Consider the following 57,671-nt stretch of genomic DNA (forward strand, 5'->3'; position numbering starts at 1 on the left):
CTTCATCCACCAGACGCTGGGATGCTGCAGGTTCATCTATAACCGGGGACTTGCCATGCGTAAGGAAGGCTATGAAAAAGGGAAAAAAATCGGCTATGGCCAGACTTCTGCCATGCTGACGGAACTGAAAAAGCAGGAAGAGTTTGCTTTTCTGAAAGAAGTCGATTCCATCGCATTACAGCAGTCATTGCGGGATCTTGACCGGGGATTTGTAAACTTTTTTCAAAAAAGGGCGTCCCATCCAACTTTCAAAAGCAAACATAACCATTTTCAGTCGTACAGAACGGTAAATCAAAAAGACAACATTCGTATCGTGGGAAGATATATCAAACTTCCGAAGCTCGGATATGTGAAAGTGCGTCAGTCAATGGAAGTGGGAAACATTCATCACGTAACCATTGAGCATACGCCATCCGGAAAATATTTTGCGGTTTTGAACGTTGAATTTGAACCGGAACCGCGACCTAATCAGGGTGGAACGATTGGGATTGATGTTGGAATCAAAACGTTCTATTCTGACAGCAACGGAAATACAGTAGCGAATCCCAAATATCTGGAACGCTCGATGCGAAAACTTGTAAGGGAACAGCGCAGACTTTCCCGAAGAGAGAAAGGATCCCATAACCGGGATAAGCAGCGAATTCGAGTTGCCAAAGTACATGAAAAAGTAACGAATCAAAGAAATGATTTCCTGCAGAAACAGTCAACGATGCTGGTGTGTGAAAACCAAACCATCTGCATCGAAGACCTGCATGTAAAGGGAATGATCCGGAACCATAAACTGGCAAAGTCGATAGCCAGTGTTTCGTGGGCAAAGTTTTTCGAAATGCTGGAATATAAAGCTGTGTGGTATGGAAATGAAATCCGCAAAGTACCAACGATGTATCCGAGCAGCCAGACCTGCAGTGCCTGTGGCTATCGGAATCCGCTGGTGAAAAATCTGCGCATTCGTATCTGGGAGTGCCCCGGCTGTCATGCAGTTCATGACCGGGATACGAATGCAGGCATCAATATCTTGAAAAAAGGACTGCAGCTGCAGTCGGCATAAAGATAAGAAAACTGTACCGCAGGGCATGCGGGAACAGTATAAATATAGCCTGTGGACACCGTGTAAGACATTGCAGTACCGTAAGGTATTTGCCAATGCAATGGTGGAAGAAACAGGAATCCCCCTGCTTTAGCTGTGGGGAGTGTCAAAAAGTTACTTTCAGAAGATCATCAATTATCAGCAGTTAAGTTAGCTGAAAAAATTGGGGTTGCCAGTCGAAATATTGAGAACAATATTAAGAAGTTAAAAGAGTATGGTATTCTTATAAGACATGGATCTCCAAAGAATGGTTACTGGGAGATTGTAGATAAAGATCTACAGGAGTGAGAAGTAAATTAGTCCAAGATAGCTCAAGATTAGTCCAAGAGAATATATATATAACAAAAATAGATTGACATTTTGTAGTAATCAGTAGTAAACTGTACTTGTGGAAAGGAAGTGATATGTTTGGCTAGAAAAACACCAAAAGATGGCAAAGAAGAAAACATACGAGTACGGGTGACTCCAGAACAAAAACAGAGACTTGTTGAGTATGCAGAAAGACACTATCAGAGCATGAGTGGTGTTGTATGTCAGGCATTGGATCTCCTGTACGCAAGAGAAGAACAACAAAATAATAAAGAGTAAAATGGAGTTATTTTGGAGTTTATTTCTTCATAAGCGGTGCGAAAAACACAAAATCAGAACGCATGTTCGAAACACAAACTTCTAATAACAGCCTTTGCGTGTCATGAAACGCAGTCCGCAAAGGAGTTCGAGTAACGGACTAAAATGCCGAAAGCCTGTATTTATGCGGGTTTTCGGCATTTGTTTTATCGAATGGCTCTAGTTTGGCTCTATTTGTGGGGAGAGTAATAGCAAGATTAAGGAGTAAAAGAATGTAATTACTCTGTTAGTAAATTGACACAAGTTGGCTGTAGAGTATAATTATAGTAAAAGTACAGCAGAAGCTGTCGCAAAGATATTTATAAAAATGTTGTGGAGGTATTGAACATTAATGAATGTAAAATTAGAATCTGCAAGCAAGCAAGCGACTGTAGCCTGGAGGGTGGGAGAAAGATGAAGAAGTGCAAATTAGTACAGAATATAAGAAATTTCAAATTTTGTTATTTTATATTTTGCATAATGATATGTTTGGTTGTTTTTCCTGTTTCCACATCTGCCCAAGAAAATTCTGATCATGTTATCCGGGTAGGATCTTTTGAGGAAACTTATAATGTAGTCAATGAAAAGGGAGAAAGAAGCGGCTATGGTTATGAGTATCTTCAAGATATTGCAGGTTATGCAGGATGGACATATAAATACATAACAAGTGATTGGAAAAACTGCTTTACACAGTTGGAAAATGGAGAAATTGATATTCTTGGTGGCATTTCCTATACAGACGAACGTGCTGAAAATATGCTTTTTTCCGATATGCCTATGGGGGAAGAGAAATATTACATCTATACGGATGCATCCAATATGGATCTTACAGCAGGAAATTTGGATTCTTTTGAGGGAAAAAATATTGGTGTGCTTAAAGATAATATAACGGAGGATGTGCTTAACGAATGGGAGTTAAAGTATGGTCTGCATACGCAGCATGTCAATGTTTCTAATACCGCAGAAGTTATGGACAAACTGTCGAAACACGAAATTGACTGCTTTGTTTCGGTAGAAGAATCCCGTTGGGAAGAATCGGATATTTCACCGATTACAAGTATTGGAGAGACAGAAATCTATTTCGCTATAAATCCAGAACGTCCGGATATCAAAGAAGCACTGGATAGTGCTATGCGCAGAATCAAGGATGACAATCCATTTTACACTGATGATCTCTACAGGCGTTATCTTTCTGCACAGAGCAGCTCGTTTCTTTCAAAAGAAGAAAGGGAGTGGATCGGGCAGCATGGAGCAATCAGGATAGGGTATCTGAATCAGGATGGAGGTATCAGTAGTGTAGATCCATCAACAGGCAAATTGACAGGTGTTATCACAGATTATGTGGATCTTGCAGAAAATTGTCTGCAAGGTCAGACTCTGGAATTTGAATTAAAGGGGTATGATACAAGAAGTGAACTGCTTCAGGCATTGCAGGATGGAAAAATAGACCTGATTTTTCATACAAACCAGAATCCATACTTTGCAGAAACAAAAGGAGTTGCTTTGTCGGATACGCTATTGACTCTCAATATGGCAGCAATTACGGCAAAGGATTCTTTTGATGAAAATAAAGAGAATACAGTTGCCGTTGAAAAAGATAATTTTTCATTGAAGGCATATCTTTCATACAATTATCCAAAATGGGAGATTATAGAATATGGGACATCAGATGCAGCAGTAAAAGCGATGCAGAAAGGGGAGGCAGATTGCATTGTAAGCAGTTCAGGTACTGTTTCTGACTATTTGAAAAATAATAAGCTTCATAGTGTTTTCCTGACAAAAGAAGCCGATGTTCCATTTGCTGTTCGGCAGGGAGAACCGGTTCTTTTGTCCATTCTGAATAAAACACTGACATCTATGCCTACAGCTCAATTTTCGGGTGCAGTAGTTTCGTATAATGCTTCCTCACGAAAAGTTACAGTGAGGGATTTTATTCAGGATAATTTACTGACAGTTTCACTTATCGTTGGAATTTCTTTTTTCGTTGTTCTGTGTATCATTCTTCGTTCTTGGAAGAAGTCAAAACGTGCGGAGGAAAGATTCAAGAAATCTGCTGAACAGGCATTAAAACTGAATCAGGAACTGGAAGAAAAACGGCAGGAATTACAAAATGCACTTGTAGAAGCACAGAGTGCCAATAAGGCTAAGACTTCCTTTTTAAATAACATGTCTCATGACATCAGGACACCGATCAATGGCATTATGGGCATGCTTACAATTCTTGAAAAAAGCGGAAATGATGGTGAGCGGGCAAAAGATTGCCTGAATAAAATAAATGAGTCTTCGAAACTGCTATTATCATTGGTAAATGATGTTTTGGATATGGCAAAGTTAGAATCGGATACCGTGGTTTTTGGTGATGAATCCATCAATCTGGATCAGGTATGTAAAGAAATCACGGAGTCGCTATACTTTCAGGCAGAAGAAAAAGGACTTCATGTTATAGGAGAACATGATGATTACAGTGGTATATATGTTTGGAGCAATGCAGTTCATCTGAAAAAAGTATTGATGAATCTGTTTACAAACAGTATGAAGTACAATAAGGTGAATGGTTCTATTTACATGAGTATGAGAACGATTGAAAGATCAGAAGATCACATGACATGTGAATTTAAAATAAGAGATAATGGAATTGGAATGTCAGAAGAATTTATAAAAAATGAATTGTTTACTCCATTTGTACAGGCAGATAATTCCCCACGTTCTGATTATAATGGGACAGGTCTGGGAATGCCTATTGTGAAACAACTTGTAGAAAAGATGGGCGGAACCATAACCGTTGAAAGCAAGCTTGGTGAAGGAAGCTGTTTTACCGTAATACTTCCATTTAAAATTGATACGAATGCACGGTCAGAAGAAAAAGAAGATTTTGATGCAGATATATCAGATATCAGGATATTGCTGGTTGAAGATAATGAGCTGAATGCGGAAATAGCAGAATTCATGCTGACGGAAAATGGTGCTAAAGTAGAAACAGTGAACAATGGGTTAGAAGCTGTTCAGCACTTTGAAGCTTCCGCACCGGGAACGTATGATGTTATTTTGATGGATGTTATGATGCCGGTGATGGATGGTCTTACAGCTACAAGAACAATAAGAGCTCTGGAGCGGCAAGATGCAAAAACTATCCCTATCATTGCTATGACTGCAAACGCATTCAGGGAAGATGCCGAAAGGTGTATGGAAGCAGGAATGAACGCACATCTTGCAAAGCCGTTGGATGATAAAAAAATTAAGCAGACCATAAGCGAAGAGTTGAGAAAGCAAAATGCCTGTCATGAATGATTATGAGGCAACCGCAGCAATCAGGAGCCTTCTAGGTGCATGGGATAAGCAGACAGGAAACATAGAGAGAGGATTTGGTTATGACAGAACAGAAACTGTATCAGTTTTGTGATACAATGGCTGCATCTGAATACCGCTCGCTGATCCGTCCATTTCTGGATATCTCTACACTTTCATCAAGATTGAAGGCGGAAGAATGCATTTCCACAGAATACCGTATGTGTGATGGCAGTTGGCACAGAATGCTTTTTACTGTAAAAAAAAGGGATGAGTCTGGAAATGTAACCCATGTTTGTAAAATACGTGAAGAGTTGAGACGTTTTTGTATTAAATTAAAATTAGATAAAAGGCATGTGAAATACGATGATGAAAAATAACTATATAAAACAAAAAAGAAAAGATCAAAATCCGGTAAATCATTGGAAAATTTTTGAGGGACGGTTGGTATTCCTTCTGGCAATGGTGATTTTGGCTGTTGTCGCATATACTTTTATTTTACAACAAGCATATACCAAAACTGCTCTGAAAACAGAAATTGAACGAGATATTTCCAGTGCAGATGCGGTTCATAAGCTGGTAAATGACAGACTGGGACGAAAAGATTTTAATGAAATAAAAAGTAAAGCTGATGAGAATACAGAACTATTCAAGAATATGTCGACATATATGAATGAAATCAGAACGCTGAATTCTACGAGATATATTTACACAGCAACCAGAAATGAAGACGGTAGATTGATTTACGTTGTAGACGGACTGGATCCATCGGCTGGTGACGTCAGACATCCAGGAGATCCGATTGAAAAGGAGATGGTTCCTTATATAGAAAAAGCACTTTCTGGAAAAACAGTATATTCTCAGGATATTGTTGATACAACATGGGGACCTATTTTTACAGCCTGTTATCCTGTGACAGCGGAAGATGAATCTAATGAAGTGATAGGTGCTTTCTGCATAGAAATGGATATGCAGAAAGCGTATGGAATGGTTGAGAAGACGAATAAGTTAAGTATTGTACTGGGATGCATTACAGCGTGTATTTTGGTAATATTATGTACCTGTGGATATTCTGTATATAAGAAGCAAAAAGAAAATGAGCAGAAACAGCAAAAACTGTTGCAGGAAGCTGCAAGACTGGCCGATTCAGCTAATAAAGCAAAATCAACATTTCTATTTAATATGTCTCATGATATTCGTACCCCTATGAATGCAATCATTGGATATGCAGAATTGGGAGAGAAACATTTAAAGGAGCCAACTATATTAGAGGATTACTTTGAAAAAATATTATTGTGCGGAAAGAAAATGCTGCATTTGATTGATAACATTCTTGAATTAGCACGAATCGAAAACAACCAAGCAACGCTGGATGAAACAATAACAGATGTTTCTAAAAACTTTGATTTATGTATTGATATGTTTAGAAAACCGATAGAAGAAAAACATCAAACACTGAAAGTCAATAAGAACATTCGATATCCATACCTGCATATGGATGATGCAAGATCATCTGAAATTACGATTAACATTTTGAGTAATGCTGTGAAATACACGGGTGAAGGCGGTAACATAAGCTGTACATTGAACCAATATCCCGGCGAAAAAGAAGGTTGGAGTGTATTAGAGCTTATCATAGCAGACAACGGAATCGGAATGTCAGAAGAATTCCAAAAACATATTTTTGAATCATTTTCACAGGAACGATCTTCGTCAGACAGCGGAATAGAAGGTAGCGGACTTGGCATGGGAATCGTGAAGAAACTGGTGGATTTAATGAATGGCAAGATCACAGTTCAGAGCAAACCGGGAGCAGGTTCTACTTTTACAATCACGCTTCCATTAAAAATAGCAAATGCGGAAGAAAGGAATCCGAAACATGCAGACGGTCAGTTGAATATCAAAAAACTGGAAGGAAAAAGGGTTCTTCTGGTAGAAGATAATGACTTGAACGCAGAAATTGCAACGGAACTTTTGACGGAAGAGGGAATCATGATAGAAAGAGCGGAGAACGGCGTTGCATGTATTGATATGTTTAACAAAGCAAAGCAAAATTACTACAGTCTGATTCTGATGGATATTCAGATGCCGATTATGAACGGATATGAAGCATCCAGGAGAATTCGAGAACTGAAAGACGGTAACAAATCGCAGATTCCAATTGTTGCAATGACAGCAAATGCGTTTGAAGAAGATAAGAAGATGGCTTTGGCAAGTGGCATGAATGATCATGTTGCAAAACCAATAGATATGAATGTATTATTGCCGACTATTATGAAATATATGTAAAGGAAGAAAGAAGGACACTGATTTTGTAGTCAGTGTTCTTCTTACATATCAGTCGACTAAAGAAAAACATTTTATCCAGTCCATTCTTTTTTGTCAGTTTTCTGCCGGCAAGTCAGAGAGCAGGACATTTCCGTTGACGGTACTTGCCTGAATGGTGAAGGCAGAAATACCGGAGCGGGTGAATGTTTTTGTGTAGGATTCCGTTCTTCCATTGGAGACGAGGCGGATTTTTCCGGTTGTCGTGGATGCATGAATGGACGCATCGGCAAGGTCGTGCGGGAGATGGAGTTTCACGGAACCGTTGACGGATTTTGCTGTCAGGGACTCGGAACAGGTTCCCTCGAAGAGGACTTTGCCGTTGACACCGTTTAAAGCTGCGCGGGAGCAGTCGCCGGTGATTTCAAGTCTGCCGTTTGTGGCGGAAACATCGAGGCTGTCTGTGCGCAGACGGGTCAGGACGATCTTTCCGTTCGCAGCCTGTATGCGGCAGCTGGATGCGGAAAGGGAATCGCCGGTGATTTTGCCGTTTGTGGCGGAAATTTCGAGCGTAGTAAGGGAGAGGGTATCAAGCCCGGTCGCGCCGTTCAAAGAGCGGAGCGTCAGCTTCTGTACGGTGGACGGCACCTGGAAGGAGAACACCTCTTTCTGGTGATTATTGCAGAAAAGATGTTTCCAGAATACGGAAGGGATGAGCTTTTTCTCTCGCAGACAGAACGTATTGCCCTCAATGCCTGCTTCGAAGCGGTCCGGATCGAAGTCGCCGGAAAAGTCAAACTCAACCGAAGCGGAAGTGCCCGGAGCAAAGTCGGCAGAAGCGTTCCGCAGGGAGATTTCCATAGCGGTGATGGCGGTGGAAGGGGCGTACGGGTAGTTCGGATGTGTTTCTTCAGAATTGGAGTGGGTTTTCTCCTGTGGCAGCACGTTTGCAACAGGCTGCTCCGTTGTGGCATATTCCTGACGGAAAAATTCGAGGACATCGTCGACATTGCCGAGTTCCGCACAGATTTCCTCATCGGAGAGACCCTGGCTGCGGGCGTCGGCGAAATGGGATTCGAAATCGTTTAAAATTTCCTCTGCGGCGGCAGAATCAAAGGATGCAAGGCCCTGTTTCAATGCATTCATATAAGTTTCATACGTTGTATTCATCATGATTTTCCTTTCTATCGTCAGATCGTTTCATCTGAAATCAGTCGGTTGATCTGCTGGGTGAAATCCAGCCATTCCTGTTTTTTCTCCTGCTGATAAGCTGTTCCTGCTTCAGTCAGATGGTAATATTTCCGGGCAGGGCCGGATGCGGATTCCTGCAGATACGTTTCCACGTAACCGGCTTCCTTGAGTCGTTTTAAAATCATATAGAGCGTTCCTGCGGCGATGGACATTTCGCGGGAAATGGCGTCTGTCAGCTCATAGCCGTATTTGTCCTCTTTTGTCAGCTGGGAGAGGACACAGAGCTCGAGGACGCCCTTTTTGAGTTGTGGATTCATATGAACACCTCCTTGTTGAGTAGATCATAACACAGACTATATCATAATGCAATATAGCGAACCAAATTTTTATCCTGCCATGTGTTCGATTTTGTACATGGAAATGACTTGAAAAGAACCGCGGATTTCCGTATAATCAAGCAGAACCCTGAAATTTGACCGGAAAATACAGAAAAATAGAAAGATAGTAAGTTGGAAAGAAGAGGAAAAAATATGAGTGAAATGAATCAGAATAACAATGGCCCGGTAAAGGGCGCGGTCCATTCGATCGAGAGCTTCGGATCCGTCGACGGACCTGGCGTACGCTACGTGATTTTCGTGAAGGGCTGCAACATGCGCTGCCAGTTCTGCCACAACCCGGATACCTGGACGATGAAAGATGCCGACTGGCAGACCGCAGATGAGGTGCTGAAAAAGGCGCTCCGCTACAAAAATTACTGGGGCGAAAAGGGCGGCATTACTGTAAGCGGCGGAGAACCGCTGCTGCAGATCGACTTCCTGATCGAGCTGTTCCGCAAGGCAAAAAAGAACGGCGTTCACACAACGCTGGATACCAGTGGAAATCCGTTCACAAGAGAGGAGCCGTATTTCAGCAAATTTAATGAGCTGATGAAATACACCGACCTGTTGATGCTCGATATCAAGCTGATTGACGACAAGGCGCACAGAGAGCTGACCGGCTGCACCAACGAGAACATCCTCGACCTGGCGCGCTACCTTGACGAGATCGGCAAACCAGTCTGGATCCGCCACGTCCTCGTCCCGGAACGCAGCGACTACGATGAATACCTGATTCGCCTCGATGAGTTTTTACACAGCCTGCACAACGTACAGCGCGTAGAGGTTCTCCCATACCACACCCTCGGCGTATTCAAATGGGAAACCTTAGGAATCCCATACAAACTCGAAGGCATCAATCCGCCGACCAAAGAGCGCGTGGAAAACGCCAATAAACTGCTGCATACGGCGGAATATACGGGATATCTGAAATAAAAAGCAGAACAACAAGAAAAAAATGTGAAAAAGTAACAATTTTTATAAAAACTTTATAGTATTTCTGTTCAAAAACCAGAAGAAAAGGAGTATAATTTCTGTTATGGACGAGAGCATGGTTGCAATGTGGCGGACATGACAGGGACGACAGCAAAAACACTACGAACCTTTTTGATTCGCCGCGGCAGTTGCTGCATCCACCAAAAATAAGAGCAAAAAGAAAGAAGGATTTACAATGTTTGGTTCAAAAGAGGCATCGGAAGACAAGCTGAAAAAAATGGTGGAAAAAGGAAAATGGGACAAATTAAGAAAACAGTATCTGGATTCGGACAAGACAACGCAGGTAGCGCTTGCAAAAGCCTGTGCAGCTTCGAGAAATGATGGTTCTGTTAATATTCTGACTTCTCTTCTGGAAGTAGACGATGTAGACGTAAAAATCGCGGCCGTTACGAGCCTTGGTGAGGTTGGAGACGATCACGTAACAGCACTGATCCGTCAGCTGGCCGTCAAGACACCGGCAGATCAGACGGAGCTGAAAGCAGCGATCACAAAAGCGCTGGAGAAGATTGTCGAAAGAGCATAAGAGCAGGATCAGTGAAAAAAAGGAAAGGCGAAGAAGTTTCTGTAAAAAGAAGCTCCTTCGTTTTTTTGTTGCAAGGCATATCAGAATCTGCTCCAGCGGATTGTTTTTGCCCGAACAGAAATCTTACAAAATCGTAATAATAATGCAGTTGTATCTATCCCGCAAAAAATGCTATAGTGAAAATAACACAGACACAAAAGCAGAACGCGGAGCGAAAAGCATCCGCAGAAAAAAGGGAGGAAACAAGATGGAATTTGTATTCGAACATGCAACCATGATTGCCGTGATCGCCGTTGTGGTGATCATTCTTGCCATTCTGGCGAGCGGTTATGTGAAGGCGCCGCCGGATACCGCATTTATTATTTCCGGTTTCCAAAAAGGCCAGCGGATCCTGATCGGTAAAGCCGGCATCAAGCTCCCATTCTTTGAGCGGCTGGACAAGCTGAGTCTGAAGCTGGTAGCGATTGATGTGAAGACGAGCGACGCCGTGCCGACCGCTGACTACATCAATATTCAGGTGGATGCAGCCGTCAACATCAAAGTCGGGGACGAACCGCAGAAGCTTCAGAAAGCATCCCAGAACTTCCTGAACCGCGACAGCGAATATATTGCCAAGGTTGCAAGAGAAGTCCTTGAAGGAAACATGCGTGAGATCGTTGGAAAGATGCGTCTGGAAGAGATGGTTTCCGACCGTCAGAAGTTTGCGGAGCTGGTCAAAGAAAATGCAGAACCGGACCTGGCTGCGATGGGACTTGACATCATCAGCTTCAACGTACAGAATTTCGTCGATTCCAATCAGGTCATTGAAAACCTCGGTATCGACAATATCGTAAAAATCAAGAAATCCGCGGCGATCGCCCGTGCCAATTCCGAGAAAGAAATCAAAATTGCCCAGGCGCGTGCAAATAAAGAGGCGAACGATGAGCGCGTTCTTGCCGAGACTGAGATCGCAAAGAAAAACAATGATCTGGCAATCAAGTCGGCAGAGCTGAAAAAAGAGTCCGATATCAAAAAGGCAGAGGCAGATGCAGCGTACAAGATTCAGGAAGAGCAGCAGAGAAAAGAGCTGGAAATCACTTCCGCGAATGCGAACATCGCCCGTCAGGAGCGCGAGGTTGAGCTCCGTGCCAGAGAAGTAGAAGTAACCGAGAAATCCCTCGAGGCAGAAGTCAAGAAGAAAGCCGAGGCCGAGCGTTACGCAAAACAGCAGCAGGCAGAGGCAGATTTGTACCGCCGTCAGAAAGACGCAGAGGCAGACCAGTTCGAAAAAATCCGCGAGGCGGAGGCAAAGAAAGCCCAGGCAGAAGCCCAGCGCTATGCGATGGAGCAGGAAGCACTCGGTATCAAGGCAAAAGGTGAGGCGGAAGCCGCATCCATCCGTGCCCAGGCACTTGCAGAGGCCGAAGGTATGGAGAAGAAAGCTGAGGCTTACCAGCGCTACAACAAAGCCGCAATGGCAGAGATGATGATCAAGGTTCTGCCGGAGATCGCCGGAAAGATCGCAGAGCCGCTCAGCCAGATCGACAAGATTACGATCATCGGCGGCGGAAGCGAAGACAACGGCATCGGCTCCGTAGCGGGCAATGTGCCGGTGGTGATGGCAAAGCTGTTTGAGTCGATGAAAGAGGCGACCGGTGTCGATCTCTCCGAAATCATGAGAGCCGATACATACGATGCAAAAGTAAACCGCAACATTCAGATCTCCAGCCCGGAAGAGCTCAAAGAGTATCTGAAAGCAGAAGCCGGAAAGGCAGCAGCGGATGCAGAAAGCCCGGAAAAAGCGGAAGCATCCGAACCGGTGCAGAAAGACGGCAGCGAGCAGTAAATCCAGAACGGATCATAAAAACAGAAAAAGAGGCAGGGATCCAGAAAAATTTCTTGAGGATCCTGCCTCTTTTGACGTATAGATCGGAAAAAGTTATTCGGCGCCTTTTTCCAGCATGCTCATGAACTCTTTTGCCGCCTGCGGGATCGGCAGATGGGAGCTGTGGGCAACGACAAGCTGGCGCGGCGGAAGCTCCTCCACGAGGTCGAGCTGGAAGGCCGCCGTCTCTTTTACAAGGCAGTAGTCCGGCACAAACGCGATGCCAAGGCCGATACTCGCCAGGTCGATCAGAAGATCGTTGCTGCCAAGCTCAATTTCCGGCACGAGGTCGAGCTGGAACCGCTGAAACTGGCTGTGCAGGAACTCACTCGTCGTACTCTTGCGGTCGAGCATCAGAATCGGGTACTGCAGCAGCTCTTTTAAGTGAACCGGCCTGTTTTCCAGTTCCGGGTAATATTCGCCGTTTGCGATGAAGATATCGTGGAACGAATGAATCGGAATCGTTTGAAGACGGCTGGAAAGATGCGAGTTTGGATAATTGGTCACGATGAAATCCACCTGGCCGGATTCCAGCAGATCGACGCACTGGGTCGAAGTCTGGTTTGTCACCTTGATGTGGACATTCGGAAAGGAGCGGTGGAAACGGTTCAGGTACGGAACAAGGAAATAGCGGCAGATTGTGTCGCTCGCGCCGATGCGGAGCTGGCCGCCGCCAAGCGTTCCCGCTTCCATAATCTGTGCTTCACCGCGCGCAATCAGGTTGATCGCAGGCTCTACGTGGCGCAGCAGCGTTTCTCCCTCCGGCGTTAACTGCACGCGCTTTGTACTGCGGATAAAGAGCGTGATTCCAAGCTTTTTCTCCAGTACCTTGATCGACTGGCTGACCGCCGACTGCGAGATAAAAAGCAGCTTGGAGGCCTCGGAAAAACTGAGTGTGGTGGCAACGTAATAGAAAACCTTATATAACTCGTAATTAATATCCAAAATAAGCACCTCTTATAAAATATGATACCTTCACTCTAGCACACTTCCCCGAAAGAATGCAAGAAAAAATCTGCCGGAGCCGTGAACTTTTTCTCCTCTTTTTCGAGTAAGAGAAAATTCACGGTTCCGGCAGATAAGAAAGGGGAATCAGCCAAGCACTTTGGCAATGGCGCTGTCCAGCGTGCGGATCTGGCGCGTTGCAGAGTATCCGTCGAGTTTCGGCATCTGAATATCCATCAGCACCAGATCGAACTGATCCGGCGCTGCGGTGCGGAGCGTCTCAACGGCAACATCGCCGTCGTCTGCAAGGCTGACGGAAAATCCGGCGTTCGAAAGGAGCTCCATCGCGATTTCCTGTACCATATGGCTGACGTTGATCGCCATGCCAAGTCCCGTACCCTGAATGCCGCTGACCGTAGAAGTCTCCTCGCGTGTAAGCGATTCAAAGAGGTGCTCCTGGAATTCCCGGCTCATGCCGATGCCGTTGTCGCGGACGTGGAATTCGTAGAGCGCATACCCTTTTTTATAGTACGGTTTCTGAATAATACGGACAATGATGGTGCTGCCGTTCTGTGTGAATTTCGTGGCATTGCTCAGCAGATTCAGCAGAATCTGGTTCAGGCGGAAAAAGGTGCTGGCCGGAGGTGGAAATCTTGTTCAGGTATTCCTGCACCTGGTCCGGCTGATTGACGTGGGCGGCAGCCAGAGCGGTAAAGCCGATGATCGCATTCATCCGAAAAAACAGATTTTGTTCCGGAATGAAAATGGGAAACAAAAGTTACTTTACATATAAAAGAGCAGAACAGGAAGAAATTTTGAAAAAAATTGAAGAAAATTACAAATTATTGTGGAATATGTGGAAAAAATATGGTAGGATGGGGGAGAAGAGAAAAGTGGTTTCAAAATGTTACTTAACGTTCAGTGAAAGTTCTATGGTTACAAAGAAAACAAAAAACAAGAGGAGAAGGAAAATGAAATTTTTACCAAAACCAAAAGAGGTAAAACTCCTGACGGGGGAACATGCACTCTGCTATGACGGCAGAATTGTACTGGATGGCAGACTGCTGGGAAATGGGGATACGTATGCGAAAGTGCTGCAGAAGGGAATCAAAAAGGAAACCGGAATGCAGTACGATATCGGATACGGCGTTCCGGGAAGAAAAGAGACCGGCGCGATTGTACTGGAACTGGATGAGACAAGGAAAAGCCAGCAGTATGTGCTGCAGGTGACAGAGGAGGAAATCCGCATCCAGGGCGGAGACGGAGCCGGCGTGCTCTACGGTGTGCAGACGCTGTGCCAGATGATGCACGAATACGGTGCACTGCTTCCTGCCGTGCGGATCGAGGATGAGCCGGATCTGCCGGTGCGCGGCTATTATCTCGATGAGACGAGAGGCCGTGTGCTGACACTTTCCTATTTAAAACAGGTGGCAGACCGCATGGCGTACTACAAGCTGAACCAGCTGCAGCTCTATGTGGAGCACACGTATCTGTTCTCCGGACTTTCCGAGATGTGGCGCGATGAGACGCCGCTTACGGCAGAGGAAATCCGCGAGCTGGATGCGTACTGCGCAAAGCTTCATATCGAATTGGTGCCGTCGATCGCAACGTTCGGCCATCTGTACATGCTGCTCTCCACAAAGAGCTATGGCGACCTCTGTGAATTCCCAGACAGCTGGAAAGAGCCGTTTTCCTTCTGGGACCGGATGCAGCATCACACGGTGGATGTCTCCGGCGGCAGAGCGATCGAGCTGATCAAGGCCATGATCGAGGAGTACATGGCGCTTTTTGCCACGGATAAATTCAACATCTGCGCGGACGAAACGTTCGACCTTGGAAAAGGAAAATCGAAACCGCTGGCAGACGAGAAAGGCGTTCACCGCCTGTATATCGACTATGTAAAAGAGCTCTGCGAGTTTCTCGTGGCAAAAGGCAAAAAGCCGATGTTCTGGGGCGATATCATCTGCGCACAGCCGGAGCTGATCAAAGAGCTGCCAGAGGAAACCGTCTGCCTGACCTGGGGCTATGCAGCCGAGCAGAGAGAGCATGAGGCAAAAGTGATGGCGGAAGCTGGTGCAAGACAGTATCTCTGTCCTGGGGTCGGCGGCTGGAACCAGTGGATGAACCTGGTGGAGAACAGCTACAAAAATATCGCACGGATGTGCGGCTATGCGAGAAAATACCATGCGGAAGGTGTTCTGAACACAGACTGGGGTGACTGCGGCCACATCAATCAGCCGGACTTTTCCCTTCCTGGCATGATCTATGGAGCCGTCTTCTCCTGGGGAGACGATACCGACAGCTTTGAGGAGCTGAATGAACAGATTTCCCGTCTGGCCTACGGCGACCGGAGCGGAAAATTCGTTTCCTATATGGCAAAAACGGCAGAATGCTCCATCTTTGACTGGTGGGATGCCAACGTCGTTTACGAGGAAAAAGTGCTCGGTCATCCGAACAACCGGAATGCGCTGTTTGACGCGAGAATCCAGGATGAGGCGAAGCGTGCAGCTGCAAAGGAAACAATTGCGGCTCTGAAAAAAGAACTGAAAAAGACAGCCGGTGCTCTGGAAGAATCCTGCCGTCCAATGGTTCCGGTGCTGGAACTCACGATGGAAGCGATTGACATCTGGAATGAGACGGGCGCGAGAATGTGTGACATTGAGCTTGGAAAAGAAAAGGATGAGACAGCCTGCGCGGCACTTGCGGGACGGCTGGAAACCTGGTTTATGAAGTATAAAGCGTCCTGGAGAAGCATCAGCAAAGAAGGCGATCTGCACCACATTTCAGAGATTGTATTCTGGTATGCCGACATTCTGCGGGGAAGAAAACCGTACGAAAAATAGAAAAAATCCATTTGTGAACAAAGATGAACACAAATAGAAAATAAATGAACGATAAAAAGTAACAAAGAAAACGAAAATTTACATAAAAGTGAACAAAAACACTTGACTTTTGCGCAGAAATGGACGAAGATAGAAGTATCGGATCGAAAGATCAAAAATGTCCGTATGGCGTGACAAGAGAGAAAGAAAAAAATAATTTTCACAGAGGGAAACAATCATGAGTAAAATCATCGGAAACAATCTGCCGGATATGCCTTGGCAGGAAAAACCAGCAGGAGAGCACATGCCGGTATGGCGCTATGATCAGAACCCGATCATCGGCCGTTACGAGCAGAAACGTTCCAACAGTATCTTCAACAGCGCAGTCGTACCGTTCGAGGACGGATACGTAGGTGTATTCCGCTGCGACAGCCGTTCCATCAGCATGGACATCTTCGTTGGAAGAAGTAAAGACGGTATCCACTGGGAGATCGAGGATGAACCGATCAAATTTGAGGGCGCTGACGAGGAGATTCTGACAAGAGAGTACCGTTATGACCCGCGTGTCTGCAAAATCGACGACAAATACTATGTAACCTGGTGCAACGGCTATCACGGCCCGACCATCGGTGTTGCTTACACCTATGACTTCAAGAAATTCGTTCAGCTTGAGAACGCATTCCTTCCATTCAACCGTAACGGCGTGCTGTTCCCGAGAAAGATCAACGGCTACTACATGATGATGAGCCGTCCAAGCGACAACGGCCATACACCGTTCGGCGATATCTTTGTCAGCCAGAGTAAAGATATGGAATTCTGGGGAAGACACCGTCACATGATGAGCCCGGTCCGCGGCGATGAGTCTGCATGGCAGTGCACCAAGATCGGTGCCGGCCCGGTTCCGATCGAAACAGATGAGGGATGGCTGCTGATCTACCACGGCGTTATCACAACCTGCAACGGATACGTATATCGTATGGGATGCGCACTGCTTGATATCGACGAGCCGTGGAAAGTAAAATACAGAACGAAAGACTATATTATGGCTCCGATCACCCAGTACGAGTGCATGGGTGATGTTCCGAACGTAGTATTCCCGTGCGCAACCTTAAGCGATGCAGCAACCGGAAGAATCACTATCTACTACGGATGCGCAGATACTGTAACCGGTATGGCATTCACAACCGTAGATGAGCTGCTGAACTATGTGAAAGAGAATAGCCTTTGATTTATAAGATAACTTAAAAAGCGACAAGTCCGCCGGGCTTACGGGTGAAAGAAGCCTGCAGGTCCGGCGGACTTTCTTTTTAAAAATGACCCCATGGACAGCATAAGGAGGCACTATGAAATTTGTAAAAGAGCGTGTGAACGTAATCTGCCAGGAACTGGCAAGACTTTCGATTTCACAGAAAATTAAAATCACCGATATGCAGGTGAAAAATGGATGCTATATCACACCGGCAGAGGCCGATGCATCAAAAGAGCCGTGGACATCGTTTGATACGGTCAATGACCGCTGGTACGGACCGGACAAACATTACTGGTTCCGCACCACCATCACCATTCCGGAGAGCTTCGATGGAAAAAATCTCTGGATGAGAGTCCATGCAGGACTGGACGAATGGGATGACGGAAGAAACCCGCAGTTCCTGCTGTTTGCAAACGGCGAAGTGATCCAGGGTATGGATATCAACCACCGCGAAGTACTTGTAAGAGAAAATGCAAAGGCCGGTGAAAAAATCCAGCTTGACCTGCAGTCCTACACCGGAACGCTGCACAGCGAGTTCCGTCTGCTGGCAGACCTTGAGGAGCATGATGCGAAAATCGAGGAGATCTATTACGACCTCATCGTTCCGATGCAGGGCCTGAACCGTATGGACGAGGATAATAAAACGCGTCTGGATCTCGAAACCGCACTGACCAACACGATCAATCTGCTGGACCTGCGCAAGCCGTACAGTAAAGAGTTCTACGCTTCCATCGAAGAGGCAGAAAAATGCATCCAGGAAGAGATCTATGAAAAAATGGGCGGCTGGGACGAAGTTGTGGCAACGTGCATCGGCCACACCCACATTGATGTGGCATGGCTGTGGACGATTGACCAGGTTCGCCAGAAATCCTGCCGAAGCTTTGCAACGGTATTAAAACTGATGGATGAGTATCCGAACTATCATTTCATGTCAAGCCAGCCGAAGCTCTACAGCTTTGTAAAGGAAAGACACCCGGAAGTATACGAGAAAATCCGCCAGAGAGTCAAAGAAGGACGCTGGGAGCCGGAAGGCGGCATGTGGGTTGAGGCAGACTGCAACCTGACATCAGGAGAGTCCCTTGTGCGTCAGTTCCTGTTCGGAAAACGCTTCTTCAAAGAGGAGTTCGGTGTAGACAACAAAATTCTGTGGCTGCCGGACGTGTTCGGATACAGCGCTGCCATGCCGCAGATTCTGAAAAAATGCGGAATTGATTACTTCATGACGACAAAGCTGGCATGGAACGAGTTTAACAAAGTGCCGTACGATACCATGAACTGGGAAGGAATCGACGGAAGCAAAGTTTTCACGCATATGATCACAACGCTCGGCGTCGGCCAGCCGGAGACCAGCTTCTTTACGACATACAACGGCATGCTGCATCCGGATGCAATCATGGGCGGCTGGGACCGCTATCAGAATAAGGATATCAACAACGATATTCTGATCAGTTATGGCTACGGGGACGGCGGCGGCGGCCCGACCAGAACGATGCTTGAGACATCCAAACGAATGGAAAAAGGCATCAAGGGCGTGCCGAAAGTACGCCAGGCATTTGCGAGAACGTATTTCGACGAACTGCATGAGAAAGTAAAAGACAGCAAACGCCTCCCAACCTGGATCGGCGAGCTGTATTTCGAGTTCCACCGGGGAACGTATACTTCGATGGCACGCAACAAACGCGGAAACCGTAAGAGCGAGTATGCGATGATGGAATTAGAGCTTCTGTCCGTTCTGGCAGAAAAGGCCGGAAAAGCATATCCGACCGAAGAACTGAACCGCATGTGGGAGATGATCCTGACAAATCAGTTCCACGATATTCTGCCGGGTTCCTCCATCCATGAGGTATATGAGCAGACGAAGAAAGAGTATGCGGAAATTGCAGAAACATCTGCAAAACTGATCGGTGAGCGTCTGGATGCACTCTGTGCGAAGAAGGACGAGAGTGTGACCGTATGGAATACGCTGGGCCATAGAAGAAACGATATCGTAGAGCTGGGCACAAACAGCGCTGAGGCACTGACCGATGGAACGAACGTGTATCCGGTACAGCAGACGAAAGACGGAGCGGTTATTTACGCAGAAAATCTGCCGTCCAAGGGATATCAGGTACTGCGCCCGGTAAGCGGATCCGTTGTGAAAACACCGTTTGCCATAGCAGAAGCAGGAGAGGGATATACCCTTGAGACACCGTTTTACACCATTGCAATCGATGCAAACGGCGAATTTACTTCCCTGTTTGACAAAGAAAATGACCGTGAAGTACTTCAGATCGGAAAAACAGGAAATGAACTGCGGATCTATGAGGATAAACCGCTGCAGTACAGCGCATGGAATCTGGACATCTTCCATACCGAGAAATCCTGGAAGGTAGAGGGCGTGCGCCGCATGGAGTGGACAGAAAACGGTCCGGTCCGTGCAACCCTGGAGATCGAGCGCGAAGTGATGGATACCGTCATCCGCCAGCAGATCCACTTCTACGCAAAAGACCGCAGAATCGACTTCGAAACCTACGTTGACTGGAAATTTGCCGAGCATGTGCTCAAAGTTCACTTCCCGGCAGACGTTCACAGCGACGAGGCAACGTACGATATCCAGTTCGGTAATGTGACAAGAAAACTGCACACCAACACAAGCTGGGATCAGGCAAGATTCGAGGTATGCGGCCACAAATGGGCCGATCTCTCCGAGGGAGGCTACGGCGTCAGCCTGATGAACGACTGCAAGTACGGCTATTCCATGAAGGACCGTGTGATAACACAGACCCTGATCAAATCCGGAACCGAGCCGAATCTGACCGCAGACCAGGAAGAACATTTCTTTACCTACTCTCTGTATCCGCACGCAGGAACATGGCGCGAGGCAGGTACGGTACAGGAAGCACTGAACCTGAACGTGCCGGCAAAAGCTGTTTCCAGTGCGGCAGAAAAAGACCGTATGGAATTCCTGTCCGTGGACAAGCGCAACGTTGTGCTTGAGACCGTGAAAAAGGCAGAGGACGGCGATGGCATCATTGTGCGTCTGTATGAGGTGGAGAATGCGAGAACGAAAGTGACACTGTACTGCGCAGATGCGATTCTTTCCGCAGAGGAAACCAATCTGCTGGAGCAGCCGGCAGAGAGTGCCATTGATGTGAAAGAAAACGAGATTTCACTTACGATCAAACCGTACGAGATCCGTACCATCCGCATTCGCACGACAAAATAAGAAATCAGAACAGAAAATGCTTCCGGGAGCGCAGAACCAATGCGTTCCCGGAAAAAAGAAAACACAAAAAAGACACCGGATCCGAAATAAACGGAAGACGGTGTCTTTTCAAAAAGCAAAATTAGAAAAACGGTTGCATCAGTCGCCGGTGGAAGCGCGGTACAGAACTTTGGATTCCAGATACGTCACTTCATGCGGCGTGTGCGGATATTTGATCCGGTAAAGAATCTGAAGCGCCAGGCGGGAGCCGAGCTCCTCATTGAAGACCTGAACGGTAGTCAGATTTTCTGCCAGAAGATCCTCGATATTGTTGTCAAAGCCGGATACGGCAACGTCCTCCGGCACGCGCAGTCCCCGCTTTTCAAGAAGCTGCATCAGAATACAGGCAACGTAGTCGCTGGCGCAGACAAAAGCGTCCGGCATGCGGGAAAGGGAGGAAAGGAAAGAATCGATTTCCTCGCGGTAGGAGTCAATCCCAAGCGGTGTGGTCAGGCAAAGAGAAGGATTCGGTGTTTTTCCGGCATCCATCAGTGCCTGGCAGAAGCCCTCATAGCGTTCGCGGTTGGACTGTGCGTAGCCGATATCACCCATGAAGCCCGGAAGGGTGCGTCCTTTCTCGAGAAGATGGGCGGTGATATTGCGGACGCTGTTCCGGCTCTCCATCAGGAGAAGGTCGCCGTTCAGTTCATACGGGGATACGAGGGAGGAAGTGTCCAGGAACACTTTGGGAATCTGTGTCTCTGCGAGCAGACGCAGAAGACGTTCGTTGTACACGTTCAGAACAATGATGCCGTGGACGCTTCCGTTTGTAAGTGTGGGCGGGAGAAAATACGTTTTATCCGCCGAAGTCGGAAGATACGTGTAAACGAGATTGACATTGTGTGTTGAAAATACTTTTGCAATCTGGTGGATGATGGTCATCCAGAAAAGTGAGGTTTCCGGTCTGCAGACGGCAACTGCAATGTTGACCGGCGTGGTCTCCTCCGCGCTGGAAGGATATTGAAAATCTTCCGGGATGGCATAGCCAAGCTCCTGGGCTTTGGCGATGACCTTGGTGCGCAGGGAATCGGAGACACCTTCGTGTCCGCTGAACACCTTCCAGACGGTGGTCCGGGAGATGCCCAGGGAATTTGCAATTTCCTGTAAAGTGACTTTTTTCATAGTTTCAACCGATCCTGTTACAAATTTTAACTACTAACCGATATTATACGCTTAAAGTGTAATTTTTTCAACCTTTCCGTTGGAATACAGAAGGAGGAGATGTGCACGATCGGCACTCGGACAGGAAATCAGGTACGTACGGCTGGTGGTTTCAATGGTATATCCAAGATCTTTTACAGATTTATTCCAGTCGTTCGGTGCATACGCATCCAGCGTTTTCTGCAGTTCATCGAGGCTGCTGCTGTAGGAGCCGGTTGTCTCAAACAGAATATTTTCTGCGTAATACAGCTTGCGGAGCTCCCATTTGCGATACTCGTCCTCCGGAATGGTGCTGTCGCATGGAGCATCCTCGCGGTCCTCGGAGAAGAAGACGAAAGCCCACAGCTCCGGATAATGAATATTGATGACGCCGGTCGGAGCCCATACCCAGTTGTCTTCCGGGAGAACATTTCCGTTTTCATCGGTGCGTTTTACGTAAGTGTTGTCCTTGACATCCACATTCCACTGCACACGGGAGAAGTTCATACGGTAAAATTCTCCGTTTTTCGGTGCGCGGCGCTCTTTTTGGTATTCGTAGAGAGCAGAGAACGGAATCACAACCTCAACACTCCAGCCTTTGTTTTCAGCGGAAGGATCGTTGATGGAACCGTCCACATGGACAGCGGTGCGAAGGCCGTGCATATCGTAGCCATTGAGGCCGCTGCCGCCGTCGCGGTACGGCTCTGCGAGAAACAGATCCCATACCGTGTTCAGAACGTTCATTTCAAATTCATAGTAATGGTACGTATCGGAATCCGGGTCAACGAAGATCTCGAAATCGTTGTCAAAGTAGATGACAGAATCGCGTTCTGTTAAATGACCCCAGATTTCATCGCCGGCAAGGTCGGCAGCAACGTAAAGATTTTCATCATCCCAGAGCATTTTTGCGCGGGTGACAAAACGCGGAAGCGGCATGTGGCTGCCCTGAATATCCAGAAATTCATCGGTATACGGTGCGTCCTCCCAGAATGGTTTGTTGATATTTCCGTCCAGATGGAACTCTTTTTTTGCGCGGTGGCAGGTATAAACCGGCGGTGCAAACGGGACAGCCGGAACCGGAATCGTGATGTTTTTGCTCATAAGTAAAAACCTCCCTTTGTAATTTGCAAAATTTAGTAGCGAAAGGTATCATAACACTAAAAGTAATAAATTTCAACATGAAAAATGAACAAAAATGAACGAAATATAACTTATTGTGGACAAAAGTAAAAAAATGAGATACAATAAAGCCGTTTCATAGGAGAATTTTGGGGGAAACAGATCAAAAATACACCGGCAGGAAGAAAACGGCCGGGCAGAAAGCATATAAGGAGGAAAATCAGATGGAAGCATATCAGAATACAGCCCTTTCACCGGAAGAGAGAGCAAAGGATCTTCTGGGAAGGATGACATTAAAGGAAAAAGTGGGACAGCTCAATCAGCGTCTGTACGGATTCCGGATCTATGAGCGGCAGGGAGAGGAATTTACCCTGACCGACGAATTCAAAGAAGAAGTAGAGCGCATGGGCGGACTGGGGGTTCTGTACGGCCTGTACCGTGCCGACCCGTGGGCAGATAAGGACGAGAAGACCGGAATCGTGCCGGAACTCTCCGCGAAAGCCTACAATATGGTACAGCACTACGTCATGGAACATTCCCGCCTCGGCATTCCGATGATGATGAGCAGCGAGTGCCCGCATGGCCATCAGGCACTCGGAGGAGGTCTGCTTCCGGTCAACCTGGCTGCCGGAGCAACGTTTGATCCGGCGCTTCTTTCGGAAGGCTACAAGGCATGCGGAAAGCAGTTAAAGAGCGGTCATGTGGAGCTGGCGCTGATGTCGGCACTTGATATGGCGCGCGATCCGAGATGGGGAAGAAGTGAAGAGTGCTACTCTGAGGATCCATGCCTTGCAGCAGCGATGGCAAAAGCAGCCGTGACCGGAATGCAGTCGACCGGCGTCGGCAGCGTGGCAAAACATTTCTGCGCCCAGGGCGAGACGACCGGAGGTGTAAATGCGAGTGCGGCGAGAATCGGGGAGCGTGAGCTGCGTGAAATCCATTTTCCGTCTGCAAAAGCGTGCTGCGAAGCCGGTGTGGAAGGAATCATGGCGGCGTATAACGAGATCGACGGCGTGTACTGCCACAGAAATGCATGGCTGCTTCGCGATGTACTGCGCGGTGAGATGGGCTTTGACGGCATTGTGATGGCAGACGGACTGGCTGTCGATTTCCTGAAAAACACAGAGGGGGATACGCTGCATGCAGCCGTTGCGGCAAGAAAGGCCGGTGTTGATGTGAGCCTGTGGGATGAAGCCTTTGGCCGTCTCGGCGAGGCGGTTGATCAGGGACTTCTGGAAGAGAGCCAGATCGATGAGGCGGTGCTCCGCGTTCTGAAACTGAAATTTGAAAAAGGCCTGTTCGAGCATCCTTATATGGAGGAAAACATGCTTTCACCGGAAGAAGCCGGCATTCCGGAGGTATCTCTTGCACTGGCGCGGGAGTCTGCTGTGCTTCTGAAAAATGAAAAGACGGTGCTTCCGCTTGCAAAGAAATATAAAAAAGTAGCAGTGATCGGCTACCATGCGGCAGACCGTTACTGTATGCTCGGCGATTATACTCCGCCGGTGCCGGAAAGCGAGTGCGTCACGGTTCTGCAGGGCATGAAGCAGGAAGCACCGGATGGCGTGAAAGTCTCTTATGCGATGGGGTCCGGTTTTTCCGAGGCGGATGAGCATGAAAAAGCAAAAGCGATGGCACTTGCAGAAGAAAGCGATGTGATCGTGGCCGTTGTCGGCGGTTCCTCCTCACGGTTTGGAGGAGCTGTGTTCGATGCAAACGGAGCAGCCTCGAAGGGAACGGGCAGCCGTTCGATGGACTGCGGCGAGGGAATGGACACCGCGAAGGTTCACATTCCGGCCGCGCAGGAAGAACTGATTGCAGCACTTGCCCGCCTTGGCAAACCACTGGTAACGGTTGTAATTGCCGGAAGAGCATACTGTATCGAGAAGATCGAAAATGCTTCCGATGCCGTTTTATATGCATTCTACCCGGGACCGATGGGAGGCAGGGCAGTTGCTGAGCTTCTCTATGGAAGCAGCAATCCGTCCGGCCGTCTTCCGGTTTCTATGCCACGCCACGTGGGACAGATCCCGGTATGCTACAATTATCGGACTTCCGTTGCCCCGGCGTACTGTGATATGACAAGCCAGCCGCTGCATACCTTCGGAGAAGGAAGATCCTACACAACGTTTACCGGCAGTGATGTTTCCGTAACAAAAGAAGAAAATGGTATTTCTGTTTCCTTTACCGTGGAAAATACCGGAAATATGGCCGGAACTTCCGTTCCGTGCCTGTATGTGCGGAAACGTTCCGGCGGCGTTGTGGCAAGAATCAAAGAGCTGAAAGCCTTTACGAGAATTGCACTTGCACCGGGAGAGAAAAAAGAAGCTGTGTTCCATCTTACAAAAGAGGAGCTGAATTTTGTCCAGATTCCGGGAAAACCAGAGGTCATCTGCCATGAGTACGAGCTGATGCTTGAAGATGGAGCAGAGAAATGGTGGACTGGAAACGTGACGGAAATGTAAGAACGGACGAAAAAACATAAAAATATAATAAAAATGAACAAAGAAGGAAACTATATTACAAAATAAAGAAACATAGCTTCCTTCTTTTTGTTTGCAAAAAATGGATAAAAATATAAATGGATCGTATGCTCCGATGCCGTGAAACGAAAAACAAAGGGAAAAACAGGAGAATTTATGGGAAAAGTGCTTAAAAAGTATCGGTTTAAATTGCGTAAAAGTAACAAAATAATATTTGTGTTCAAAAATTAATTGACAAATAAGGAAACAAAATGTAAAATAAATTCATCAAAACAGTGTTGGATAAATCTTAAATAACAGATTTGATTGTGGCAGTTGTACAAAAAAGAAGCAGCATGCGAGGATGATGCGAAAGCAAAATGTTCAAAATGTTCACGACAAGGGATGCTCCAATCAAGGAAAACACGAAACCTTTAAAAGGGAGGACAAGAGAGAAATGAAAGAGAAACCAACAAAAGCAAAGAAAAAAGGCCGCACCATCCGCGCCTTTAAGAGAGACATCTCGCTTTGGCTTTTCTGTGTTCCGGGCGTAATCCTGACATTCATCTTCAGCTACATTCCGATGTATGGTGTACAGATCGCGTTCCGCCGCTTTAATGCGACAGCCGGAATCACAAAGAGCCCGTGGGTAGGCATGTACTACTTTGAGAGATTCTTCAACTCTCCATACTTTGCTTCCACCATCAAGAACACATTGATCCTGAGTCTGTACGGACTGGTTGTATCATTCCCGATTCCGATCATCCTGGCACTGATGCTGAACTCCTTCCGCCATAAGAGATACCGGAAAGTGATCCAGACCGTCACCTACGCGCCGAACTTCATTTCCACCGTAGTTATGTGTGGTATGATCATTCTGTTCCTGTCTCCGTCCGTCGGTGTTATCAACCACGTACTGGAAGCAATCGGAATTCCGGCGGTCAACTTCATGGCGAAAAAAGCCTACTGGAGACACATTTATGTGTGGACCGGCGTATGGCAGAGTACAGGATGGAGCTCTGTTATTTACTTCGCAGCACTCGCCGGCATCAGCCCGGAGCTGCATGAGGCGGCAAAGGTAGACGGCGCAACGAAATTACAGCTGATCCGTCACATCGACCTTCCGCTGATCATGCCGACCGCGACCATTCTTCTGATTATGAACTGCGGAAGCATTCTTTCCGTCGGCTTCGAAAAAGCCTTCCTTCTGCAGAACAACCTGAATGCCAGTGTATCCGAGATCATTTCCACCTACGTCTATAAGGTCGGTCTGATCAACAACGATATGTCGTATTCTTCAGCAATCGGTCTGTTCAACACCATCGTAAACATGGTTATGCTGATCATTGTCAATACGATATCTGATAAACTTTCGGGCAACAGCCTGTGGTAGGAGGAAACAAAAACATGAGTAAAGAAAATACCGCAGTGACAAAAAAGAAAATAAAACGCTGCAAAGAGGACGTCGTTTTTGACGCAGCCTGCTTCATTATCCTGACGCTGGTTCTGTTTGTTGTGGCATATCCGCTGTACTGGGTTATCATTTCATCCATCAGTGCGCCAAGCGCCGTATCGAGTGGTAAAGTACTGCTTCACCCGATCGGATTTACCCTGAAGGGCTACGCAGAAGTATTTAAAAACGACCAGGTTATGAGAGGCTTTTTAAACTCCCTGATCATCACCTTCTGCGGTGTCATGGTCAACCTGATCGTAACGCTTCCGACATCATATGCACTTTCCAGAAGCAATTTCTCCGGAAAGAAACCGATCACCATTTTTTACCTGATCACCATGTTCTTCGGCGGCGGTCTGATCCCTACCTATCTGGTTATTCAGAGACTGCAGATGCTGAACACGATCTGGGCACTGATTCTTCCGGGATGCTTAAGCGTATACAACATGATCGTGGCAAGAACCTTCTTCAAGTCGAACATTTCGGAAGAGCTGTATGAGGCAGCTGAAATTGACGGCTGCACCCAGGCGAGATTCTTTTTCCAGATTGCACTTCCGCTTTCCAAAGCGATCATCGCAATTCTGGTTCTGTACTATGGTGTCGGTCACTGGAACTCATACTTCTCAGCACTCGTTTATATTTCGGACAAAGCAAAGTATCCGTTGCAGCTGGTTCTGCGTAACATCCTGATCACGAACCAGACCGCGCTGTCCCAGACAGCAACAACTGCGGCAGCAAGAGCAGCACTGCAGGAAAAACAGCAGCTGATCGACGTTATGAAATACTCGCTGATCATCATCAGCAGTATCCCGGTTCTGGTTATGTACCCACTGGTGCAGAAGCACTTTGTAAAGGGTGTTATGATCGGATCCATGAAGGGTTGATTTACAAGAAGAAGTTTTTTTAACGATTTATCTGCCGCACGGGAAACGGCGGTATGTAAATAAAGAGTCCGGACAACGGACAGGCAAAAGCGCTTCCGGCGGGAAAATGCCGCCGGAACAACACAGGAGGGAAAAATCATGAAAAGAAAAGCAGTCGCAGCAGTTTTAACTGCAGTAATGGTGGCATCTATGTTTACCGGATGTGGAAGTGATAATGGAAGCAGCTCGGCAAAGAGTGCTTCTGCAGCATCCGCAGCATCCGCAGCAAACGACACCGTGGATGAGGACGGAAAAGTAAACGGCATTATGTATCAGGAAGGTCTTCCGCTGGTAGACGAGGGAGATTACACCTTCTCTATCTTCTGCGATGATTCCAGCGAATCCGGCGAGTTTATCATGCTCAATGAGTTCAAAAAACAGACCAATGTAGACGTTGACCTGAAAATTTATCCATACGAAACAGCAACGGAGAGACTGAATCTGGATCTGAACTCCGGAGATTACGCGGATGTGATCGGCGGATGGACCTTAAGCGACAATGCAATCCTGACCTATGGTGTAAACCAGGGCGTATTCATTCCGCTGGAAGATTATTTTGAGAAATATTGCCCGAACATTTCTGCGATCCTGGATCTGCCGGGTGTAAGAGAAAAAATGACAGCACCGGACGGACACATCTACACAATTCCGTACGTATGTGCCGATTCAACCGTTGGATACAGCCCATACATCAATACGAAATGGCTGGAGAATGTTGGCATGAGCATGCCGACCACTACAGACGAGTTTGAGGCAGTCTTGAAAGCCTTCAAAGAGCAGGATGCAAACGGCAACGGTGACGCTTCCGATGAAATCCCGTTCTCTACCGACCCGAACAACAAACATATCGAGGCTATGGCCGGTTACTTCGGACTTCCGATGAACAAACTTGGTATTGCAATCCAGAATGAAAAGGTTGTTTACGGCGGTGTCAGCGATACATACCGTGAGTTCCTTTCCTGGTTCCACAAACTGTATGCAGAAGGACTCGTAGACGTAGAGCTTTACACACAGGACAGCTCCACATGGGAAGGTAAAGGAAATCAGGACCTGTACGGCGTTTCCATCGCATACGGAAGCGGAGAGTTTACCGGAATCCCGGCTGCAGAGGAAAGAGGCGATTTCGACTCCATGCCTGTTCTGAACACAGACAAAGACGGAATCTGGCTGCGCGATACGGAAGGCTTCAGCGTATACAGAACCCAGGCTGTCATCACAAACAAGGCAGAGCATCCGGAAATCATCTGCCGCTGGTTTGACAATGCATTCGCACTGGAGAACGGCATCGGCTGCAACAGAGGACCGGTTGGTGTGATTGTAAACAAAGAGGATGACGGATACCATGCGATTGACACCACCACACTGTCTGAGGAAGATCAGGAAAAATATTCCTGGGGCAATCTGTGGCCGCAGTCTCTGCCGAAATATCTGCCGGCAGACTTCGAGTTTGTAGAAGAGCATCCGATGTATGATGAGAAAAAAGCAACAGAGGAAGCTTATGAGGCAAATCTGACCAAAGAAATTATTCCGTCCTACTGGATTGACTTGGATAAAATTGATACCTTCTCTGATACGAACACAGCAATCAAAGATTTCTTTGAGCAGCAGCAGGCGCAGTTCGTATGCGGCGAGCTTGACATTGACAACGATGCTGACTGGCAGGCTTATGTAGATGGTATGTACTCTCTGGGACTTGAGGACTGGGTAGCAACTCAGGGTATCGAGGAAATCGCGAAATAAACAGGAAAAGGTAACGATATTTCCTGTGGCGTGAAAAAAGGCATATTACAGTGTAAAACGGTAATATGCCTTTCTTTTTGGGCAAGAACTGATATAATGGGAAGAAACAATAAAGGGGTAATTAGATCGGATAAAAAAGCTATGCCCGGAGTCTTTTAATCCGGGAGTACAAAAAAAGGAGGAGCTGGAAGAGATGATGCAGGACTGGTTTCGGAACGCGAAGCTGGGCATTTTTATCCATTATGGGATTTATGCGGTGGGTGATGTGTCAGAGTCATGGTCGTTCCACAACGGAAATATTTCTTATGAAGATTACATGAAACAGTGTGAAGGCTTTACAGCATCGAAGTTTGATGCGAAAAAATGGGCGGAGCTGTTTCAAAAAGCAGGTGCGCAGTACGTGGTTATGACAGCGAAGCACCATGACGGCGTGGCACTGTTTGATACCGGATACAGTGATTTAAGTGTTGTGAAGAAAACGCCGGCAGCGCGCGACCTTGTAAAAGAGTATACAGCCGCCATGCGTGAGGCAGGTCTGAAAGTCGGCCTTTATTATTCGCTGATCGACTGGTCGGATCCGCGGTATCGCACGGTTTACCCGGAAGGAATGAAAAAAGAAGACTGTCTGAACGATATCTATGGTTCCCCGGCCGGAAAAGAGGAGGAGCCGCAGAAATGGCAGGAGTTTCTGGAATTCAACAATCATCAGTTAAAAGAACTGATGTCGAATTACGGAACGGTGGATCTTTTATGGTTTGATGGTGACTGGGAACGGAGCGCGGCACAGTGGAAGATGCCGGAATTCAGGGAATATCTGCATACGCTGAATCCGAACGTTGTATTGAATTCGAGAATGCAGGGCTACGGAGATTATGAGACACCGGAGCAGGGAATTCCGCTGTACGGACCGAAAGGCGAGTGGGAATTCTGTACGACGATCAATGATTCCTGGGGATATCGTCCATCGGACAATGATTACAAGAGCAGCGGCCAGATCGTGCGTATGTTCTGCGACTGTATTACCCTCGGCGGAAGAATGCTGCTGGACATCGGACCGAAAGAGGACGGAACGCTCGATGAACGTCAGGAGAAGGTGCTGCTGGATCTTGGCGGATGGATTCATGACCACGAGGAAGCGGTATTTGGAACAGAAAAAGGACTGGATTACAATCATTTTCTCGGCGGAAGCACGATTTCGGCGGATCAGAAGACGATGTATCTTTTTGTCTATGATAAGCCGCAGGAGACGCTGTGCGTGAAAGGCATTAAAACGCCGGTAAAAAGGGTGACGGTTCTGCATACGGGAGAAGAACTTCGGTTCTCCTATACGGGTTCCCTTCCATGGAGCGGTATTCCGGGAACACTCTGGATCTGGGCCGGCGAGATGAGTATTCATCCGTTTGCAACGGTTGTGAAGGTAGAGCTTGAGGATGAGATCACCTACAATCTGGGACACGGGGAAGTCGTAACCTTTAATGAGTAAAACGATTCGGACAGAGGAGCTTATGAGATGAAGAGAATAATTGGCTATGTAAATACGGCGGACTTAAATCATATGCGAGAAGAGGATGTGCGGGCACTTACCGTGATCAATATTGCATTTGGTCTGATCCGGGACGGAGAAGTTGTATGGGATGCAAAGGATGCACGGGATGGAATAGTATCCATTCGGAAAAGCAACCCGGAGCTGAAAATTGTATTGTCCGTAGGAGGCTGGGGAGCAGACGGCTTTTCCCAGTCGGCGAGAACAAAAGAGGGAAGAGAGCGGTTTGCTGCGAGTGCGCTTGCAATTGTGAAGGAGTATGGTCTGGACGGTATTGATATTGACTGGGAGTATCCGGGCACATCGCTGGCAGGAATTGCGTCGGACAGATCGGATAAAGAGAATTATACGCTGCTTCTGGCGGAGCTTCGGAAGACACTGGATGCGTACAGAGAAGGCATGCTTGTAACGACAGCAGTCGGCGGAGATGTTTATTTTGCACTGCAGACAGATATGAAGGAGGCCTCCCGGTATCTGGATTATGTGCAGCTGATGACGTATGATCTGCAGGGCGGTTTCCAGAAGGTGACGGGACATCATGCGGCGCTGTATCACAGTGAGGGAAATTTGTTTGACGCATGTGTGGAGAAGGCAGTGAACGGTTTTGCAAATGCAGGCGTTCCAATGGAGAAGCTGATCCTTGGCGTACCGTTTTATTCCAGAAAATGGGATGGAGTAAAAGGCGCCGGATGCCGCAACGGGCTTGGAATGGAAGCAGAGACGGTCGGAGGATATGGCGGTGACTATGGCGAGCTCAAAGAGAGCTGGATCGGAAAGAGGGGATTTATCCGGTATTGGGATGAGCAGGCAAAGGTTCCGTATCTGTTTGACGGGGAGACATTTATCAGCTATGAGGACTGTGAGTCGCTTGGGGTGAAAATTGCGTACCTGAAAGAAAAGGGCATGGGGGGCATTATGTTCTGGGAGTATAAATGCGATCCCAGCGGAGAATTACTTTCATTTATAAAGAAAAATATGTAGCGTAGTGACCCACAGCCGGTATGTGAAAAGGCTCCTCGCTCCGGTGTTCCTGAAAAATCGCAAGGAATCCTTTTTCACATGGCGTCTGCCGCCGGTGGGCGGATGTACGTTGTGGAGACGGATAGAAAAAAAGAGGAAGGGATAGATAGAATCATGATCTCAGAAAATTTAAGAAAATATGCAACGGAAAAATTTGAGAGACGGAGAGAGCTTCTGGCTCCGGTGATGCCTGTTATCGAAGAAAAATTAAAACAGTGCAGTGAGGAAGAGGCTGTGCTGATGAAGTTTCTGTATGGTACGATGCCGGTAAGGGATGCGGGAGAATATGGATTTGACCTTTTTCTTTCGTACGTGAAGCATGCGCTGATGCTGCGGGAGAAGGTGGCATGGTGTAAGGAACTGCCGGAGGATGTGTTTGTAAACTATGTGCTGTATGACCGGATCAATTCCGAGGACATTACGGACTGCAGACCGTTTTTTTATGAGCAGATTATGGGGCGTGTAGCCGGAATGAGTCTTTTAGAGGCGATTCTGGAGATTAATTACTGGTGTGCGGAGCATGCGACGTATGAGGCGACGGACGGCAGAACGGCATCTCCGATGACAATGTATCGGAGTGGAAAGGGACGCTGCGGCGAGGAGTCTACGTTTGCAGTTACGGCGTATCGGAGTGTCGGTATTGCGGCGCGGCAGGTCTATACACCAAGATGGGCGCACTGTGATGACAATCATGCCTGGGTTGAGGTGTTTGTGGACGGCGAGTGGCATTTCCTCGGCGCCTGTGAGCCGGAAGAAGTGCTGGATACCGGCTGGTTCTCCGGTCCGGCGAATCGGGCAATTCTGATTCATACGCGGAACTTCTCGGATTATGTAAAGGAGAGTAACGAGGAGTATCTTGGAAAAGAAGGGGCGCTGTACTACTTTAACCATACAGATTTTTATGGCAGAACGAAGCTGGTGAAGATTCTTGTGAAGGATGAGAATGGAAAACCGGCTGCAGGAGCGCATATTGCGGTTGAAATCCTGAATATGGCAGAGTTTTTCCCGGCTGCAGTGATGATTGCGGATGCGGACGGAGAAGTTCGGATGACACTTGGCCTTGGCGATATCCGGGTACGGGCATTTGACGGAATACGCCGGGCGGAAGCCATGATGCGGATTGAGGAGGAGGATTCGCTGGAACTGGTGCTTCGTGAAGAGGCGGTTCCGGAAGCGGATGACAGGTGGCAGACGCTGGAAATCCGGGCACCGAAGGAGGTGCCGGTACGGAATGTCGTTGCCACAAAGGAGCAGAAGGAGCGCAATGCGGCACGGATGGCAGAGGCGGAACGGCTTCGGAAGGCACGGTTTGCAGCATGCTTTGATGAGAAGAAGGCTGCTGCGTATCCGGAAGCGGAAGAGATTTTCCGTCGGTCAGGAGAGAATTTTGGGGAAATTTATGCATTCCTTTCCAAAGATGAAAATCCGAACCGGAAGAAGCTGCTGTTTTCGCTGGCTTTAAAGGATGCGAAGGACTTGAAGGCATCCGTTTTAGAGGATCATCTCGACTGCGAGCAGGGGGATCTGCCGGAGGAGATTTTCAGGAAGGATCTTCTTTGTCCGCGTATTTTCCTCGAGGAGCTGACGCCATATCGGAGCATGATCCGCGAATTTTTTGAGGAAGAGACAAAACACAGCTTTGCGGAGCAGCCGGAACGGATCATGGATTATCTTAAGAAGAATATTACCTTCCATCCAGAAGAAGAGTATGACACGATCATGGCAACGCCGGTCGGCGTCCTTACCATGAAACAGGGAAGTCCGCTGGCGCAGAAGATTCTGTTCGTGGCAATCTGCCGGAGTCTCAATGTAGCGGCAAGACTGAATCCGGTGACCCTGGAGCCGGAGTATTACCGTGATGGGGCATTCCACAGTGTGGAAACAGAAGCTGCTGTTTTGAAGGATGAAACGGAAAGTGCGGTTCTGACACTGAATGCGGAGGATGGAAGCGCATGGAAGTATTATCAGACGTGGACCATCGGAAAGTGGAACGGAACAGTGTTTGAGACGCTGAATTACGAAGAAACCGCATTCGACGGAAAAACACTGGATCTGACCCTGGAGCCGGGCTGCTATCGTCTGATTACAAGTATGCGTATGCCGAACGGTGACCAGCATGCCGCATACCGCGTGTTTGAACTGAAGGCGGGAGAAGCAAAAGAGATTTATCTGGAAACCGTGAAAAAAGAGCTGGATGAGCTGTTAGAGCACATCGAACTGCCGGAGATCACGCTGGAGGATCTGGATGGAAAGGCGCATACCCTGAACGATCTCACCAAAGACGGCCCGATCCTTCTGGCCTTCCTCGGAACCGGAGAGGAGCCGACCGAGCATGTTCTGAATGAGCTGATCGAAATCGCAGAGAAGTGGAACGCAAAAGACGCTGCCATGGCAGCCGTTCTCCGCACGAAAGCCGACCTGGAAAACACGACTTTCCAGAAAGCCCGCGCAGCAATCCACAACATGTCCCTCTACCTCGACCCATCCGACGACGCCCCGGCGATCGCCGAAAAAATGGGAATCGACGCAGAAAAACTCCCACTGCTGATACTCGCATTGCCGGGAAACATCGGCGGACGCGCTTATGCCGGATATAACGTCGGCAGCGTCGGACTGATGCTGCGGCTGATGGAAGAGGCGGCGAAAGCGTAAGTTAATACTAAAAAACAGGCTGACGCACGAATGCGGCAGCCTGTTTTTTTAAAGAACGCCCAGTTTTTTCAACTGTGCCACGCCATCTTCATATCCCGTAAAATGAATTCCATGAATCCCTGCCTGCTCTGCGGCCTCGACGTTTGCTTTGGTGTCGTCGAGGAATACGCAGCGGTCCGGGGTGAGGGAGAATTTCTGGATCAGGTGCTGGTAGATCTCCGGTTCCGGTTTTGTTAAATGGCAGGTGTAGGAGAAGAGGGTTCCGTCCATGTAGGGGAGGAAGGGCATTTTCTCTTTGGTGCGCTCGAAGAGGTCTCCGGAGTAGTTGGAGAGGATGTAGAGGCGGTAGCCTTTTTCTTTTAAGGAGCGTACCCAGCTTTCTGCATACGGCAGCGGGGTGATGGTTTCCTCGCAGTGGGCGAAAACCTCTTTGATTTCTTCGGTGTATTCCGGGGCGAGGGAGCAGAATCCTTTTACAATCTCCTCCGGTGTGAGAATTCCGCGGTCGAACTGGCGCCAGTAAGGGCTTTCGAAGGTTGCGGCGGTGATTGCTTTCGTCTTTTCCGGACCGAAAGCAAAGCGTTTCAGATAGGACTCGTAGTCCCAGTTGACGAGTACGCGGCCTACATCAAAAATAATGGTATCAATCATGACTGTTTTTCTCCTTTGTCTGATTTGTCGTTCTCATCGCGGTGCGACAGAACCTTGGCAACCAGCATCATGGCATAGATGAGCACTGGTACGGTAATCGCACAGTAGAGGCAGACTGTCAGCGCCTTGTGTGCAAACGGCGTGTCGATAAACGCAAAAATCATGGCGCCAAGCCCGAATCCGATCAGGAACGCGATGGCGAGAAGGGCTCCGATCTGTTTGAGTCGTTTCATAGATGGGATTCTCCAATCAAAAAATAAATACATGGTATAGTGTAGCACAGCTTCCTTGAAACATCCATGAAAAATTGAAAAACTGTCTGCAGGAAAAAACAGAGCGTGTTTGAAAAATGCGACACTGCAAAATTTAAGGATTCTTTAGAAAAAATTAATGGCGCTTTCGATTGCTTTTTTCCCTCAAAAGGGATAGAGTATTGGCATATACTTTGAAAAAGGAGAAACGAGAACAAAATGGATAAACTGAAAGAAAAACTTTCCCGCCTGATGTACGGCCGCTACGGCATCGATCAGCTGGGCAATTTTATGATGTGGGCGGCAGTTGCCATGATGATTTTCGGAGCGGTTGTACGGAGCTCCCTTATCTACACCCTGGCACTCGTCCTGATCGTCTGGGCGGATGTGCGCATCATGTCCAAGAACCATTCCAAACGGTATGCGGAAAACCAGAAATTCCTGGAACTGAAAAACCGCGTCGTCGGATTCTTCCGAGGCGGAACCCGTGCATTCAAGGATAAAGAGCACTGCTACTTCCGCTGCCCGTCCTGCCATCAGCAGGTGCGTGTGCCGAAAGGAAAAGGCCACATCGAGATCTGCTGCCCGAAATGCGGAACAAAATTCATCAAAAACACCTGATAAAAAGGAGCAGTGCGATTCATGTTTGGTTATGTGACCATCCGAAAGGATGACCTGAAAGTCAAAGATTACAACAAATATCAGGCATACTACTGCGGTCTGTGTCAGGATATCAAAGAGGCGTATGGAAAAAAGGGTCAGGCGATGCTGACGTTTGATATGACATTTCTTTCCATCCTGCTGACCGGGCTTTATGAGTGTGAGACAAAAGAAGAGGAGCATTACTGCTTTCTTCATCCCGGCAAAAAACATAAATGCCTGCGGAACAAATACACAAAATACTGCGCAGACATGAACGTGCTGCTCGCCTATTACAATCTGCTGGATGACTGGGAGGACGAGAAAAACTACGCGGCGTTTACAGCGGCAAAGGCTTTGAAAAAATCTGTGACACGCATCGAGGCATCGTATCCGCGCCAGACGAAAGCAGTGCAGGATTACCTCGAAAAGCTGCATGCATGCGAGAAGGAAAACAATCCAGACCTCGATCTTGCGGCGGGCTATACCGGAGAGGTGATGGCGGAGATCTATATTCCGGAGGAGGACATCTGGAGCGATGATCTGCGCCAGGTCGGCTTTTACATCGGAAAATTCATTTACCTGATGGATGCGCTTGATGACGTGGAAAAAGATAAAAAGAGCGGAAACTACAACCCGTTTCTGTCCATCGCAGATCAGCCGGACTTCGAGGAAACCGCAGAAAAAATCCTGCTGATGATGACGGCGGAAGCGTCGCGTGCATTTGAAAAACTTCCGATCCTGGAAAATGTAGACATTCTGCGAAATATATTGTATGCTGGTATCTGGGAAAAATACGAAATGCGAAAAAGCGCAAAAGAGCGCCAAAAAGAGGAGAAATAAAGACTGATGACAGATCCATATGAGGTGCTGGGCGTGTCCCGCGGGGCTTCGGACGATGAAATCAAAAAAGCATACCGAAAACTCAGCCGGACGTATCACCCGGATGCCAATATCAATAATCCGAATAAAGCAGAAGCAGAAGAAAAATTCAAACAGGTGCAGCAGGCGTACAAACAGATCATGGATGAACGCGAGCACGGCACCACGTACCAGAGCGGAGGTTCGTCGTATGGCGGAGATGCTTACGGCGGCTATGGCCCGTTCGGCGGCTTCGACCCATTCGGCGGCGCGTACGGAAACGGCGGCTCCGCACGGAATGATTATGGAAATTCCGAGCAGGAAATGCGGCTGCAGGCGGCAGCTAACTACATCAACAGCGGCCACTTCCGCGAGGCGATGAACGTGCTGAACGACATTTCCGACCGCAGCGGAAAATGGTATTTCCTGCATGCGATCGCAAATTCGCGCCTCGGCAACAACATCAATGCCGTGCAGGATGCCGAGATGGCAGTCAAATTAGAACCGCAGAATCTGCAGTACCAGCAGCTTTTAAACCAGCTCCAGGGCAGCGGCCAGTGGTATTCCGACATGGGAAGCGGCTACGGCTACGAGAGAAGTGCAGGTGATCTCGGAAAATGGTGCTGTGAATGTATGGCAATCAATGCCATCTGCAATTGCTGCTGCTGCGGCGGAAGAGGATTTTTCTGCTGTTGATCAAAAAATAATTACAAGAAATGTATAAAAGTGAACATTCAGGGGAGAATAACAGTGTCATCGAAATTCCCCTGTTCGATGATACAAAAGAAAAATAAGGAAATACTTATCCTCCCCTTAAAAGCCCCGCTGCAACCGAAAAAACGGTTCACTGTGGGGCTTTTTTCTAACAGCCGAAAGTCCTTGTTTTTCCCATCAAAACAGATTATAATGAAAGAGATCGCAATTATGACCGGAGCAAAAAAATACGAACGGATCATAGAAAGAAAACAGAAAGAGAGAAAAGCTATGGAACGAAAAACAGCATGGAATGAGTACAAGAAAAAAGATATGAAAAAGCTGGAAAAATTAAACGCCGGCTACCGCGCATTCCTGGATCACGGAAAAACGGAGCGTGAGTGTGTAAAGGAAAGTGTACGTCAAGCAGAAGAGGCCGGATACGTAAGCCTCGACACCTATGTAAAAGAAAATCGTGCGTTAAAACCGGGTGACAAGGTTTATGCTGTATGCATGAAGAAGGCCATTGCCCTGTTCCAGATCGGAACAAAGCCTCTGACAGAGGGTATGAATATTCTCGGTGCGCACATCGATTCTCCGCGTCTTGACGTAAAACAAAATCCACTGTATGAGGACAACGGATTTACATATCTTGATACCCATTATTACGGTGGCATCAAAAAATGGCAGTGGGTAACGCTTCCGCTTGCAATCCACGGTGTTGTAGCCAAGAAGGATGGCGAAGTAGTGGATGTAGTCATCGGCGAGGATGACAACGATCCGGTATTCTGTGTGACAGATCTTCTGATTCACCTTTCCAGAGAGCAGCAGACCAAACCGGCAAGTACGGTAGTAGAGGGCGAGAACCTCGATCTTCTGATCGGAAGCCAGCCGCTGGAAGGAACAGAGAAAGATGCAGTGAAAGCCATGACCTTAAAGCTCTTAAACGACAAGTATGGCATCGAAGAAGAGGATTTCCTCTCCGCAGAGCTTGAAATTGTACCGGCAGGAAAAGCGCGTGAGCTTGGTATGGATGCCAGCATGATTCTTGCATACGGCCAGGATGACCGTGTATGCGCATACACTTCTCTTGTCGCAATGCTCGAGGTGGAAGCACCGGAGAAGACATCCTGCTGCCTGCTCGTAGACAAAGAGGAGATCGGAAGCGTCGGCGCAACCGGTATGCAGTCTCATTTCTTCGAGAACACCATGGCAGAGCTGCTTGCACTTGCAGGCGAGGGAACAGAACTGGCCCTTCGAAGATGCCTTGCTTCCTCCAGAATGCTCTCTTCTGATGTCAGCGCAGCATTTGATCCGCTGTATGCAGCAGCATTTGAGAAGAAAAACGCTGCATTTTTCGGAAAAGGTATCGTAATTAACAAATTTACAGGAGCAGGCGGAAAGAGCGGCTCAAACGATGCCAATGCAGAGTACGTCGGAGCTCTTCGCGCTATCTTTGATGATGCAAAAGTAAATTGGCAGACAGCAGAGCTTGGTAAAGTTGATGTCGGAGGCGGCGGAACCATCGCCTACATCATGTCTCTGTACGGTATGGAAGTGATTGATTCCGGTGTACCGGTTCTCAGCATGCATGCTCCATGGGAAGTAACCAGCAAAGCAGATGTTTACGAGGCCAAGAAGGCCTATGTGGCATTTTTGAAAAACGCATAAATAATATTGAGGAGGTTTGAAACGTTTGGACAGTGACATAGTCGGCAGTATTCTTTTGCAGGTCGTATTGATAGCGGTCAATGCGGTATTTGCCTGCGCGGAGATCGCTGTGGTCTCCTGCAACGACGCTAAACTGGAAAAAATGGCACAGGAGGGAAACAAAAGAGCGGCGAAGCTGTTTCATCTGACGGAACAGCCATCCCGTTTTCTTGCAACGATACAGGTGGTCATCACTCTGTCCGGTTTTCTCGGAAGTGCCTTTGCAGCAGAAAATTTTTCGGATCGAATCGTTTCTGCTCTTGTGGACGCGGGTATGAAGATTCCGGAAAAGACACTGGATGCGATTGCCGTTGTGCTGATTACGCTGCTTTTATCTTATATCACCCTGATCTTTGGCGAACTGGTGCCGAAAAGGATTGCAATGCAGAAGGCTGAGCAGATTGCGCTCGGGATTTCCGGTCTTGTAAGCGGTGCTTCGAAAGTGTTTGCACCGCTTGTGTGGCTGCTGACTGCATCGACAAACGGTATCCTGCGCCTTCTGGGGATCGATCCGGATGAGGACGACGATCAGGTGACGGAGGAAGAAATCCGGATGATGGTAGATGCCGGCAGCGAAAAAGGCGCGATCGACAATGAAGAAAAAGATATGATTCAGAACGTATTTGAGTTCGATGATCTGACCATTGATGAAATCTGCGTCCACAGAACCGATGTAGATCTTCTGTGGCTGGAAGACTCGATGGAGGAGTGGGAGCAGCTGATCCATGAAAGCCGCCATTCTTATTACCCGGTCTGTGGTGAAACTGTGGACGATATCATCGGCGTTCTGGACGCCAAGGATTATTTCCGGCTTCGCACCAAGGACCGCGATCATGTCATGAAAGAAGCAATCAAACAGCCTTATTTTGTTCCTGAAAACATCAAGGCTGCCACGCTGTTCCAGAACATGAAAAAGACCGGCAACTATTTTGCCGTGGTTCTGGATGAGTACGGCGGCATGGATGGAATTATCACCGTGCGTAACCTGATCGAGCAGCTTGTCGGGGACTTGAATGATGAGGCGGAGATCGGGCAGCCATCGGAAATTGAGCTGATTTCCACAGACACCTGGAAAATCATGGGAAGTGCCTCGTTGGATGATGTGGCGGAGGAACTGAAGATCAAACTGCCGGTCGATGAATATGAAACGTTCGGCGGCTACATTTTCGGCGAACTCGGTGCGGTTCCGGATGACGGCAGCCAGTTTGAACTCGAGACCGACGATCTCTGGATCAAGGTCATGCGGGTCAAAGAACACCGCGTGGAAAATACGGTGGTAAAGAAACTGCCTCCGAAAGAAAAAGGAGAGCAGGAGGAACGTAAGGAGAGGGAATGAAACGTGAACTGGATACAGCAGACCGGAAAATTGTGGAACTGCTGCAGGAAGATGCAAGGCTTCCGCTCAAAAGTATTGCAGACAAGGTAAGTCTCACTTCGCCGACGGTTTCGGCGAGAATCGACCGCCTGGAAAAGGACGGGGTGATCACCGGCTACCGTGCGAGTGTGAACCCGGAGGTTTTCGACTATCGGATCAAGGCATTCATCAATCTGGAGGTTGAGCCGGTGCGGAAAAAGGAATTCTATCCGTACATCACCGACTGCCCGAATGTGATCGAGTGCAACTGCGTGACCGGCGACTATTCGATGCTGATGGAGGTTGTGTTCCACACAACATCTGAGCTGGATCAGTTTATCGGCCAGCTTCAGCATTTTGGAAGAACGAAGACGCAGATCGTGTTCTCTACATCGGTGGAACACAGAGGAATTCCGCTCGGCGATACCAGAATCCCGATTCTGGAGCAGGAAGAAGAAAAAGGTTGATTTTCTGCGGACTTTCCGATATACTAAAGCGTGTTACAAAAACCGGAATCCCGCTAGGGGACGGCGCGAAAAAACGCGCTCAGAGAAACAGATAAAGGATGGATAATAACATGAGTTTATTACAGAATTGGCGTGATATCGCCTATAATCAGGAAGCAGACAAAAAACAGCTCCAGCAGTTCTGGACCAATTATTTCCTGATTGAGAAAAACATTTACGAGCAGCTTCTTTCCAACCCGGATGAAGTGGTAAAAGGAACCGTAAAAGAGCTGGCAGAGAAATACAAAGTGGACGTTATGACCATGGTTGGTTTCCTGGACGGCATCAACGACAGCCTTGTGATCCCGAACCCGATCGAGGAGATGGAAGAGGATACCGTTGTTACACTGGCTTACGATAAAGAGCTTCTGTACAAAAACATGGTAGACGCAAAAGCAGACTGGCTGTACAACCTGCCGATGTGGGATGAGATCTTCACAGAAGAGCAGAAGAAAACGCTTTACATGGAGCAGAAAAAATCCGGCACTGTAATCAAAGGCAAAAAAATCGGAAGAAACGATCCATGCCCGTGCGGAAGCGGAAAGAAATACAAATACTGCTGCGGTAAAAACGCATAAGAAAGAATTTTCGAGAAGAGACCGGGGAGCCGAAAGTTGAAAGGCTTCGCGGTCTCTTTTTCTATGAAGAGGGAGAAGCAGAATGCAGGAGACGGTAGTTTATCTGAAAAAAATTACGCAGCCGGAGGGCGAAAAAAAAGAGCTGGAACGGGAACTCTCGCAGTGCGGATGGGAGCTGTTCCGGATGGGAATGAAGGAACAGTATGGGCTGGATGGAGAAAAGATAACGATCGAACGGAATGCGCACGGAAAACCGTACCTGCCGGGGCATCCGCAGATCTGTTTTAATATTTCTCATTCGGGGGAATACGCTGCCTGCGCTTTTGCTTCCATTCCGATCGGCATGGATCTGCAGCAGCACCGCCGCGCTGCCTGGGAGCGCATGGCAGAACGGTATTTTTCCGCCGAAGACCAGAAACGCCTTGCCGCAGTGGAGAATGCTGAAACGCTGTTTTTCCGGATCTGGACCGAGGAGGAGAGCTACGGCAAGTGGAGGGGAACCGGTCTTTCGGGTTCTCTTGGAACGGAAAAGAAAGAGGGCCTCTGCACGCATTTCAGTCCGGAGAAAGGATATGAAGGCGCCGTCTGGGCAGCGGAGCCCGTGAAAATCTGCATGAAAAGAATAGAACCATAAAAACCGTGCATAACCTGTCCCGCCATCTCATATATATAACGATAAGAGGTGGTGAAGATGAAAAGGACAGGAAGACAAAAGGATATTGTTACGCCAGAGAAAAAACAGGAGCAAAGGGAACTTTTGCGCCTGTTTTCTGCGAATATACGGAAAATTCTGAAAAACACAGATCTGCTGGCCGATGACCTGCAGGAAATCCGTCTGCGGACCGGCGCGCCGCTTCTGGTGGTCGCAAAGGATCAGGAGTACTTTCTGACCCCGGACGGAGCACTGACCGGGGAGTGGGAGAAAGGTTATCCCGTCTCACCGACGGATATCCGCGATACGATGGATTACATAGGAAGTTTTTCCCTCTACGCCTACGAGGATGAACTGCGGCAGGGTTTTCTGACCGTGGAGGGCGGCCACCGGATCGGCATTGCCGGAAAGACGGTAATCGAAGGGGAAAAGGTGAAAGGCATCAGTCATATATCCTGCATCAACGTGCGGGTTGCTCATGAGAAAAAGGGCTGCGCGGACCGAGTGATGCCGTACCTTTGGGAAGACGGCCGTTTCCTGCACACCCTGATTGTCTCCGCACCCGGCTGCGGCAAAACGACGATGCTGCGCGATATCATCCGCCAGATTTCGGACGGGGAGTCGCCGTATCCGGGGCTGACCGTCGGTGTGGTCGATGAACGGAGCGAGATCGCAGGCTGCTATCTCGGCGTTGCGCAGAATGATGTCGGCATCCGCACCGATGTGCTCGACTGCTGTCCGAAGGCGGAGGGCATGATGATGCTGATCCGCGCCATGTCGCCCGATGTGGTGGCAGTCGATGAGATCGGAACGGGCGAGGACATCCGTGCGATCGAGTCCGTCGTTAACTGCGGGTGCAAGCTGCTCGCGACCGTGCATGGCAATTCCATGGAGGATATGAAGCAGAAGCCTCTCCTGAACCGCCTCGTGGAATCCCACGTTTTCGAGCGGTACATCGTGCTGGATGCGAAACCCCACGCCGGAAGCGTACAGGCTATTTTTGACGGAAGAGGAACGACACTGTACCGAAGGGAGGCGTTTTTGTGATGCGGCTTGCAGTTTTACTGGCGGCTTCTCTTGCCTGCGTCGGGATCGGCTTTGCAAAGAGTGCGGCGCTGTCGGCTCATGTGAAAGATCTGGAAACACTGCAGAAAATTATCCAGTATCTGCGTGGAGAGATTGTGACGGCGGCTTCCCCGCTGCCGGATGCGTTCTGGGAGACGGGAAGGCGGATGCGGGATCCGTACCGGGATTTTTTACAGGATATTTCCGAGGATATGCGCCGCCCGGACGGAAAGACACTGCCGGCGATTCTGGAAGAGAATACGGCAGTCCACCTGGCGGACACACGCCTTACAAAAGAAGAAAAAGAAGAGCTGCAGGAGGCCGGATGCAGCCTTGGAACCGGGGACCGCGCCATGCAGAAGGCGAATCTGGACCGGTATGAGGCACGCCTTGTGCAGCGGATCGCGGAACTGCAGAAAGGATTGCCGGAAAGGAAGAGGCTCTGTCAGAGTCTTGGAATCATGGGAGGCCTTTTTTTATTTTTGATTCTGGTTTAGGGCGTGTCTGAAAACGGAGGAGCAGGCGTGGAGGTCGGGATTCTATTTAAAATCGGGGCAGTCGGGATTCTGGTATCGGTCCTGTGCCAGGTATTAAAACACAGCGGCCGGGAAGAACAGGCATTTCTTGCAAGCCTTGCCGGTCTTGTGCTGGTGCTGTTCTGGATTCTTCCCTATATTTCCGCGCTGTTTGAGGACATCAAACAACTGTTTACAATTTAAGAGCAGGGAGAAAAAACGGAGGGGATCATATGGATATACTTCGGATCGCTGCGCTTGGCACGGCGGGCGTGCTGCTTGGAATCACAGTAAAGGGAGCAAAGCCGGAATTTGCCCTTCTTGTGACGGTCGGTGCCGGCCTCTGCATTCTTGCCGGGACCGTCGGAAAAATGCAGTATCTGCTCGGCATGCTCGCACAAATGAAATCGTATCTCCCGGTGGACTCATCGTATCTGAATACGCTGCTGAAAATGCTTGGGATCACGTATGTGGGGCAGTTTTCCGCCGGGATCTGTAAGGATGCGGGCTATTCTTCCATTGCAGGGCAGATTGAACTGTTCGCCCGCCTGGCGGTCCTTGCCGTCAGTATGCCAGTGCTGCTCGCTCTGCTGGAAACGGTTCATGATTTTCTGTAAAAAAGCCGGATGGGGCATGGCGCTGCTTTTTCTGTGTCTCATTTTCGGAACGGGAAGAACGCAGAAAATCGAAGCAGCGGATACCGAAACGGATCAGGCAGCAGCAGCGCAGGACGAACTTCTTGCAGAACTCGACTTCGATGCAATCCAGCAGGAAGTGGACAGCCTGCTGTCCAGCCAGCAGTTTTCTTTTGCCGGTACGGTGCGTTCTCTTTTGCAGGATGGCGATCCCTTCCGCATTTTCCGTGCCGGAAATGCCGTTCTCTCCTGTGCCAAAACAGCATTCCTTGCGCAGAAGGGGCTGATGAAGGAGCTGTTTCTCCTCGTTCTGGCAGGCGCGGTGCTCGGCAGTTTTTCCTCTCTCTTTGAAGGAAAACAGGTCAGGGACGCCAGTTTTTATATGGTCTATCTGCTTGCGCTTGCACTGATTCTGAAAAATTTCCAGTCGAGCGGGGAAAACCTGAAAGCTGTCATCACATCGCTGGTCGCTTTTATGCGGATTCTGACGCCATCCTACTATCTGGCGGCCGCGGCCGCCGGTGGTGCATCATCAGCCGTGATGTTTTATCAGATGCTCCTTCTAGTGATTCTGGCTGTCGAAAAGCTTCTGCTCGCCCTCGTCCTCCCGATGATCCATATCTATCTGCTCATCGCCCTTGTAAACGATCTTTCCGGCGAGGAGATTTTGTCCCATATGACAGAGCTGCTGGAAACCTGCGTGAACGGCCTTTTAAAATCGTCGCTCGGCGTACTTGTGGGAATGCAGATGATCCGGAATCTGATCGCACCGGCGCTCGATTCCCTGCGGCAGATGGCACTCTGGCGGACTGCCGGAATGATTCCCGGCATCGGAAATGCGGTGAATGCTGTAACCGAGTTGGTGGCAGGCTCCGCGGTGCTGATCCGCAACTGCTTTGGCGTGACGGCAATGCTGGTACTGCTCGCAGCAGGCATGGTTCCCGCCGTTCAGCTTCTCGTTTCGGGTCTTTCCTTCCGCCTTCTCGCCGCGGCGGCGCAGCCCGTCTCGGACAAGCGGATCGCGGGATGTCTTGCGGCGGCAGGAAAAGGATATGCGATGCTTCTGCGTCTCCTTCTGACCGTAGAAGTCCTGTTTTTGCTGACGATTGCAATCCTGGCGGGAACTTTTTCCTAGAGCGTGTCTGAAAAAGGCTTTTCGCAAACTGGGGCTTGCAGATTGCGGAAATGATTTTTCAAACATGCTCTAGCGTGTAGTTGGGCAGGCAGCGGCGGGAGGCGGCATGGTAGAAGAGATTCTGCAGTGGCTTAAGAATATTTCAATTTTTCTGATTTTTATGACAACTGTGCTGAACCTGATCCCGGAGAAGGAGGACAAGAAGCCGGTTCAGTTTTTTCTTGGAATTGTGATGGTACTGATTTTTTTCCAGCCCGTGCTAAAAGCGGGAGGTTTGGAGCAGAAAATGGCGCAGACGCTCGACCGTCTGACGCTGGAAGAGGAGGCAGCAGCAATGGAAAATGTACAGATTCGTGCAGAAAGCTTTGAAAAACAGTATTACGTGGGCGCCTGGGAAAAAGAGACGGAGCGCCAGATCCGGATGTATCTGTCAGAGAGCGGCATTCCGGGGGCAGCCGTTTCGGTAACGCTGGAGCCGGGAAACACCGGTGAGGCAAAAGAGATCCGCATTGAAGCGCCGATGCGGCAGACGAGCATTTACCGCGAAGAACAGAAAAAACAGCGGGAAATGCTCGATGAAAAGCTGACAGAGATCAAAAGTGTTTTAAGTGAGGTCTACGGAACCGATCCGGCGCATATTATGGTAGAGATTTCGGAATAGGCCTATGAGGGAAAAGGCAGCGGCGTTTTTCCGGAAACAGAAAAAGGAGCAGTGGATGCTGTACTTCCTGCTGGCGGCAATCGGCGTTGTCCTGCTGCTGCCGACGGGAACAAAAAAGACCAGTGAGGAGACAGAACAGCCGCAGGAGACGGCTGCGCGTCCGGCGGGGGATGCGGGACTTTCGGTGCAGGAGGAGATGGAACAGCGCCTTTGTGACGCACTTTCCCAGATGGACGGTGTGGGCGCAGTGCACGTCGTGGTGACGCTGGAATCCACAGGAAAAAAGATTGTGGAAAAAGATGTCCCAACGCGGAGCACAACGGAGGAAAACAAGAAGGGAGAGGAGACCGGAAGCGTTACATCCTCGTCGCAGGATGAGGCAACTGTCTATGAAAAGACACAGAACGGAGCCGAGACACCGTATGTGGTTTCCGAGGAGTACCCGGCGGTGCGCGGCGTGCTCGTTATCGCAGAAGGCGGGGGAAACCCGGTGACGATACAGGAGATTCAGGAGGCCGTGATGGCATTATTTCAGGTGGGCGCAAATAAGATTAAAGTAGTCAAAATGAAGTAAAGGAGTCAAATGCGTGGAAAAATTAGAACAGGAAATGAATGCACCTGAGAAAATGGCAGAGACACCATCGCCGAAAAAGACGGCCGGGAAAAAGAAAAAATTCCGGAAAAATCAGGTCATCATCACCGCCCTTGCGATCATGATTGCCGTCGCCGGATACATCAACTATGCTGACAGTACCCTGTCCACGAAGGAGAAGGCAGACGGAACCACGGCGGATGCCAGCACCGTTTTAAAAGACATCTCCAGCCTGGACACCGACATCACCGACGAGGTGGATGCCGGCACAGCAGGGGACTCGTCGCGGACCGTCACCGAAACGCCGGGAGAGGCAGTCCTTGCCGGGGCATCTACATACATGGCCCAGGCCAGAATCGACCGCGAACAGATCCGTTCCCAGAACAAAGACACCTTAAATGAAATCATCAACAATACCAACCTCTCCGAAACCGAGCGCCAGAGCGCTGTCCAGAGCATGGTGGAAATGACGGAACTCGTAGAAAAAGAGTCAGCAACTGAACTCCTCCTCGAAGCCAAAGGCTTCACCGACGTCGTTGTAAACCTGACCGGCGAAACCGCCGACATCGTCGTTCCGATGAAAGAAGTAACCGAGGAACAGCGTGCCCAGATCGAAGACATCGTAACCCGCAAAACCGGAATCGGCGTAGAAAACATCGTCATCACCCCCATGAGCTCCGCCGCCGACACAGCCGCAGAGGAGAGTGCTCAGTAAATTTTGATATCCACGTAAAAAATCCGGAAACGCAAAATCATGCGTTCCCGGATTTTTTCACGTAATTCTATTTAATTTGCACCATGTGCTGTTCTTGCAACCGTCTGCAGTGCTTTCTTCACCGGCGGCAGCGAGATCAGAATCACCGTCAGCACACCTTCAGCCAGCAGATAGCTGTAGTTGTAAATAATCGGATACAGCGCCTTTAAAGACTGCGGGAAATTCTCCGGCATATAATCCATCCAGTACAGATACCCGCCTAACGTATGGAAAAATCCCCTCGCCAGCACAGCTACAATATACCCGATCAGCAGCCCGTTTTTCTTCTTTCCAAAGAATCCGGCCACACCCAGCGCCGCAAACGCAAACACATAATCACAGCACACCTGGAACAGCGACAGCACATACGGCCCCTGGATAAACTGCAGCAGTCCATAAGCAAAACCAACGAGAATACCCGTCTTCGCCCCATACCAGTTCGCAATCAGCACAATAAACAGCATCGAAAACAACGTAACCGATCCCCCGTACGGCAGCTCAAACACCTTCACATACGAAGTCACAAACGCCAGCGCCATCCCCATCGCACAAAACGCCAGCTTCCTTGCATCCATTCCCGTCCCCTTACTCTTCTGAGCAGAAAGAACCGAAGCAATCACCACCAGCGCCACCATCAGCACCACGCATCCAACATAACCGGCCGTCGTCAGTCCGCCGTCAGCAGTAACAAAAAAACTCATAAAAAAACCTCCTTCGCATTCCGCTTGGAGGGGCTCACATAAAAACACAGTCCCGAATCACCTCCGAAACCACGTTCCAGCTTCCCTACGCAGGAATTATCCCGTTCAGGTAGTGAGGGTCCGTGAGCTTATCCCTGTCCCACGTTCTCAGCCAAAGGCTCCCCTAGCGTCTTATTATTTTAACGTATTAAAGTATACCAACCTCCCCCTTATTTGTCAACCTACCCGTTTTTTCATCCAAATACATGTTGACAAGAAGTACATACAAGTGCTATATTACAATTAGTTCAATCATTAAACTAATTGTACGAAAGGAGCACCAACACAATGCAGATTCTGAAAGTAACAGACGAAGCATTCCGCCAGTACGGCAAAGTCATCAAAGACCTCGACGTCAGCGACATCATCACCGCCATGTCCGAGACCCCATGTCCCGACGACGTAGTCTACGAGCCTTCCATTGAAAGCCTCGAAGCCTGCAAAAGCGCCCAGTCCGTATCCGACAGCCTCTACGGCGGCATGCCGATCCAGATCGGCTACTGCAACGGCCACAACCATTTACTGAACGCCGTAGAATACCACCGCGACAGCGAAATCAACATCGCCGTAACCGACCTGATCCTGATCCTCGGAAAAGAACAGGACATCACCGAAGACCACACCTACGACTCATCCAAAATGGAGGCCTTCTTAATCCCGGCCGGAACCACCATTGAAGTCTACGCAACCACCCTCCACTACGCACCATGCAACGTGGCAGCCAGCGGCTTCAAATGCGTCGTAGTCCTTCCAAAAGGAACCAATACCGACATCACCCTGGAAGAAAAACACACCCCGGAAGACGACCTGCTCTTCGCCAGAAACAAATGGCTCTTAAGCCACCCGGATGCAAACATCGCTGGAAGCGTAGCAGGCATCAAAGGAGAAAACCTCTCGGTAAAATAAAACCAGAGACAAAACCAGAAATCAGAAACACTGCCCCAAAAGAGCAGTTCTGAACATAAAAAGAAACCAAAAACCAAGAAAACCAAAAAAAGGAGGATCTTCAAAAATGATCAACAATACACCGGAAATCAAATTAGGTATCGTTGCAGTAAGCCGTGACTGCTTCCCGAACAGCCTTTCCGAGAACAGAAGAAAAGCAGTCGTAAAAGCATACGACGGAGAAATCTACGAATGTCCAATCATCGTCGAGAATGAAATCGACATGATGAACGCACTCGAAGACCTGAAAAAAGCAGAGTGTGATGCACTTGTTGTATACCTTGGAAACTTCGGACCGGAGACCGAGGAAACCCTGCTTGTAAAATACTTCGACGGACCTTGCATGGTAGTAGCAGCAGCAGAAGAGACCGGCGACGACCTTGTAGGCGGACGCGGCGATGCATACTGCGGCGTTCTGAACGCAAGCTACAACCTGAAACTGCGCAACCTGCACGCATACATTCCGGAGTACCCGGTTGGCGATGCAGAAGACGTAGCAGCCATGATCAAAGATTTCGTACCGGTTGCAACTGCAGTTGTAGCTGTTAAGAACCTGAAAATCATCAGCTTCGGACCGCGTCCGACCAACTTCCTGGCATGTAACGCACCGATCAAACAGCTGTACAACCTCGGCGTAGAAATCGAAGAGAACTCCGAGCTTGACCTGTTTGAAGCATTCAACAAACACGCAGGCGACGAGAGAATCCCGGCAGTCGTAGAAGATATGGCAAAAGAGCTCGGCGAAGGAAACCTGAAACCGGAAATCCTGCCGAAACTGGCTCAGTACGAGATCACCTTGTTAGACTGGATCGAAGCACACAAAGGCTCCAGAAAATACGTAACCCTGACCGGAAAATGCTGGCCGGCATTCCAGACACAGTTCGGATTCGTTCCTTGCTATGTCAACAGCCGTCTGACCAAGATGGGCATCCCGGTATCCTGTGAGGTAGATATCTACGGAACACTGTCCGAGTTCATCGGAACCGTTGTATCAAAAGACACCGTAACACTCCTCGACATCAACAACACCGTTCCGAAGGATATGTATGAGAGCGAAATCAAAGGCAAATTTGATTACACCTTAAAAGATACCTTCATGGGATTCCACTGCGGAAATACCGCTTCCACCAAACTGGCATTCTGCTCTATGAAATATCAGATGATCATGGCAAGAACCCTTCCGGAAGAAGTAACACAGGGTACCCTCGAGGGAGATATCGTTCCTGGAGACATCACCTTCTATCGTCTGCAGAGCACATCTGACGCAAAACTGCGCGGATACATCGCAGAGGGCGAGGTTCTTCCTGTAGCAACACGTTCCTTCGGAAGCATCGGTATCTTCGCTATTCCGGAGATGGGCAGATTCTACCGCCACGTACTGGTAGAGAAAAACTATCCGCATCACGGCGCAGTAGCATTCGGACACTTCGGAAAACCGTTATTCGAAGTATTCAAAATGCTCGGTGTTGAAGTAGATGAGATCGGTTACAACCAGCCGAAGGGTGTTCGTTACCCGACAGAGAATCCGTGGGGCTAATCCGTTCCGGAAGAATCACTGAAAAATAAGAAAGATATGCAGTAACGCATAAGCAAAAGGGCGGAGCAGAGATCTAGGTCTGCTGCCGCCCTTTTTGAAAAAGAGTAGAAAAAGGAGATTCGACATGTATTTTATTGGTGTTGACCTTGGTACTTCCGCTGTCAAACTGCTTCTGATGGACGAGGAAGGCAAAATTGTAAATATTGTATCGAGAGAGTATCCGCTGTATTTCCCGCATCCAGGCTGGTCTGAGCAGAAACCGGAAGACTGGTGGGAGCAGAGCAAAGAGGGAATCCGCGAGCTGGTAAAAGACGTAGACAAATCCCAGGTAGCCGGCATCAGCTTCGGCGGCCAGATGCATGGCCTTGTCATCCTGGATGAGAACGATAACGTCATCCGCCCGGCGATCCTCTGGAACGACGGCCGTACCGCAAAACAGACCGATTATCTGAACACCGTAATCGGAAAAGAAAAACTCTCCGAGTACACCGCAAACATTGCATTTGCAGGCTTTACCGCACCGAAGATTCTCTGGGTGAAAGAAAATGAGCCGGATAACTTCGCAAAAATCTGCAAAATCATGCTTCCAAAAGATTACCTGGCATACCGTCTCTCCGGCGCATTCGTAAGCGACTACTCCGATGCATCGGGCATGCTTCTGATGGATGTCAAGAACAAATGCTGGTCCAAAGAGATGGCAGAAATCTGCGGTATTTCCCTGGAGATGCTGCCGGAGCTCCATGAGAGCTTTGACGCTGTCGGAACCTTAAAACCGGAAGTAGCAGCAGAACTTGGACTGCCGGAGACCTGTAAAGTTGTAGCAGGAGCCGGAGACAACGCAGCAGCCGCAGTCGGAACCGGAACCGTAGGCGACGGCATGTGCAACGTTTCCCTTGGTACAAGCGGAACCGTATTCATTTCCAGCAACAAATTCGGCGTAGACAGCCACAATGCCCTGCACGCATTCGCACACGCAGACGGCCACTATCACCTGATGGGATGCATGCTGAGTGCAGCTTCCTGCAACAAATGGTGGATGGATGAAATCATCCGCACAAAAGAATATACAAAAGAGCAGGAGAACATCACAAAACTTGGCAAGAATAATGTCTTCTTCCTGCCGTATCTGATGGGCGAGCGTTCCCCGCACAACAACCCGGATGCAAGAGGAACCTTCATCGGCCTGACCATGGACACCACAAGAGAGGATATGACCCAGGCTGTTCTCGAGGGCGTTGCCTTTGCGATCCGCGATTCCTTTGAGGTAGCAAAATCCCTCGGTATCCAGATCGAGAGAACGAAAATCTGCGGAGGCGGTGCAAAGAGCCCGCTGTGGAGACGCATGATCGCAAACGTGCTGAACATCAAAGTGGACCGTATTGAGTCCGAGGAAGGCCCGGCACTTGGCGGAGCCATGCTGGCAGCCGTTGCCTGCGGTGTCTTTTCATCCGTAGAAGAGGCGGCAGAAAAAATTGTTCGTGTGACAGAGACCATCGAGCCGGAACCGGAACTGGTTGAGAAATATGAGCGCCAGTATCAGAAATTTGCAAAGATTTATCCGACCGTAAAAGATCTGTTTACAGAGCTGCTGCAATAAAAAGAGGTAAGAAATAAGATGAAGAAAGTGGAACATGGGAAAACATTTGACCGGAATGCAGCAAACCCGCCGGCGTTTGAAATCTTTCACAACACCGTGACAGAAGGCTATCCGGAGCACTGGCATACCGCAATTGAAATTATCATGCCGACCAGAGGCGAATATGAGGTTGTTGTCGGAAAAGACAGCTATAATCTCAAAGAGGGCGACATCATTATGATCAATTCCGGCGTTGTACACGGAATGAGATTCGTATCCCAGGGAGAACGGATTGTCATGCTGGTGGAACCGGGCTGTGTGGAGAATCAGGAAGAAATGGAAACGATTTTCCTGCGGCTTCCGGCCATCTACTTCAAAAAAGAGGATGAGGAAGATCCCTTCTATCTGTTTCTACGCAGCCAGATTCTGGAACTGGTGCGGGAATACGATAATGAGGGCGCAGTGATGACGCACAGAATCTGCACCGGCCTCAAAGAGCTTTTTTCAGAGTTTGGCCGCAAGGGCTTTTCGGATGCCAACGCGCAGAATACGTTCGGGGCAATGAAGCAGCAGGAATATATAGAGGCTGTTTTAAGCGTCTGCCGTTATATCAATGTCCATTACATGGAGAATCTTTCTCTCGAGGAAGTAGCTGCGGTCAGCGGATTTTCCAAGTTCCACTTTACCAGAATTTTCAAGCAGTACATGAACATGACATTCTATGAGTACCTCAATTCTAAACGCGTCAAACGCGCAGAGGAGCTTCTGTATGACAAAAAGATGAGTATCACGGATGTGGCGATGAATTCCGGATTCTCTTCTTTAAGTGCCTTCAACCGTACCTTCAAGACGGTAAAGGCCTGTTCGCCGAGCGATTACCGCAGACAGCGGGAGTCGATGGTACAGGCTTTGCTGATGCAGGGATAAAAGGACTTGTATTTCACACTTTACTGTGCTAAAATGGTAGTATTCCAAGTTATAAGAATGAGATGGGGACTTAATTTTCGTACAGGAGGGCTTGAAATGAACAAGAAACTTCATTCAGAAGCAGTAGACCAGCTTTTTGAGGCAATTTTGTGTCTGAAGAATAAGGAAGAATGCTATACTTTTTTTGAGGATGTATGCACCATCAATGAACTGCTTTCGCTGTCGCAGCGGTTTGAAGTGGCGAAAATGCTGCGGGAGAAGAGAACGTATCTGGAAATCTCCGAAAAGACGGGAGCATCCACGGCGACGATCAGCCGCGTGAACCGTTCCTTAAGCTATGGAAACGACGGATATGAGATGGTGTTTGAACGGATGGAAAAGAAAGAAAATGTGTAAAATCAAAAAAGACGGTGCGATTCCAACGCAGCCGTCTTTTTTGATTTTACACGTTTGTTCTTAATTTTTCTTTTTCGGATCAGAAGGCGCCGCGAGGGATGCCAGTTCATCCACCATGTGCTCGATCATCTGTTTTTTCAGATAGACATCGAAACTCAGCAGACAGATAAACGAAAAGAGCTGGAGAAATTCCCGGTCCTCCTCCGGTGAGCTGCCGAACATGGATTTGGATACATCCGCTTTTTTCAGAAGATCTTCTTTTACGGATGCAATTTCTTCTTTTTCCATCTGGAAAATTTCGTCGTAGATATCTTGGATGGAAAAGCCGCTCTCCGTGCCGAAATACCGATCGGTGATCGGGGCGAGCAGTGTCTGGATATCCGTGATCGAGAGGATGTTTTTAAAGTAGTAAATAAAAACCAGAAGCATCATGTGCTCCGGCGAATATTTCTTTTTGACCGGCGGCGGGAGCAGCTTGTTTTTTGCATAGTTGTTGATCATTGTTTTTGTCAGAACCTTATCGGACTCGAAACGGCGCGAAGAAGCGAGCTGTGCGTCCATAAAGGTCGTGACCTGGTCCATATATAAAGCAATGTTCGGGATTTCCCCCGGGCGGATGCCTTCGAGAGAATCCAGTGAATTCAGTAAATCATGAAGAATTTTATCTGAGTCTATCGTCATTTGTTATCACCTCACGGTTCCCATTATATAGTTTTTAATACCAGATAGCAAGGACTTTGCGAAAAAAAGTTTCCATGATAAAAATGCAACGTATGTTCGTTCTTACTTGTAACCGGGGCGGATTTGTTATATACTGAGATGCATGTGAAAAGATTCGAAGCAGATGAAGGAGAAAGAACATGAATCAGACAGAAACAGGATTAAACCCGATGCAGATGGAAGCTGTGGAGCACACCGAAGGGCCGCTTCTGATCCTTGCAGGTGCCGGTTCGGGAAAGACGAGGGTACTGACGCACCGCATCGCCTCCCTGATCCGGGACAAAGGCGTCAATCCATGGAATATTATGGCGATCACCTTTACGAATAAGGCCGCCGGAGAAATGCGTGAGCGTGTCGATAAAATCGTGGGATACGGATCGGAGCGGATCTGGGTCAGCACCTTCCATTCCAGCTGCGTGCGGATTCTGCGCCGCCATGCTGAACGTCTGGGATACGCCAACAATTTTGCAATTTACGATACCGATGACCAGAAATCGCTGATCAAGGACATCATGAAACGGCTCCAGATGGATCCGAAACTGTACCGCGACCGTGCGATCATGGCGGCAATTTCGTCCGCAAAGGATGAGATGATCGAGCCGGACCAGTACCGGATTGACGCGGGAATCGACTGGAAGCTGCAGAAGTATGCGGCAGTTTATGCGGAGTATCAGGCAGAGTTAAAGAAAAACAATGCAATGGACTTCGATGATCTGCTGGTACAGACCGTAAAATTATTCCAGCAGTTCCCGGAAGTGCTCGATTATTATCAGGAGCAGTTCCGCTATATCATGGTCGATGAGTATCAGGATACCAACACGGTTCAGTTCCGCTTTGTGAGCCTTCTGGCGGCAAAATACCGCAATCTCTGCGTTGTCGGCGATGATGACCAGTCGATCTACAAATTCCGCGGGGCGAATATTGAAAATATTCTGAGCTTTGAGCATGTATTCCCGGATGCGAAGGTCATTAAACTGGAGCAGAATTACCGTTCCACGCAGAATATTCTGAATGCGGCAAATGAAGTGATTGCGAATAACCAGGGACGAAAAGCAAAACGCCTGTGGACAGAGAATCCGGAGGGTGACCTGATCGATCTGCGGCAGTTCCAGAGCGGTTTTGAGGAGGCGGAGTACGTGGCAGGAGAAATCACGCGCGGCGTCCGCACGGAGGGAAAGAAGTACCGTGATTATGCAATTCTCTACCGTACCAACGCACAGTCCCGCCTTTTTGAGGAGAAACTGCTGCTTGCAAATGTTCCATATAAAATCGTGGGCGGTGTCAACTTCTATGCGAGACGCGAGATCAAGGATCTGCTGGCGTATCTGCGTGTGATCGAGAACCCGGAGGATGACCTTGCGGTACTGCGTATCATCAACGTTCCGCGGCGCGGTATCGGAGCGGCGACGATCAACAAAGTGCAGGACTGGGAGGCAGAGCAGGGCATCCGTTTCTACGATGCGCTTCTCGAGGCCGAGTATGTGCCGGGGCTGATGCGGTCTTTAAATAAGATTAAATCCTTCACGTCCTTTTTACAGGTACTCCGCGCGAAAGCAGATTATCTGTCGGTCAAAGAGCTGCTGAATGAAATCATCGAGGAGACCGGCTATGTAGCAGATCTGCAGGCGGAGGGAACCGAAGAAGCGGCAGCCCGCATCGAGAACATCGACGAGCTGATTTCAAAGATTGCGGATTATGAGGAGAGCGCCGAACAGCCATCTCTCGGTGGTTTTCTGCAGGAGGTTGCGCTGGTGTCTGATATCGACTCGGTGGATGAGGAGAGCGATTACGTGCTGTTGATGACACTGCATTCCGCAAAAGGACTGGAGTTCCCGAACGTATTCCTTGCCGGCATGGAGGATGGCATTTTCCCAAGCTACATGACGATCACCGGGGATGATCCGTCGGAGCTGGAGGAGGAGCGCCGTCTCTGCTACGTGGGCATCACGCGTGCGATGCAGCATCTGACATTGACGTGTGCGCGCCAGAGAATGATCCGCGGCGAAGTGCAGTACAACAAGATGTCCCGTTTTGTCAAAGAGATTCCGCGGGAGCTGATTTCCCTGGAGCGGGAGCGCGGGGAGATCGAAGACCGGAAACCGAAGATGGACATTCCTACGAGAGGCAGCGTCTATGCGGCGATGAAGCAGGCATTCCGCGAGAAGCCGCAGCAGGCGAAAACCTTCAGCGCGCAGAAGGCGACGAAACTCGATTACGAAATCGGAGATACGGTGCGCCATATCAAGTTCGGTGTCGGCATTGTCACGGATATCGTGGACGGCGGAAGAGATTATGAAGTTACCGTCAACTTCGACCAGGCTGGTACGAAGAAAATGTTTGCTTCGTTTGCAAAACTGAAAAAGTTATAAGGAGAACGAGAGCGTGCCGGAAAATAAAATTCCGGCACGCTCTTTTTTCGACTGATGCGTCAGACGCTCAGGTGGTAATCAGGGTGGAATAGCCGTCGCGGCGCAGGCGGCGTTCCATCAGAATGGCATTTCCGAGCTGGCGGTAAGCGCCGACCTGGACTTTGAAAAAGCCGTCCTCGGCGAGAAGAAAAGCGGGATAGCCCTGGTCGAGAAGGTCGTAAAGCATACGGTCGGCATTCTGGCGGATGCGGAAAAGGCCGGTCTGGACACGGTAGAAGGTTTCCGGTGTATCGGAAGGATTTTCCTGTTCCGGCGGCGTGGGATGGGGCGAAGCGGAAGCAGTGACGGTATCCGCTGTTGAAACGGACGGACGGGCGGCCTCCGTTTCCGCAGCGCGCCGGTCAGCCTCCGTGACCGTCTCGAGATCCAGCGTTCCAAGCACTGCATCCGCGATGGCGCGGGCGATTTCTTCCAGCTTTTCATCGTAGAGCGTATTGTCCTGCTCATTGTTCAGAAAGCCGGTTTCAATCAGAAGAGCCGGCATTTTCGTCCGCCGCAGAACAACGAGCCCTGGCCGTGCCTTGACACCGAGATTCCGGAATCCCAGCTCCGAGAGCGCGCCGTTAATGTTTTCTGCCATTGTCTGTTTGATGCCGGAGTTGTCATAGACAAGCGTTTCCACGCCGGTATACTGGTTCGGTTCCTC

The 57,671-nt window shown here is 48.7% G+C and carries 53 protein-coding genes, 1 pseudogene and 1 riboswitch (1 of these 55 running past the window's edge); of the genes and pseudogenes, 42 read left to right on the forward strand and 12 right to left on the reverse strand.

The annotated features are described in order from the left end of the window. Positions 1-4: 4 nt before the first annotated feature. The 6 genes from tnpB (at position 5) to DWX32_RS14490 (ending at position 7,267) form a co-directional block, all read left to right on the forward strand. A complete protein-coding gene (gene tnpB / locus DWX32_RS14465; protein WP_243037602.1) occupies positions 5-1,048 on the forward strand; it encodes an IS200/IS605 family element RNA-guided endonuclease TnpB in 1,044 nt (347 codons plus the stop codon). A 135-nt stretch (positions 1,049-1,183) separates the two neighbouring features. Beyond that, the gene (locus tag DWX32_RS20760; RefSeq protein WP_238033612.1) at positions 1,184-1,375 is read left to right on the forward strand and encodes an HTH domain-containing protein; all 192 of its coding nucleotides are present in this window, start codon (positions 1,184-1,186) and stop codon (positions 1,373-1,375) included. A gap of 120 nt (positions 1,376-1,495) precedes the next feature. After that, positions 1,496-1,675: a hypothetical protein gene (locus tag DWX32_RS14475; RefSeq protein WP_028086473.1), complete on the forward strand. Its 180-nt coding sequence runs from the start codon at positions 1,496-1,498 to the stop codon at positions 1,673-1,675. Between the two features lie 432 nt (positions 1,676-2,107). Next, positions 2,108-4,981 carry a response regulator gene (locus DWX32_RS14480; protein WP_117762244.1) on the forward strand — a complete coding sequence of 958 codons (2,874 nt, stop codon included), beginning with the start codon at positions 2,108-2,110 and terminating at the stop codon, positions 4,979-4,981. An 80-nt stretch (positions 4,982-5,061) separates the two neighbouring features. After that, the gene (locus tag DWX32_RS14485) at positions 5,062-5,358 is read left to right on the forward strand and encodes a hypothetical protein (protein ID WP_117762245.1); all 297 of its coding nucleotides are present in this window, start codon (positions 5,062-5,064) and stop codon (positions 5,356-5,358) included. Then, positions 5,345-7,267 (forward strand): hybrid sensor histidine kinase/response regulator, encoded by a 1,923-nt coding sequence (locus tag DWX32_RS14490; RefSeq protein ID WP_055221365.1) that lies wholly within the window; start codon positions 5,345-5,347, stop codon positions 7,265-7,267. Before DWX32_RS14485 ends, DWX32_RS14490 begins: the two co-directional genes overlap by 14 nt. A gap of 93 nt (positions 7,268-7,360) precedes the next feature. On the opposite strand, the gene DWX32_RS14495 is transcribed toward DWX32_RS14490, so the two are convergent. After that, the gene (locus DWX32_RS14495; RefSeq protein ID WP_082424725.1) at positions 7,361-8,416 is read right to left on the reverse strand and encodes a DUF4097 family beta strand repeat-containing protein; all 1,056 of its coding nucleotides are present in this window, start codon (positions 8,414-8,416) and stop codon (positions 7,361-7,363) included. Positions 8,417-8,433: 17 nt separating this feature from the next. Next, a complete protein-coding gene (locus tag DWX32_RS14500; protein WP_022463160.1) occupies positions 8,434-8,751 on the reverse strand; it encodes a PadR family transcriptional regulator in 318 nt (105 codons plus the stop codon). 213 nt (positions 8,752-8,964) lie between these two features. Between DWX32_RS14500 and pflA the strand changes: the two genes are divergently transcribed. The 3 genes from pflA (at position 8,965) to DWX32_RS14515 (ending at position 12,152) form a co-directional block, all read left to right on the forward strand. After that, a complete protein-coding gene (pflA, locus tag DWX32_RS14505; protein ID WP_330421834.1) occupies positions 8,965-9,744 on the forward strand; it encodes a pyruvate formate-lyase-activating protein in 780 nt (259 codons plus the stop codon). 235 nt (positions 9,745-9,979) lie between these two features. Then, positions 9,980-10,327 (forward strand): HEAT repeat domain-containing protein, encoded by a 348-nt coding sequence (locus DWX32_RS14510; RefSeq protein ID WP_022463162.1) that lies wholly within the window; start codon positions 9,980-9,982, stop codon positions 10,325-10,327. 247 nt (positions 10,328-10,574) lie between these two features. Then, positions 10,575-12,152 (forward strand): flotillin family protein, encoded by a 1,578-nt coding sequence (locus tag DWX32_RS14515; protein WP_226906392.1) that lies wholly within the window; start codon positions 10,575-10,577, stop codon positions 12,150-12,152. 93 nt (positions 12,153-12,245) lie between these two features. Here the strand turns inward: DWX32_RS14515 and DWX32_RS14520 are convergent, their stop codons facing one another. The 3 genes from DWX32_RS14520 to DWX32_RS20240 form a co-directional block, all read right to left on the reverse strand. Then, positions 12,246-13,136, reverse strand: a complete 891-nt coding sequence (locus DWX32_RS14520) for a LysR family transcriptional regulator (RefSeq protein WP_117510270.1) — start codon at positions 13,134-13,136, stop codon at positions 12,246-12,248. 147 nt (positions 13,137-13,283) lie between these two features. Continuing rightward, positions 13,284-13,757 (reverse strand): ATP-binding response regulator, encoded by a 474-nt coding sequence (locus tag DWX32_RS14525; RefSeq protein WP_330421835.1) that lies wholly within the window; start codon positions 13,755-13,757, stop codon positions 13,284-13,286. Then, positions 13,660-13,869 carry a hypothetical protein gene (locus DWX32_RS20240; protein ID WP_226906391.1) on the reverse strand — a complete coding sequence of 70 codons (210 nt, stop codon included), beginning with the start codon at positions 13,867-13,869 and terminating at the stop codon, positions 13,660-13,662. The genes DWX32_RS14525 and DWX32_RS20240 overlap by 98 nt, the downstream gene beginning before the upstream one ends. A 238-nt stretch (positions 13,870-14,107) precedes the next feature. Here DWX32_RS20240 and DWX32_RS14530 point away from each other — a divergent pair, with 238 nt between their 5' ends. The 3 genes from DWX32_RS14530 to DWX32_RS14540 all read left to right on the forward strand — a co-directional run bounded on the left by DWX32_RS14530 (position 14,108) and on the right by DWX32_RS14540 (position 20,412). Continuing rightward, positions 14,108-15,979: a beta-N-acetylhexosaminidase gene (locus DWX32_RS14530; protein ID WP_117762250.1), complete on the forward strand. Its 1,872-nt coding sequence runs from the start codon at positions 14,108-14,110 to the stop codon at positions 15,977-15,979. A gap of 217 nt (positions 15,980-16,196) precedes the next feature. Then, positions 16,197-17,186: a glycoside hydrolase family 130 protein gene (locus DWX32_RS14535; protein WP_055221374.1), complete on the forward strand. Its 990-nt coding sequence runs from the start codon at positions 16,197-16,199 to the stop codon at positions 17,184-17,186. 115 nt (positions 17,187-17,301) lie between these two features. Further along, positions 17,302-20,412 carry an alpha-mannosidase gene (locus tag DWX32_RS14540; protein WP_118660423.1) on the forward strand — a complete coding sequence of 1,037 codons (3,111 nt, stop codon included), beginning with the start codon at positions 17,302-17,304 and terminating at the stop codon, positions 20,410-20,412. A 138-nt stretch (positions 20,413-20,550) separates the two neighbouring features. Here the strand turns inward: DWX32_RS14540 and DWX32_RS14545 are convergent, their stop codons facing one another. Further along, positions 20,551-21,573 carry a LacI family DNA-binding transcriptional regulator gene (locus DWX32_RS14545; protein WP_117814257.1) on the reverse strand — a complete coding sequence of 341 codons (1,023 nt, stop codon included), beginning with the start codon at positions 21,571-21,573 and terminating at the stop codon, positions 20,551-20,553. 51 nt (positions 21,574-21,624) lie between these two features. Beyond that, complete coding sequence (locus DWX32_RS14550; RefSeq protein ID WP_055221380.1) at positions 21,625-22,692, reverse strand: carbohydrate-binding family 9-like protein; 1,068 nt, start codon at positions 22,690-22,692, stop codon at positions 21,625-21,627. 242 nt (positions 22,693-22,934) lie between these two features. Here DWX32_RS14550 and DWX32_RS14555 point away from each other — a divergent pair, with 242 nt between their 5' ends. From DWX32_RS14555 to DWX32_RS14585, 7 genes are all read left to right on the forward strand, one after another. Continuing rightward, positions 22,935-25,175 (forward strand): glycoside hydrolase family 3 N-terminal domain-containing protein, encoded by a 2,241-nt coding sequence (locus DWX32_RS14555; RefSeq protein ID WP_147398117.1) that lies wholly within the window; start codon positions 22,935-22,937, stop codon positions 25,173-25,175. Positions 25,176-25,629: 454 nt separating this feature from the next. Then, entirely contained in the window at positions 25,630-26,565 is a 936-nt protein-coding gene (locus tag DWX32_RS14560) for an ABC transporter permease (RefSeq protein ID WP_022463174.1), read from the forward strand. A 14-nt stretch (positions 26,566-26,579) separates the two neighbouring features. Further along, positions 26,580-27,509, forward strand: a complete 930-nt coding sequence (locus DWX32_RS14565) for a carbohydrate ABC transporter permease (RefSeq protein ID WP_022463175.1) — start codon at positions 26,580-26,582, stop codon at positions 27,507-27,509. 138 nt (positions 27,510-27,647) lie between these two features. Beyond that, on the forward strand, positions 27,648-29,288 hold the full coding sequence (locus DWX32_RS14570) for an extracellular solute-binding protein (protein WP_118660425.1): 1,641 nt from the start codon (positions 27,648-27,650) through the stop codon (positions 29,286-29,288). Positions 29,289-29,472: 184 nt separating this feature from the next. Beyond that, complete coding sequence (locus DWX32_RS14575; protein ID WP_256372550.1) at positions 29,473-30,771, forward strand: alpha-L-fucosidase; 1,299 nt, start codon at positions 29,473-29,475, stop codon at positions 30,769-30,771. A 27-nt stretch (positions 30,772-30,798) separates the two neighbouring features. Next, positions 30,799-31,812 (forward strand): glycoside hydrolase family 18 protein, encoded by a 1,014-nt coding sequence (locus DWX32_RS14580; RefSeq protein ID WP_118660427.1) that lies wholly within the window; start codon positions 30,799-30,801, stop codon positions 31,810-31,812. Positions 31,813-31,965: 153 nt separating this feature from the next. After that, positions 31,966-34,503, forward strand: a complete 2,538-nt coding sequence (locus tag DWX32_RS14585; RefSeq protein ID WP_118660456.1) for a transglutaminase domain-containing protein — start codon at positions 31,966-31,968, stop codon at positions 34,501-34,503. Between the two features lie 48 nt (positions 34,504-34,551). Here DWX32_RS14585 and DWX32_RS14590 read toward each other — a convergent pair whose 3' ends face one another. Together DWX32_RS14590 and DWX32_RS14595 are read right to left on the reverse strand one after the other, a co-directional pair. Then, positions 34,552-35,154, reverse strand: coding sequence for an HAD family hydrolase (locus DWX32_RS14590; RefSeq protein ID WP_118640978.1), 603 nt, complete (start codon positions 35,152-35,154; stop codon positions 34,552-34,554). Then, the gene (locus tag DWX32_RS14595) at positions 35,151-35,387 is read right to left on the reverse strand and encodes a hypothetical protein (protein ID WP_118660430.1); all 237 of its coding nucleotides are present in this window, start codon (positions 35,385-35,387) and stop codon (positions 35,151-35,153) included. Before DWX32_RS14595 ends, DWX32_RS14590 begins: the two co-directional genes overlap by 4 nt. A gap of 237 nt (positions 35,388-35,624) precedes the next feature. On the opposite strand from DWX32_RS14595, the gene DWX32_RS14600 reads away from it, so the two are divergent. The 17 genes and pseudogenes from DWX32_RS14600 to DWX32_RS14675 all read left to right on the forward strand — a co-directional run bounded on the left by DWX32_RS14600 (position 35,625) and on the right by DWX32_RS14675 (position 47,716). Further along, positions 35,625-36,026, forward strand: coding sequence for a hypothetical protein (locus DWX32_RS14600; RefSeq protein WP_118595526.1), 402 nt, complete (start codon positions 35,625-35,627; stop codon positions 36,024-36,026). 21 nt (positions 36,027-36,047) lie between these two features. Beyond that, entirely contained in the window at positions 36,048-36,887 is an 840-nt protein-coding gene (locus DWX32_RS14605) for a DUF5685 family protein (RefSeq protein ID WP_055228501.1), read from the forward strand. 6 nt (positions 36,888-36,893) lie between these two features. Further along, positions 36,894-37,601 carry a DnaJ domain-containing protein gene (locus DWX32_RS14610; protein WP_117510260.1) on the forward strand — a complete coding sequence of 236 codons (708 nt, stop codon included), beginning with the start codon at positions 36,894-36,896 and terminating at the stop codon, positions 37,599-37,601. A gap of 288 nt (positions 37,602-37,889) precedes the next feature. After that, positions 37,890-39,269 carry an aminopeptidase gene (locus DWX32_RS14615; RefSeq protein ID WP_055221450.1) on the forward strand — a complete coding sequence of 460 codons (1,380 nt, stop codon included), beginning with the start codon at positions 37,890-37,892 and terminating at the stop codon, positions 39,267-39,269. A gap of 25 nt (positions 39,270-39,294) precedes the next feature. Further along, positions 39,295-40,644, forward strand: a complete 1,350-nt coding sequence (locus DWX32_RS14620; RefSeq protein ID WP_055221392.1) for a hemolysin family protein — start codon at positions 39,295-39,297, stop codon at positions 40,642-40,644. An 8-nt stretch (positions 40,645-40,652) separates the two neighbouring features. Next, positions 40,653-41,129, forward strand: coding sequence for an Lrp/AsnC family transcriptional regulator (locus DWX32_RS14625; RefSeq protein WP_055221452.1), 477 nt, complete (start codon positions 40,653-40,655; stop codon positions 41,127-41,129). Between the two features lie 110 nt (positions 41,130-41,239). Beyond that, positions 41,240-41,746, forward strand: a complete 507-nt coding sequence (locus tag DWX32_RS14630) for an SEC-C metal-binding domain-containing protein (protein WP_055221393.1) — start codon at positions 41,240-41,242, stop codon at positions 41,744-41,746. 82 nt (positions 41,747-41,828) lie between these two features. Beyond that, positions 41,829-42,380, forward strand: coding sequence for a 4'-phosphopantetheinyl transferase family protein (locus DWX32_RS14635; protein ID WP_117802514.1), 552 nt, complete (start codon positions 41,829-41,831; stop codon positions 42,378-42,380). 57 nt (positions 42,381-42,437) lie between these two features. Continuing rightward, positions 42,438-43,445: a stage III sporulation protein AA gene (gene spoIIIAA, locus DWX32_RS14640; protein ID WP_055228503.1), complete on the forward strand. Its 1,008-nt coding sequence runs from the start codon at positions 42,438-42,440 to the stop codon at positions 43,443-43,445. Then, positions 43,445-43,960, forward strand: a complete 516-nt coding sequence (locus DWX32_RS14645; protein ID WP_055221399.1) for a stage III sporulation protein AB — start codon at positions 43,445-43,447, stop codon at positions 43,958-43,960. Before spoIIIAA ends, DWX32_RS14645 begins: the two co-directional genes overlap by 1 nt. Positions 43,961-43,987: 27 nt before the next feature. Next, positions 43,988-44,182, forward strand: a complete 195-nt coding sequence (gene spoIIIAC, locus DWX32_RS14650) for a stage III sporulation protein AC (protein WP_022463192.1) — start codon at positions 43,988-43,990, stop codon at positions 44,180-44,182. 29 nt (positions 44,183-44,211) lie between these two features. Then, positions 44,212-44,595, forward strand: coding sequence for a SpoIIIAC/SpoIIIAD family protein (locus DWX32_RS14655; RefSeq protein WP_055221401.1), 384 nt, complete (start codon positions 44,212-44,214; stop codon positions 44,593-44,595). Beyond that, the gene (locus DWX32_RS14660; RefSeq protein ID WP_158579600.1) at positions 44,582-45,748 is read left to right on the forward strand and encodes a stage III sporulation protein AE; all 1,167 of its coding nucleotides are present in this window, start codon (positions 44,582-44,584) and stop codon (positions 45,746-45,748) included. The genes DWX32_RS14655 and DWX32_RS14660 overlap by 14 nt, the downstream gene beginning before the upstream one ends. A 23-nt stretch (positions 45,749-45,771) precedes the next feature. After that, positions 45,772-45,828, forward strand: a pseudogene (locus tag DWX32_RS20910) (DUF6783 domain-containing protein); the annotation flags it as partial. 26 nt (positions 45,829-45,854) lie between these two features. After that, positions 45,855-46,409, forward strand: a complete 555-nt coding sequence (locus tag DWX32_RS14665; protein ID WP_022463195.1) for a stage III sporulation protein AF — start codon at positions 45,855-45,857, stop codon at positions 46,407-46,409. Positions 46,410-46,413: 4 nt separating this feature from the next. Beyond that, complete coding sequence (locus tag DWX32_RS14670; protein WP_055228505.1) at positions 46,414-46,983, forward strand: hypothetical protein; 570 nt, start codon at positions 46,414-46,416, stop codon at positions 46,981-46,983. Between the two features lie 13 nt (positions 46,984-46,996). Beyond that, positions 46,997-47,716: a SpoIIIAH-like family protein gene (locus tag DWX32_RS14675; protein ID WP_238033485.1), complete on the forward strand. Its 720-nt coding sequence runs from the start codon at positions 46,997-46,999 to the stop codon at positions 47,714-47,716. Positions 47,717-47,787: 71 nt separating this feature from the next. Here DWX32_RS14675 and DWX32_RS14680 read toward each other — a convergent pair whose 3' ends face one another. Then, a complete protein-coding gene (locus tag DWX32_RS14680; protein ID WP_055221407.1) occupies positions 47,788-48,456 on the reverse strand; it encodes an energy-coupled thiamine transporter ThiT in 669 nt (222 codons plus the stop codon). Between the two features lie 65 nt (positions 48,457-48,521). Beyond that, a riboswitch (TPP riboswitch) is annotated at positions 48,522-48,631 on the reverse strand. A 152-nt stretch (positions 48,632-48,783) separates the two neighbouring features. Between DWX32_RS14680 and DWX32_RS14685 the strand changes: the two genes are divergently transcribed. The 5 genes from DWX32_RS14685 to DWX32_RS14705 all read left to right on the forward strand — a co-directional run bounded on the left by DWX32_RS14685 (position 48,784) and on the right by DWX32_RS14705 (position 53,876). Further along, the gene (locus tag DWX32_RS14685; RefSeq protein ID WP_055221409.1) at positions 48,784-49,401 is read left to right on the forward strand and encodes a DUF4867 family protein; all 618 of its coding nucleotides are present in this window, start codon (positions 48,784-48,786) and stop codon (positions 49,399-49,401) included. Between the two features lie 109 nt (positions 49,402-49,510). Then, on the forward strand, positions 49,511-50,977 hold the full coding sequence (locus DWX32_RS14690) for an L-fucose/L-arabinose isomerase family protein (RefSeq protein WP_055221457.1): 1,467 nt from the start codon (positions 49,511-49,513) through the stop codon (positions 50,975-50,977). Positions 50,978-51,101: 124 nt separating this feature from the next. Beyond that, on the forward strand, positions 51,102-52,574 hold the full coding sequence (xylB, locus tag DWX32_RS14695; protein WP_118660434.1) for a xylulokinase: 1,473 nt from the start codon (positions 51,102-51,104) through the stop codon (positions 52,572-52,574). An 18-nt stretch (positions 52,575-52,592) separates the two neighbouring features. Further along, the gene (locus DWX32_RS14700) at positions 52,593-53,480 is read left to right on the forward strand and encodes an AraC family transcriptional regulator (RefSeq protein WP_118660436.1); all 888 of its coding nucleotides are present in this window, start codon (positions 52,593-52,595) and stop codon (positions 53,478-53,480) included. 96 nt (positions 53,481-53,576) lie between these two features. Then, on the forward strand, positions 53,577-53,876 hold the full coding sequence (locus DWX32_RS14705; RefSeq protein ID WP_022463203.1) for a YerC/YecD family TrpR-related protein: 300 nt from the start codon (positions 53,577-53,579) through the stop codon (positions 53,874-53,876). 60 nt (positions 53,877-53,936) lie between these two features. On the opposite strand, the gene DWX32_RS14710 is transcribed toward DWX32_RS14705, so the two are convergent. Beyond that, on the reverse strand, positions 53,937-54,557 hold the full coding sequence (locus DWX32_RS14710) for a DUF1836 domain-containing protein (protein WP_117510256.1): 621 nt from the start codon (positions 54,555-54,557) through the stop codon (positions 53,937-53,939). A 179-nt stretch (positions 54,558-54,736) separates the two neighbouring features. On the opposite strand from DWX32_RS14710, the gene pcrA reads away from it, so the two are divergent. After that, positions 54,737-56,965: a DNA helicase PcrA gene (gene pcrA / locus DWX32_RS14715; RefSeq protein ID WP_055228510.1), complete on the forward strand. Its 2,229-nt coding sequence runs from the start codon at positions 54,737-54,739 to the stop codon at positions 56,963-56,965. 67 nt (positions 56,966-57,032) lie between these two features. On the opposite strand, the gene DWX32_RS14720 is transcribed toward pcrA, so the two are convergent. Next, positions 57,033-57,671: the 3' portion of an N-acetylmuramoyl-L-alanine amidase gene (locus tag DWX32_RS14720; protein ID WP_117805007.1), read on the reverse strand. 246 nt of this gene lie beyond the right edge of the window; 639 of the gene's 885 nt are visible here — the last part of the coding sequence; its start codon lies off the right edge, out of view; the stop codon is at positions 57,033-57,035.

The organism is Blautia sp. AF19-13LB (assembly GCF_003479105.1).
GTDB classification, from domain to species: domain Bacteria; phylum Bacillota; class Clostridia; order Lachnospirales; family Lachnospiraceae; genus Fusicatenibacter; species Fusicatenibacter saccharivorans.

Bases quoted from the DNA above. Each gene is read 5' to 3' on its own strand.
- DWX32_RS14480 (WP_117762244.1), top strand. From the start codon at position 2,108: ATGAAGAAGTGCAAATTAGTACAGAATATAAGAAATTTCAAATTTTGT.
- DWX32_RS14485 (WP_117762245.1), top strand. From the start codon at position 5,062: ATGACAGAACAGAAACTGTATCAGTTTTGTGATACAATGGCTGCATCT.
- DWX32_RS14490 (WP_055221365.1), top strand. From the start codon at position 5,345: ATGATGAAAAATAACTATATAAAACAAAAAAGAAAAGATCAAAATCCG.
- DWX32_RS14495 (WP_082424725.1), bottom strand. From the start codon at position 8,416: ATGATGAATACAACGTATGAAACTTATATGAATGCATTGAAACAGGGC.
- DWX32_RS14500 (WP_022463160.1), bottom strand. From the start codon at position 8,751: ATGAATCCACAACTCAAAAAGGGCGTCCTCGAGCTCTGTGTCCTCTCC.
- pflA (WP_330421834.1), top strand. From the start codon at position 8,965: ATGAGTGAAATGAATCAGAATAACAATGGCCCGGTAAAGGGCGCGGTC.
- DWX32_RS14510 (WP_022463162.1), top strand. From the start codon at position 9,980: ATGTTTGGTTCAAAAGAGGCATCGGAAGACAAGCTGAAAAAAATGGTG.
- DWX32_RS14515 (WP_226906392.1), top strand. From the start codon at position 10,575: ATGGAATTTGTATTCGAACATGCAACCATGATTGCCGTGATCGCCGTT.
- DWX32_RS20240 (WP_226906391.1), bottom strand. From the start codon at position 13,869: ATGAATGCGATCATCGGCTTTACCGCTCTGGCTGCCGCCCACGTCAAT.
- DWX32_RS14530 (WP_117762250.1), top strand. From the start codon at position 14,108: ATGAAATTTTTACCAAAACCAAAAGAGGTAAAACTCCTGACGGGGGAA.
- DWX32_RS14535 (WP_055221374.1), top strand. From the start codon at position 16,197: ATGAGTAAAATCATCGGAAACAATCTGCCGGATATGCCTTGGCAGGAA.
- DWX32_RS14540 (WP_118660423.1), top strand. From the start codon at position 17,302: ATGAAATTTGTAAAAGAGCGTGTGAACGTAATCTGCCAGGAACTGGCA.
- DWX32_RS14545 (WP_117814257.1), bottom strand. From the start codon at position 21,573: ATGAAAAAAGTCACTTTACAGGAAATTGCAAATTCCCTGGGCATCTCC.
- DWX32_RS14550 (WP_055221380.1), bottom strand. From the start codon at position 22,692: ATGAGCAAAAACATCACGATTCCGGTTCCGGCTGTCCCGTTTGCACCG.
- DWX32_RS14555 (WP_147398117.1), top strand. From the start codon at position 22,935: ATGGAAGCATATCAGAATACAGCCCTTTCACCGGAAGAGAGAGCAAAG.
- DWX32_RS14560 (WP_022463174.1), top strand. From the start codon at position 25,630: ATGAAAGAGAAACCAACAAAAGCAAAGAAAAAAGGCCGCACCATCCGC.
- DWX32_RS14565 (WP_022463175.1), top strand. From the start codon at position 26,580: ATGAGTAAAGAAAATACCGCAGTGACAAAAAAGAAAATAAAACGCTGC.
- DWX32_RS14570 (WP_118660425.1), top strand. From the start codon at position 27,648: ATGAAAAGAAAAGCAGTCGCAGCAGTTTTAACTGCAGTAATGGTGGCA.
- DWX32_RS14580 (WP_118660427.1), top strand. From the start codon at position 30,799: ATGAAGAGAATAATTGGCTATGTAAATACGGCGGACTTAAATCATATG.
- DWX32_RS14585 (WP_118660456.1), top strand. From the start codon at position 31,966: ATGATCTCAGAAAATTTAAGAAAATATGCAACGGAAAAATTTGAGAGA.
- DWX32_RS14590 (WP_118640978.1), bottom strand. From the start codon at position 35,154: ATGATTGATACCATTATTTTTGATGTAGGCCGCGTACTCGTCAACTGG.
- DWX32_RS14595 (WP_118660430.1), bottom strand. From the start codon at position 35,387: ATGAAACGACTCAAACAGATCGGAGCCCTTCTCGCCATCGCGTTCCTG.
- DWX32_RS14600 (WP_118595526.1), top strand. From the start codon at position 35,625: ATGGATAAACTGAAAGAAAAACTTTCCCGCCTGATGTACGGCCGCTAC.
- DWX32_RS14605 (WP_055228501.1), top strand. From the start codon at position 36,048: ATGTTTGGTTATGTGACCATCCGAAAGGATGACCTGAAAGTCAAAGAT.
- DWX32_RS14610 (WP_117510260.1), top strand. From the start codon at position 36,894: ATGACAGATCCATATGAGGTGCTGGGCGTGTCCCGCGGGGCTTCGGAC.
- DWX32_RS14615 (WP_055221450.1), top strand. From the start codon at position 37,890: ATGGAACGAAAAACAGCATGGAATGAGTACAAGAAAAAAGATATGAAA.
- DWX32_RS14630 (WP_055221393.1), top strand. From the start codon at position 41,240: ATGAGTTTATTACAGAATTGGCGTGATATCGCCTATAATCAGGAAGCA.
- DWX32_RS14635 (WP_117802514.1), top strand. From the start codon at position 41,829: ATGCAGGAGACGGTAGTTTATCTGAAAAAAATTACGCAGCCGGAGGGC.
- spoIIIAA (WP_055228503.1), top strand. From the start codon at position 42,438: ATGAAAAGGACAGGAAGACAAAAGGATATTGTTACGCCAGAGAAAAAA.
- DWX32_RS14645 (WP_055221399.1), top strand. From the start codon at position 43,445: ATGCGGCTTGCAGTTTTACTGGCGGCTTCTCTTGCCTGCGTCGGGATC.
- DWX32_RS14655 (WP_055221401.1), top strand. From the start codon at position 44,212: ATGGATATACTTCGGATCGCTGCGCTTGGCACGGCGGGCGTGCTGCTT.
- DWX32_RS14660 (WP_158579600.1), top strand. From the start codon at position 44,582: ATGATTTTCTGTAAAAAAGCCGGATGGGGCATGGCGCTGCTTTTTCTG.
- DWX32_RS14665 (WP_022463195.1), top strand. From the start codon at position 45,855: ATGGTAGAAGAGATTCTGCAGTGGCTTAAGAATATTTCAATTTTTCTG.
- DWX32_RS14670 (WP_055228505.1), top strand. From the start codon at position 46,414: ATGAGGGAAAAGGCAGCGGCGTTTTTCCGGAAACAGAAAAAGGAGCAG.
- DWX32_RS14680 (WP_055221407.1), bottom strand. From the start codon at position 48,456: ATGAGTTTTTTTGTTACTGCTGACGGCGGACTGACGACGGCCGGTTAT.
- DWX32_RS14685 (WP_055221409.1), top strand. From the start codon at position 48,784: ATGCAGATTCTGAAAGTAACAGACGAAGCATTCCGCCAGTACGGCAAA.
- xylB (WP_118660434.1), top strand. From the start codon at position 51,102: ATGTATTTTATTGGTGTTGACCTTGGTACTTCCGCTGTCAAACTGCTT.
- DWX32_RS14700 (WP_118660436.1), top strand. From the start codon at position 52,593: ATGAAGAAAGTGGAACATGGGAAAACATTTGACCGGAATGCAGCAAAC.
- DWX32_RS14705 (WP_022463203.1), top strand. From the start codon at position 53,577: ATGAACAAGAAACTTCATTCAGAAGCAGTAGACCAGCTTTTTGAGGCA.
- DWX32_RS14710 (WP_117510256.1), bottom strand. From the start codon at position 54,557: ATGACGATAGACTCAGATAAAATTCTTCATGATTTACTGAATTCACTG.
- pcrA (WP_055228510.1), top strand. From the start codon at position 54,737: ATGAATCAGACAGAAACAGGATTAAACCCGATGCAGATGGAAGCTGTG.